This is a genomic window from Hymenobacter gummosus (assembly GCF_003970915.1).
Classification (GTDB): domain Bacteria; phylum Bacteroidota; class Bacteroidia; order Cytophagales; family Hymenobacteraceae; genus Solirubrum; species Solirubrum gummosum.
Genome location: NZ_RXOF01000023.1, coordinates 1 through 56874 on the forward strand (window position 1 = coordinate 1; position 56874 = coordinate 56874).

The 56874-nt window shown below is 63.5% G+C and carries 51 protein-coding genes (1 of these 51 only partly in view); 33 read left to right on the forward strand and 18 right to left on the reverse strand.

All coding sequences use genetic code 11. The features are described 5' to 3' along the window. Nucleotides 1-366 precede the first annotated feature (366 nt). The 12 genes from EJV47_RS26530 to EJV47_RS26585 all read left to right on the forward strand — a co-directional run bounded on the left by EJV47_RS26530 (nt 367) and on the right by EJV47_RS26585 (nt 10328). Nucleotides 367-753, forward strand: coding sequence for an NADH-quinone oxidoreductase subunit A (locus tag EJV47_RS26530; RefSeq protein ID WP_126696244.1), 387 nt, complete (start codon nt 367-369; stop codon nt 751-753). A 158-nt stretch (nt 754-911) separates the two neighbouring features. Further along, the gene (locus EJV47_RS26535; protein WP_126696245.1) at nt 912-1469 is read left to right on the forward strand and encodes an NADH-quinone oxidoreductase subunit B; all 558 of its coding nucleotides are present in this window, start codon (nt 912-914) and stop codon (nt 1467-1469) included. 98 nt (nt 1470-1567) lie between these two features. Beyond that, nucleotides 1568-2137 (forward strand): NADH-quinone oxidoreductase subunit C, encoded by a 570-nt coding sequence (locus EJV47_RS26540; protein ID WP_126696246.1) that lies wholly within the window; start codon nt 1568-1570, stop codon nt 2135-2137. A gap of 165 nt (nt 2138-2302) precedes the next feature. Further along, entirely contained in the window at nt 2303-3493 is a 1191-nt protein-coding gene (nuoD, locus tag EJV47_RS26545; protein ID WP_126696328.1) for an NADH dehydrogenase (quinone) subunit D, read from the forward strand. A gap of 9 nt (nt 3494-3502) precedes the next feature. After that, nucleotides 3503-4069, forward strand: a complete 567-nt coding sequence (locus tag EJV47_RS26550) for an NADH-quinone oxidoreductase subunit NuoE family protein (protein WP_126696247.1) — start codon at nt 3503-3505, stop codon at nt 4067-4069. Nucleotides 4070-4087: 18 nt separating this feature from the next. Beyond that, nucleotides 4088-4384, forward strand: coding sequence for a hypothetical protein (locus tag EJV47_RS26555; RefSeq protein WP_126696248.1), 297 nt, complete (start codon nt 4088-4090; stop codon nt 4382-4384). Nucleotides 4385-4410: 26 nt separating this feature from the next. Next, on the forward strand, nt 4411-5754 hold the full coding sequence (gene nuoF, locus EJV47_RS26560) for an NADH-quinone oxidoreductase subunit NuoF (protein WP_126696249.1): 1344 nt from the start codon (nt 4411-4413) through the stop codon (nt 5752-5754). 219 nt (nt 5755-5973) lie between these two features. Further along, the gene (locus EJV47_RS26565) at nt 5974-6981 is read left to right on the forward strand and encodes an NADH-quinone oxidoreductase subunit G (protein ID WP_126696250.1); all 1008 of its coding nucleotides are present in this window, start codon (nt 5974-5976) and stop codon (nt 6979-6981) included. A 103-nt stretch (nt 6982-7084) separates the two neighbouring features. Continuing rightward, complete coding sequence (gene nuoH, locus EJV47_RS26570; protein ID WP_126696251.1) at nt 7085-8227, forward strand: NADH-quinone oxidoreductase subunit NuoH; 1143 nt, start codon at nt 7085-7087, stop codon at nt 8225-8227. A 13-nt stretch (nt 8228-8240) separates the two neighbouring features. Next, nucleotides 8241-8813: a NuoI/complex I 23 kDa subunit family protein gene (locus EJV47_RS26575; protein ID WP_126696252.1), complete on the forward strand. Its 573-nt coding sequence runs from the start codon at nt 8241-8243 to the stop codon at nt 8811-8813. 112 nt (nt 8814-8925) lie between these two features. After that, nucleotides 8926-9432 carry an NADH-quinone oxidoreductase subunit J family protein gene (locus tag EJV47_RS26580; RefSeq protein ID WP_126696253.1) on the forward strand — a complete coding sequence of 169 codons (507 nt, stop codon included), beginning with the start codon at nt 8926-8928 and terminating at the stop codon, nt 9430-9432. Nucleotides 9433-9527: 95 nt separating this feature from the next. Continuing rightward, complete coding sequence (locus tag EJV47_RS26585) at nt 9528-10328, forward strand: hypothetical protein (RefSeq protein WP_126696254.1); 801 nt, start codon at nt 9528-9530, stop codon at nt 10326-10328. A gap of 65 nt (nt 10329-10393) precedes the next feature. Here the strand turns inward: EJV47_RS26585 and EJV47_RS26590 are convergent, their stop codons facing one another. Together EJV47_RS26590 and EJV47_RS26595 are read right to left on the reverse strand one after the other, a co-directional pair. Further along, the gene (locus EJV47_RS26590) at nt 10394-10783 is read right to left on the reverse strand and encodes a hypothetical protein (RefSeq protein WP_126696255.1); all 390 of its coding nucleotides are present in this window, start codon (nt 10781-10783) and stop codon (nt 10394-10396) included. Nucleotides 10784-10899: 116 nt separating this feature from the next. Further along, a complete protein-coding gene (locus EJV47_RS26595; RefSeq protein WP_207896008.1) occupies nt 10900-11502 on the reverse strand; it encodes an RNA polymerase sigma factor in 603 nt (200 codons plus the stop codon). A 407-nt stretch (nt 11503-11909) separates the two neighbouring features. On the opposite strand from EJV47_RS26595, the gene nuoK reads away from it, so the two are divergent. The 4 genes from nuoK to EJV47_RS26615 all read left to right on the forward strand — a co-directional run bounded on the left by nuoK (nt 11910) and on the right by EJV47_RS26615 (nt 17346). After that, a complete protein-coding gene (gene nuoK, locus EJV47_RS26600; RefSeq protein ID WP_111480783.1) occupies nt 11910-12242 on the forward strand; it encodes an NADH-quinone oxidoreductase subunit NuoK in 333 nt (110 codons plus the stop codon). Nucleotides 12243-12342: 100 nt separating this feature from the next. Then, nucleotides 12343-14316: an NADH-quinone oxidoreductase subunit L gene (gene nuoL / locus EJV47_RS26605; protein WP_126696256.1), complete on the forward strand. Its 1974-nt coding sequence runs from the start codon at nt 12343-12345 to the stop codon at nt 14314-14316. Nucleotides 14317-14438: 122 nt separating this feature from the next. After that, on the forward strand, nt 14439-15905 hold the full coding sequence (locus EJV47_RS26610; RefSeq protein WP_126696257.1) for a complex I subunit 4 family protein: 1467 nt from the start codon (nt 14439-14441) through the stop codon (nt 15903-15905). A gap of 13 nt (nt 15906-15918) precedes the next feature. Beyond that, a complete protein-coding gene (locus EJV47_RS26615; RefSeq protein WP_126696258.1) occupies nt 15919-17346 on the forward strand; it encodes an NADH-quinone oxidoreductase subunit N in 1428 nt (475 codons plus the stop codon). A gap of 75 nt (nt 17347-17421) precedes the next feature. On the opposite strand, the gene EJV47_RS26620 is transcribed toward EJV47_RS26615, so the two are convergent. The 8 genes from EJV47_RS26620 to EJV47_RS26655 all read right to left on the reverse strand — a co-directional run bounded on the left by EJV47_RS26620 (nt 17422) and on the right by EJV47_RS26655 (nt 27489). Continuing rightward, nucleotides 17422-19068: an amidohydrolase gene (locus EJV47_RS26620; protein ID WP_126696259.1), complete on the reverse strand. Its 1647-nt coding sequence runs from the start codon at nt 19066-19068 to the stop codon at nt 17422-17424. A 53-nt stretch (nt 19069-19121) separates the two neighbouring features. Further along, nucleotides 19122-20435: an OmpA family protein gene (locus EJV47_RS26625; RefSeq protein WP_126696260.1), complete on the reverse strand. Its 1314-nt coding sequence runs from the start codon at nt 20433-20435 to the stop codon at nt 19122-19124. Nucleotides 20436-20567: 132 nt separating this feature from the next. Further along, on the reverse strand, nt 20568-21164 hold the full coding sequence (locus tag EJV47_RS26630; protein ID WP_126696261.1) for a hypothetical protein: 597 nt from the start codon (nt 21162-21164) through the stop codon (nt 20568-20570). Between the two features lie 6 nt (nt 21165-21170). After that, nucleotides 21171-21971 carry a 3'-5' exonuclease gene (locus tag EJV47_RS26635; RefSeq protein ID WP_207896009.1) on the reverse strand — a complete coding sequence of 267 codons (801 nt, stop codon included), beginning with the start codon at nt 21969-21971 and terminating at the stop codon, nt 21171-21173. Nucleotides 21972-22543: 572 nt separating this feature from the next. Continuing rightward, complete coding sequence (locus tag EJV47_RS26640; RefSeq protein WP_126696262.1) at nt 22544-23197, reverse strand: response regulator; 654 nt, start codon at nt 23195-23197, stop codon at nt 22544-22546. Between the two features lie 207 nt (nt 23198-23404). Further along, nucleotides 23405-26479, reverse strand: coding sequence for a sensor histidine kinase (locus tag EJV47_RS26645; protein WP_126696263.1), 3075 nt, complete (start codon nt 26477-26479; stop codon nt 23405-23407). 81 nt (nt 26480-26560) lie between these two features. After that, nucleotides 26561-27214, reverse strand: coding sequence for an SdpI family protein (locus EJV47_RS26650; protein WP_126696264.1), 654 nt, complete (start codon nt 27212-27214; stop codon nt 26561-26563). Further along, the gene (locus tag EJV47_RS26655; protein WP_126696265.1) at nt 27211-27489 is read right to left on the reverse strand and encodes an autorepressor SdpR family transcription factor; all 279 of its coding nucleotides are present in this window, start codon (nt 27487-27489) and stop codon (nt 27211-27213) included. The genes EJV47_RS26650 and EJV47_RS26655 overlap by 4 nt, the downstream gene beginning before the upstream one ends. 201 nt (nt 27490-27690) lie before the next feature. Here EJV47_RS26655 and EJV47_RS26660 point away from each other — a divergent pair, with 201 nt between their 5' ends. The 6 genes from EJV47_RS26660 to ureG all read left to right on the forward strand — a co-directional run bounded on the left by EJV47_RS26660 (nt 27691) and on the right by ureG (nt 33207). Continuing rightward, complete coding sequence (locus EJV47_RS26660) at nt 27691-28302, forward strand: urease accessory protein (protein WP_126696266.1); 612 nt, start codon at nt 27691-27693, stop codon at nt 28300-28302. A 160-nt stretch (nt 28303-28462) separates the two neighbouring features. Beyond that, nucleotides 28463-29215: an urease subunit beta gene (locus EJV47_RS26665; protein ID WP_126696267.1), complete on the forward strand. Its 753-nt coding sequence runs from the start codon at nt 28463-28465 to the stop codon at nt 29213-29215. 30 nt (nt 29216-29245) lie between these two features. After that, nucleotides 29246-29761, forward strand: coding sequence for a hypothetical protein (locus EJV47_RS26670; protein ID WP_126696268.1), 516 nt, complete (start codon nt 29246-29248; stop codon nt 29759-29761). A 26-nt stretch (nt 29762-29787) separates the two neighbouring features. Beyond that, complete coding sequence (gene ureC, locus EJV47_RS26675) at nt 29788-31503, forward strand: urease subunit alpha (protein WP_126696269.1); 1716 nt, start codon at nt 29788-29790, stop codon at nt 31501-31503. 111 nt (nt 31504-31614) lie between these two features. Next, nucleotides 31615-32286 carry an urease accessory protein UreF gene (locus EJV47_RS26680; RefSeq protein ID WP_126696270.1) on the forward strand — a complete coding sequence of 224 codons (672 nt, stop codon included), beginning with the start codon at nt 31615-31617 and terminating at the stop codon, nt 32284-32286. A 168-nt stretch (nt 32287-32454) separates the two neighbouring features. Continuing rightward, nucleotides 32455-33207, forward strand: coding sequence for an urease accessory protein UreG (ureG, locus tag EJV47_RS26685; RefSeq protein ID WP_126696271.1), 753 nt, complete (start codon nt 32455-32457; stop codon nt 33205-33207). 8 nt (nt 33208-33215) lie between these two features. Here ureG and EJV47_RS26690 read toward each other — a convergent pair whose 3' ends face one another. Together EJV47_RS26690 and EJV47_RS26695 are read right to left on the reverse strand one after the other, a co-directional pair. Next, complete coding sequence (locus tag EJV47_RS26690) at nt 33216-34676, reverse strand: hypothetical protein (RefSeq protein WP_126696272.1); 1461 nt, start codon at nt 34674-34676, stop codon at nt 33216-33218. 417 nt (nt 34677-35093) lie between these two features. Beyond that, a complete protein-coding gene (locus EJV47_RS26695) occupies nt 35094-35987 on the reverse strand; it encodes an urease accessory protein UreD (protein WP_126696273.1) in 894 nt (297 codons plus the stop codon). A 121-nt stretch (nt 35988-36108) separates the two neighbouring features. On the opposite strand from EJV47_RS26695, the gene EJV47_RS26700 reads away from it, so the two are divergent. Beyond that, nucleotides 36109-36780, forward strand: a complete 672-nt coding sequence (locus EJV47_RS26700; RefSeq protein ID WP_165903951.1) for an MCP four helix bundle domain-containing protein — start codon at nt 36109-36111, stop codon at nt 36778-36780. Between the two features lie 213 nt (nt 36781-36993). On the opposite strand, the gene EJV47_RS26705 is transcribed toward EJV47_RS26700, so the two are convergent. Next, nucleotides 36994-38988 carry a T9SS type A sorting domain-containing protein gene (locus tag EJV47_RS26705; RefSeq protein WP_126696275.1) on the reverse strand — a complete coding sequence of 665 codons (1995 nt, stop codon included), beginning with the start codon at nt 38986-38988 and terminating at the stop codon, nt 36994-36996. A gap of 325 nt (nt 38989-39313) precedes the next feature. Here EJV47_RS26705 and EJV47_RS26710 point away from each other — a divergent pair, with 325 nt between their 5' ends. Beyond that, nucleotides 39314-40348, forward strand: coding sequence for a phytanoyl-CoA dioxygenase family protein (locus EJV47_RS26710; protein ID WP_126696276.1), 1035 nt, complete (start codon nt 39314-39316; stop codon nt 40346-40348). Between the two features lie 75 nt (nt 40349-40423). Here EJV47_RS26710 and EJV47_RS26715 read toward each other — a convergent pair whose 3' ends face one another. From EJV47_RS26715 to aspS, 4 genes are all read right to left on the reverse strand, one after another. Continuing rightward, nucleotides 40424-41659 carry a hypothetical protein gene (locus tag EJV47_RS26715; RefSeq protein ID WP_126696277.1) on the reverse strand — a complete coding sequence of 412 codons (1236 nt, stop codon included), beginning with the start codon at nt 41657-41659 and terminating at the stop codon, nt 40424-40426. 423 nt (nt 41660-42082) lie between these two features. Further along, nucleotides 42083-42529, reverse strand: coding sequence for a hypothetical protein (locus tag EJV47_RS26720; protein ID WP_126696278.1), 447 nt, complete (start codon nt 42527-42529; stop codon nt 42083-42085). A 3-nt stretch (nt 42530-42532) separates the two neighbouring features. Beyond that, nucleotides 42533-42952 carry a hypothetical protein gene (locus EJV47_RS26725; RefSeq protein WP_126696279.1) on the reverse strand — a complete coding sequence of 140 codons (420 nt, stop codon included), beginning with the start codon at nt 42950-42952 and terminating at the stop codon, nt 42533-42535. Between the two features lie 61 nt (nt 42953-43013). Then, the gene (gene aspS, locus EJV47_RS26730) at nt 43014-44774 is read right to left on the reverse strand and encodes an aspartate--tRNA ligase (RefSeq protein WP_126696280.1); all 1761 of its coding nucleotides are present in this window, start codon (nt 44772-44774) and stop codon (nt 43014-43016) included. Between the two features lie 235 nt (nt 44775-45009). Between aspS and EJV47_RS26735 the strand changes: the two genes are divergently transcribed. From EJV47_RS26735 to EJV47_RS26770, 8 genes are all read left to right on the forward strand, one after another. Next, nucleotides 45010-45468, forward strand: a complete 459-nt coding sequence (locus EJV47_RS26735; RefSeq protein ID WP_126696281.1) for a hypothetical protein — start codon at nt 45010-45012, stop codon at nt 45466-45468. Nucleotides 45469-45715: 247 nt separating this feature from the next. After that, nucleotides 45716-46285, forward strand: a complete 570-nt coding sequence (locus EJV47_RS26740) for a hypothetical protein (RefSeq protein WP_126696282.1) — start codon at nt 45716-45718, stop codon at nt 46283-46285. A gap of 291 nt (nt 46286-46576) precedes the next feature. Next, nucleotides 46577-47476, forward strand: coding sequence for an ABC transporter ATP-binding protein (locus EJV47_RS26745; RefSeq protein ID WP_126696283.1), 900 nt, complete (start codon nt 46577-46579; stop codon nt 47474-47476). Nucleotides 47477-47654: 178 nt separating this feature from the next. Continuing rightward, nucleotides 47655-51278 (forward strand): ABC transporter permease/M1 family aminopeptidase, encoded by a 3624-nt coding sequence (locus tag EJV47_RS26750; protein WP_126696284.1) that lies wholly within the window; start codon nt 47655-47657, stop codon nt 51276-51278. Nucleotides 51279-51526: 248 nt separating this feature from the next. Further along, nucleotides 51527-51985, forward strand: coding sequence for a nucleoside deaminase (locus tag EJV47_RS26755; RefSeq protein WP_207896010.1), 459 nt, complete (start codon nt 51527-51529; stop codon nt 51983-51985). A gap of 341 nt (nt 51986-52326) precedes the next feature. Further along, on the forward strand, nt 52327-52941 hold the full coding sequence (locus EJV47_RS26760; RefSeq protein ID WP_126696285.1) for a superoxide dismutase: 615 nt from the start codon (nt 52327-52329) through the stop codon (nt 52939-52941). 163 nt (nt 52942-53104) lie between these two features. Further along, nucleotides 53105-54481: a nucleoside permease gene (locus tag EJV47_RS26765; protein WP_126696286.1), complete on the forward strand. Its 1377-nt coding sequence runs from the start codon at nt 53105-53107 to the stop codon at nt 54479-54481. Between the two features lie 112 nt (nt 54482-54593). Further along, nucleotides 54594-55718: an AAA family ATPase gene (locus EJV47_RS26770; RefSeq protein ID WP_126696287.1), complete on the forward strand. Its 1125-nt coding sequence runs from the start codon at nt 54594-54596 to the stop codon at nt 55716-55718. A gap of 155 nt (nt 55719-55873) precedes the next feature. Here the strand turns inward: EJV47_RS26770 and EJV47_RS26775 are convergent, their stop codons facing one another. Beyond that, nucleotides 55874-56293, reverse strand: a complete 420-nt coding sequence (locus EJV47_RS26775; RefSeq protein ID WP_126696288.1) for a nucleoside-diphosphate kinase — start codon at nt 56291-56293, stop codon at nt 55874-55876. A 408-nt stretch (nt 56294-56701) separates the two neighbouring features. Here EJV47_RS26775 and EJV47_RS26780 point away from each other — a divergent pair, with 408 nt between their 5' ends. Beyond that, nucleotides 56702-56874 carry the start of a DHH family phosphoesterase gene (locus EJV47_RS26780; RefSeq protein WP_126696289.1) on the forward strand. The gene runs 856 nt beyond the window's last position, so 173 of the gene's 1029 nt are visible here — the first part of the coding sequence; its start codon is at nt 56702-56704; its stop codon lies off the right edge, out of view.

Genomic DNA, 56874 nt, shown 5'->3' on the forward strand with positions numbered 1-56874 from the left:
TACGGCCGGTGCCGCCCGCCGTACCCGCTTTGCCCAGCACATGCGGTTGAATCAGTTTCCACTCACGATCAGTAAGTTCATGACGACGCATCCGGCAAAGCTACGACTGACTGTCCACGGGCTCTAGGGCGAAGTATTCTTCCACCGTGTAGAGGCGCTTGGCGGCTTGAGACTGAGTCATATCGGGCGAAAGTGAAGACGGCTGAAACTGGCGTCGTTCTTTAATGCTTGGCGTCACCTGCCGATGCGCCGCGCAGTTTCTCCAAAGATACGCCGCCCTACCTCCGGGATTCGTTGCACCCCCCCGGTTTTCGTCCTACCTTTGCCGCCAATGCCTTTTTTCAACAGCCAACCGTTCCCGCTGCCATGCTGTTAGCCACCCCCGTTGCCTACCAACCGGCCGATTACCTGCCGATTATCATTCAGTTCGGCCTCGCGCTGGCCTTCGTCGCCTTCTCGATGGTGGTGTCCCACCTCGTCGGCCCCAAGCGCCACTCCAAAGTAAAAGACTCGTCCTTCGAGTGCGGCATCGAGTCGGTGGGCAACGCCCGCACCCCGATTTCGGTGAAGTACTTCCTGACGGCCATCCTTTTCGTGCTCTTCGACGTGGAAGTCATCTTCATGTACCCCTGGGCCGTGAATTTCCGCGAGCTGGGCATGTTCGGCTTCGTGGAGATGCTGATGTTCATGGGCCTGCTGCTGGCCGGCTTCTACTACATCATCAAGAAGGGCATCCTGAAGTGGCAGAACTGATTGGTGCTTAGTTGATGGTGCCTGGTGCTTAGCTCGCCCTAAAAGCAGCCCGAACCAAGCACCAAGCACTACTTACCAAGCACTAAAACGCCCGGACTTGTGTTCGGAAAGGTGGAGTTGCCGCCGCGCTTACTTCCCCAACCAGAGAAACCTTCACCATGAGTGATAACCGCGTTCCTGAAATCAAAACCGTAGCCGCCCCCGAGGGCATCGAAGGCGCCGGTTTCTTCGCTACCTCGCTGGACAAGGTGGTGGGCATTGCCCGCGCCAACTCCCTGTGGCCCCTGCCCTTCGCCACCTCCTGCTGCGGCATCGAGTTCATGGCTACCATGGGCGCCCACTACGACATCTCGCGCTTCGGCTCGGAGCGCCCGTCCTTCTCGCCGCGGCAGGCCGACCTGCTGATGGTGATGGGCACCATCGCCAAGAAGATGGCCCCCATCGTGAAGCAGGTGTACGAGCAGATGGCCGAGCCCCGCTGGGTGCTGGCCATGGGCGCCTGCGCCTCCTCGGGCGGCATCTTCGACAGCTACTCCGTGCTGCAGGGCATCGACCGCATCATCCCCGTCGACGTGTACGTGCCCGGCTGCCCGCCCCGCCCCGAGCAGGTACTCGAAGGCCTGATGCGCGTGCAGGAGCTGGCCAAAAACGAGTCGATCCGCCGCCGCAACTCGCCTGAATACCAGGCCCTGCTGGCGTCTTACAACATTAAGTAGAGCTTAGAGATGAGAGCTTAGAACCTAGAATCGTGCGATGAGCCGCCTCGCGGCCTCCCCCTTCTAAGTTCTAAGCTCTCGGCTCTCACTTCTAAAGCATGAACGACCTCAACACTTCGCCGGCGGCCCAGGCCAAGGCGGCGGATTACGTGAAAGCCCACGCGGCCATCAGCAACGAACAGCTGCTGGAGCGCCTGCACAGTCTGTTCGGCGCCGATACGTTCGCGGACGTGGAGGAGCCTTACGGCTTGCTCACCGCCACCGTCAGCCGCAACCGCATCCACGAAATCCTGGACGTGCTGCACGGCGAGAAGGAGCTGCTGCTCAACTTCCTGACCACGATGTGCGGCGTGCACTGGCCCGACAACGAAGGCAAGGAGTTGAGCGTGGTGTACCAGCTGCACAGCATGGTGCACAACATCCGGCTGCGCCTGAAAATCTTCTTCCCCATCGCCGATCCGGTGGTGCCGACGATGACCGACATCTACGCCACCGCCAACTGGATGGAGCGCGAAGCCTACGACTTCTACGGCATCATCTTCACCGGGCACCCCAACCTCATCCGCATCCTGAACGTGGAGGACATGGACTACCACCCCATGCGCAAGGAGTACCCGCTGGAAGACGGCACCCGCGAAGACAAAACCGACCTCTTCTTCGGCCGATAGCATTTGGTGCTTAGTGCTTGGTGCATAGTGCTTAGGCACTGAACCGAGTAAGAACAAACTAAGCACCAAGCACTAAGCACCAGGCACTAAACCATGGCAACGAACGACGCACTTACCGCGACGGAGCATATTCACCACGAGGCGGTCCAGCAGCAGCGCGGCGTGATGGTCACCAAGACCGAGGACTTCGGTACCGACCTCACCACGCTCAACCTGGGTCCCACGCACCCGGCCACGCACGGCATTTTCCAGAACATCCTGCAAATGGATGGCGAGAAAATCATTTCCGGCGTGCCCACCATCGGCTACATCCACCGGGCTTTCGAGAAGATTGCCGAGCGGCGTCCCTTCTACCAGATTACGCCGCTGACTGACCGGATGAACTACTGCTCCAGCCCCATCAACAACATGGGCTGGCACATGACGGTGGAAAAGCTGCTGGGCGTGGAAGTGCCCAAGCGCGCCCAGTACATGCGCGTGATTATGATGGAGCTGGCCCGCATTGCCGACCACCTCATCTGCAACGGCATTCTGGGCGTGGACACCGGCGCTTTCTCGGGCTTCCTCTACCTCTTTGAGGAGCGCGAAAAGATCTACGAAATCTACGAGGAGGTCTGCGGCTCGCGCCTGACCACCAACATGGGCCGCGTGGGCGGCATGGAGCGCGACTTCTCCGAGGTGGCGCTAGCCAAGCTGCGCAAGTGGATGAAGGAATTCCCGGCCGTGATGAAGGAATTCCAGAACCTGTTCGACCGCAACCGCATCTTCATGGACCGCACCATCAACGTGGGTCCGATTACGGCCGAGCGCGCCCTGAACTACGGCTTCACCGGCCCCAACCTGCGCGCCGCCGGCGTCGACTACGACGTGCGGGTGATGAACCCCTACTCCTCGTACGAGGACTTCGAGTTCGAAATTCCGATTGGCACCAACGGCGACACCTACGACCGGTACCTGGTGCGCAACGAGGAAATCTGGCAGAGCTACCGCATCATCGAGCAGGCCCTGGCCAAGCTCCCCGACGGCCCCTACCACGCCGACGCCCCGCACTACTACCTCCCGCCCAAGCAGGAGGTGTACCGCAACATGGAGGCGCTGATTTACCACTTCAAAATCATCATGGGCGAAATCGACGCCCCGGTGGGTGAGGTGTACCACTCGGTGGAAGGCGGCAACGGCGAGCTGGGCTTCTACCTGATTTCGGACGGCGGGCGCACGCCCTACCGCCTGCACTTCCGCCGGCCCTGCTACATCTACTACCAAGCTTACCCCGAAATGGTGGTAGGCTCGACCCTCTCCGACGCCATCATTACCCTGAGCTCCATGAACGTCATTGCTGGCGAGCTGGACGCTTAACCTGCGCTTATGGAATCGACGACCGCGCCCGTAAAGCCGCAATTCTCCCCTGCCGCCCAGGCCGAAATTGCCCGTCTGTTTGAACACTACCCGGCCGAGCGCCGCAAGTCGGCCCTGCTGCCCATCCTGCACATCGCGCAGGCGGAGTTTGGCGGCTGGGTGAGCCCGGAGGTGCAGGACCTGGTGGCCGAAACCATCGGCATCCTGCCCATCGAGGTGTACGAGGTGTCCTCGTTCTACACCATGTTCAACCTTAAGCCGGTGGGCCAGCACGTGCTGGAAATCTGCCGCACCGGCCCCTGCATGCTGCGCGGCTCGGATGAGCTGACGGCCCAGCTGGAGCGCCTCACCGGCGCGAAGGTGGGCGAAACGTCGCCGGACGGCCTGTTTACCCTGAAAGAAGTAGAGTGCCTGGCCGCCTGCGGCACGGCGCCCATCGTGCAGGTGCGCGAGAAATACTACGAGCAGCTGGATACGCCGGAAGCGGTGGACGCCATGCTCGCGGAGCTGCGCAACTTGGTGCACCGCCCGCTGCTACCCTGGGAGCAGACCGGCCTGGCCCACAGCCAGCAATAAGTCTTACCTTCTGCTGCCATGGACGAGCGTAATAAGGACCTGCCACTGATTGTTTCGGAAATTCTCATCGAAATGCATGAGATGAAAGAAGACATGCGCGAAGTCAAAACGGCTTTGCAACAGATGGCGGCCCTGATGCTCAAGCAGCAGCAATACACCGATGAGCAGTTCCGGCTGCTGATGGACGAAAACCGCAAAAACACCGAAATGCTCATCACGGCTTTTCGGGACGAGGCGGCGCAAACCCGGCAGACCCTCGCCGACCACGCGGGCCGCATCAGCCGACTGGAAAACGACCACGAAACCAACAGCTAACAGCTGCGAGCTAACCGCTTACCAACATGGGCCGCAAGCTACTGACCGAACATATTAACGTCCCCGGCATCGACACCTTCGAGGTATACCGCAAACACGGCGGTTACCGCTCGGTGGAGAAGGCCCTGAAGACGATGACCCCCGACGAGGTGGTGGAAGAGGTGAAGAAGTCGGGCCTGCGCGGCCGCGGCGGCGCCGGTTTCCCCACGGGCATGAAGTGGAGCTTCCTCGCCAAGCCCGTGGGCGTGCCGCGCTACCTGGTGTGCAACGCCGACGAATCGGAGCCGGGCACCTTCAAGGACCGCCACCTGATGTCGCGCCTGCCCCACCTGCTCATCGAGGGCATGATTACGAGTTCGTACGCGCTGGGCGCCAACACCTCGTACATCTACATCCGCGGGGAGCTGCTCTACGTGCTGCGCATCCTGGAAAAAGCCATTGCAGAGGCCTACGCCAACGGCTTCCTGGGCAAGAACATCCTGGGCTCGGGCTACGACCTGGACCTGCACGTACACCCCGGCGGCGGCGCCTACATCTGCGGTGAAGAAACCGCCCTGCTGGAGTCGCTGGAAGGCAAGCGCGGCAACCCGCGCAACAAGCCGCCCTTCCCCGCCGTGCAGGGCCTCTACGCCCGCCCGACGGTGGTGAACAACGTCGAGTCCATCTCGGCGGTGGTGCCCATCATCAACGACGGCGGCGAGGAATACGCCAAGCTGGGCGTGGGCAAGAGCACCGGCACCAAGCTGATTTCGGCCTGCGGCCACCTCAACAAGCCGGGCATCTACGAAATCGAGCTGGGCGTGCCGGTGGAGGAGTTTATCTACTCCGACGAGTACTGCGGCGGCATCTGGAAGGGCCGCGACCTGAAAGCGGTGGTAGCCGGCGGTTCGTCGGTGCCGATTCTGCCCAAGGAGCTGATTCTGAAGACCGCGGCCGGTGAAAACCGCCTGATGACCTACGAGTCGCTGTCTGACGGTGGCTTCGTGACCGGCACCATGCTGGGCTCGGGTGGCTTCATTGCCATGGACGAGACGACCTGCATCGTGCGCAACACCTGGAGCTTCTCCCGCTTCTACCACCACGAGTCGTGCGGGCAATGCTCGCCCTGCCGCGAGGGTACGGGCTGGCTGGAGAAGGTGCTGCACCGCCTCGAGCACGGCCACGGCCACATGCACGACATCGACCTGCTGGTGAGCGTAGCCAAGCAAATCGAGGGCAACACCATCTGCCCGCTCGGCGAAGCCGCCGCCTGGCCGGTAGCCGCCGCTGTGCGCCACTTCCGCCACGAGTTCGAGTGGCACGTGACCAACCCCGCTGAGGCTACCCGCCCCGGCGCCTACTACTCGTCGAAAGCGGCGGTAGGGGTTTAACTTTGAATAAATCCACGCGCTTAGCTCTCGTTTTTTGATGGCTTAACTCTGCTGACCGTGCTGTTCTACTCCCTGTGGTACCTTTTGGCAGTAGGTCTTACAGCACTAGTCATTATCCTGGGAATAACTGCCTACGTGGCATGGCCCCGGAGCAAAGACAAGCTGCAGAACCCAAACAACACTAAGCGCTGAGCGGTACGCTCTCAACAGATAGATCAAATGGCTAAAATAACCTTCGACGGCATCGAGATAGAAGTACCGGACGGTACCACTATCCTGAACGCCGCCCGCAAAATCGGGGGCAACATCGTGCCGCCGGCCATGTGCTACTACACCCCCATCAAAGGGACGGGCGGCAAGTGCCGCGCCTGCCTGGTGAAGGTGGCGGCTGGCTCGGCCAAGGACCCGCGCCCCATGCCCAAGCTGGTGCCCTCGTGCATCACCACGGTGCAGGACGGCATGGTGGTGGAGAATACCACCAACCAGTCGGTACTCGACGTGCGCAAGGGCATCGTGGAGATGCTGCTCATCAACCACCCGCTGGATTGCCCCGTCTGCGACCAGGCCGGCGAGTGTGACCTGCAGAACTTTGCCTTCGAGCACGGCGTGGCGACGACGCGCTACGAGGAAGAGCGCCGCACCTTCGAGAAAATCGACATCGGCCCCTACATCCAGCTGCACATGACGCGCTGCATCCTGTGCTACCGCTGCGTGTACACGGCCGACCAGCTGACGGAAAAGCGCGTGCACGGCGTGCTGGGCCGCGGCGACGCCGCCGAAATCGGCACCTACATCGACAACATCATCGATCAGGACTTCTCCGGCAACGTCATCGACGTGTGCCCGGTGGGCGCCCTGACCGACAAGACCTGGCGCTTCAAGCAGCGCGTGTGGTTCACCAAGCCCGTCAACGCCCACCGCAACTGCTCGCACGAGAAGTGCGGCGGCCGCGTGGTGCTCTGGTACAAGGGCAAGGACGTGCTGCGCGTAACGGCCCGCAAGGACGAGTACGGCGAGGTGAAGGAGTGGATCTGCAACGAGTGCCGCTTCGAGAAAAAGGAAACGGCGGACTGGACCATCGAAGGCCCGGCCCACATCGACCGCACCTCCGTTATTTCGGCCAACCACTACGAGCTGCCGGTGCTCAACGCGCAAGTCATTGCCGACCTGCCCGAAAGCTCCGTCCGCGACCTGGAAAACAACCCGCCGCTGAAACTCGGCAGATAGTCTTCGTTTTTCGTTGTTTGTTTTTCGTTTTTCGGAGCAGGCGTAAGCCACCTCCGAGCAGCAAAACCCGAACAACGAGAAACGAATAACGAAAAACGAAAAGATGGATTTTTCCGCCCTGACGTCCTTCGTCATTTCCTGGCAGAGCCTCGTCATTCTGGCCGTATTCGGCATTTCGCTGCTGATTGCCACCTACTCCACCTACGCCGAGCGCGTGGTGGCGGCCTTTCTGCAGGACCGCGTGGGCCCCGACCGCGCCGGCCCCTACGGCCTGCTGCAGCCCCTGGCCGACGCCGTGAAGCTGTTCACCAAGGAAGAGTTCTTCCCGGCCGGTGCCAACCGCGGCCTGTTCGTGTTCGGCCCCTGCCTGGCCATGACCACGGCGCTGATGGCCTCGGCCGTTATTCCCTTCGGCAATACCCTGCTGCTGGGCAACGGCGAAGTGGTGCGCCTGCAGGCCATCGAGGTCAACATCGGGATGCTGTACGTGTTCGGCGTGGTGTCGCTGGGCGTGTACGGGCTGATGATTGGCGGCTGGGCCTCGAACAACAAGTTCTCCCTGCTCGGCGCCATCCGTGCCGCCGCCCAGGCCGTGAGCTACGAGCTGGCCATGGGCATGGCACTGATTGCCCTGCTGATGGTAACCGGCACGCTAAGCCTGCGCCAGATTGCCCTGCAGCAGTACGACGGGCTCTGGAACATCGTGTACCAGCCGCTGGGCTTCATTATCTTTTGCGTGTGCGCCTTCGCCGAAACGAACCGCACGCCCTTCGACCTGCCCGAGTGCGAAACCGAGCTGGTGGGCGGCTACCACACCGAGTATTCCTCGATGAAGATGGGCCTGTACCTGTTTGCCGAATACATCAACGTGTTCGTGGCCTCGGCCGTGATGAGCACCCTGTACTTCGGTGGCTTCAGCTTCCCCGGCGAGCATCTGCTCTACAATTACCTGACGGCCTCGCAGAGCGAGCTGTTTGCTCACAACGTGGTAACCATCCTGGGCACGGTGACGCTGTTCGCGAAGATTTTCTTCTTCATCTTCTTCTTTATGTGGGTGCGCTGGACGCTGCCGCGCTTCCGCTACGACCAGCTGATGCGCCTGGGCTGGACCATGCTCTTCCCGCTGGCCATCCTGAACATCATCCTGACCGGCGCCTTTATCCTGTTCTTCGGCAACAAGGAAGCCAAGCTGGATGTGTCCAAAGAAGCTGCGCCCACCGAAATTCGCACGGTAGCCCGCCGCTAACCACGACTTCACCATGAGACTGACCAATAGAGCAAAGCACCTGGAGAAGAAGCCCATGACCCTGGCCGAGCGGGCTTACCTGCCGGCTATTCTCACGGGCATGGGCATCACGCTCAAGCACTTCTTCTCCAAGAAAGCCACCATTCGTTACCCCGAGGAGCTGCGCCCCATCGCGCCGACGTTCCGGGGCCTGCACGTGCTCAAGCGCGACGAGCAAGGCCGGGAACGGTGCACGGCCTGCGGCCTCTGCGCCGTGGCCTGCCCCGCCGAAGCCATTACCATGGTGGCCGGCGAGCGGAAGAAGGGCGAGCAAAACCTTTACCGCGAGGAGAAGTATGCCATCAGCTACGAAATCAACATGCTGCGCTGCATCTTCTGCGGCCTCTGCGAGGAAGCCTGCCCCAAAGCGGCCATCTACCTGCAGGCCGATAAGATGGCCCCGCCCCGCTTCGAGCGCGACGAGTTCATCTATGGCAAAGACCGCCTGGTAGAGCCCGTCGACCCGAACGCCCGCTCCAAGCGCGGCATTCAACTCACCGCCGAGCAAGCCGAAGCCCTGGCCCGCCGCATGGCGGGTGTAGAATAAATGGCTAAATGGTTGAATGGTTAAATGGCTGGTCGTTCTGACGACGCAAGAACAATCAACCATTTAGCCATTTGACCATCCAGCCATTTACCCATTTGACCATCAAAGTCCCATGTCCCTCTTCTATTTCCTGACGTTCGTTGCGCTGCTGAGTGCCCTGGGCGTGGTTTTCGCCAAGAACCCTATGCACTCGGTGCTGTTCCTGGTGCTGACGTTCTTCGCCATTTCGGGGCACTACCTGCTGCTGAACGCGCAGTTCCTGGCGGCCGTCAACATCATCGTGTACGCCGGCGCTATCATGGTGCTGTTCCTGTTCGTGGTGATGTTCCTGAACCTGAACGCCGACACGGAGCCGAATAAATCGGCCCTGGCGAAAGTGGCCGGCGCCATTGCCGGCGGCCTGCTGCTGCTGGTGCTCATTGCGGCGCTACGCAACGTGAATCCGACGGGGGCCGACCTGAACACCTTCGATTCACAGATTGGTATGGTGAACCGCCTGGGCCTGGTGCTTTACCAGCAGTACCTGCTGCCTTTTGAGCTGGCCTCGGTGCTGTTCCTGGTGGCTATGGTGGGCTCGGTGATGCTGGGCAAGCGCGAAGTCGGGGAGCGGCATTTCTAAGCCTTTTTTCTTAACAGAAGACGCCGGCGGCGCCTGAGCAATCGGGTGCCGCCGGCGTCTTCTGCTATATTGGCATCAACCTACTTTTTAATTCTATGCGGCAGTATTTACTCTTAGGCTTGCTCTTATTCAGCAGTACCCTGGTAGCTGGTCAGCAAAGCAAAGGCCCGAACTTTGACATCAAGGATTTCAACGAGAAATTCGAGGTAGCACAGTGGTTGACTGCCTACGACCGGGTAGCCTGGGTAACGACGGACAGCGTGATGCTGCCCAAGAACGAGAGCCGGCGGCAGCAGTTGGGCGGCCAATGGTTCTGCTACCAGGACGCCCAGAACGGGTGGCACGCCCTGTACGGTAAGTACGAAAAAGGGCGCTTTGAACCCGCCTTCCACTACGTAATAAACCAAGCCGGCAGTGCACTGGAATCTGCCAACAGACCTGACTCGGCGCTTGTCAATCCGTACGCCCGGGCCCTACTTAATGCTCGTCGGCGCCTGGACGAAGTAAAGGGGCCCGCCAAGCTGAACTTCAACCACTACATTCGTCGCAATACAGATAAGACGCTCACCATCTGGTTTCTGCCGGCTTTCCAGACGGACAATACCGCGGTGTACGGTGGCGAATTCTGCTACACACTCAGCCGTACCGGCTGTCAGCTGCTGAACAAGGACGAGTATTTTCAGGGGCAGTTTCGCGGTTTCAAGGTAGACCGACCGCGTGAAATCTGGCTGAACTACATCGACGTCGAGAAGCCCACGCTGGGCAGCATTTTCTTTGTTTGGTACTACAAATCCTATTTCACCCAGATTTTCATTGATAACAAGACCAGCAAAAGCACCGTGTTCAAAAACGAGCAGGGATATTACTGGGTCCACGCGGAGAAACCGCCCAAATAGCTTTTAACCAACAGCGGCTCCTGATAACTCAGGAGCCGCTGTTGATTTCAAATCAATCGGTACGCCTACTCCGCCGTGGGTGTGGCGGCCGGGCGGGCCATCGGCTGTTGCTCGGCCATGCGGCCCCAGGGGCTGCAGCGGCGCATCTTTTGGCGGAATTTCTCCCGCTCTTCCTCGCTCATGCCCTCCATGCGGCTGGCCATTTTCTGCCGCCAGTGCTGCTGGGCTTTGGCCTTCCAGGCGGCACCGGGTCCGCCGCCGCGGAAGCCACCGAGCAGCAGCTTGCTGAGGATGAACAGGCCCAACGCTTGAGCGAAGGATACCGTGGGCAGGTTGAACAGGTAGGGCATCAGCCAGTTCCAGAGGTACATGACCACGAAGCCCGCCAGGGCAACAAAGAAGGCAACGGCGAGTAGGATGCGCAGGCCGCGGAGAAACCAGAATTTGCGGTCCATGATTTATTGAATGTGCTGATGTGGGAAATGTGCTGATGTGCTAATGGAGGTGAATGTGTTGATGTACTAATGAGAAAGAAGAATTAGCACATCAGCACATTCCTCACATTAGCACATTAATCCAGGAAAAGGTCGTCGTACAGAGCTTGGAGCTTCACGCGCAGCTGCTGCACGGCGTAGTGCTTGCGCGAAATCAGGGTTTTCAGGGGTACGCCGGTTTCCTCGGCCATCTGTTTGAAGGTTTTGCCCTCGAACTCGTGCCAGACAAACACGTCGCGCTGAGCCGGCGGCAATACCTCGAGGGCGTCCAGAATGGCCTCCATGATGGTTTCGCGGGCCATGGCCGTTTCGGTGGAGTCGTCCGGGGCGGGCAGGATGTCGGCCAGCAGCAGGGGCTCGTCGGAATCGGCGGCGGAGTGGTAGGCCGCAGCTTCTTCGAGCGAGGCGGCCTTGGGGCGGCGGTACCGGTCGATGATTTTGTTGCGGGCCACCCGGAACAGCCAAGCCGCCATCTGCTCCACGGGCTTGACGAGGCGGTAGGTTTGCACCAGCTCGTAGAAGACGTCCTGCAGCACGTCTTCGGCATCGTCCTCGTCGGGGATGCGGCGGCGGATGAACGAGAGCAGCTTGCCGCGCTGCTCGCGCACGGCCTGCTGCAGCCGGTCGTTTTGCTCGGTCATAGCCGCGCTGGTGGTAGATAGGGTCAGGGCCTGTTCCATTCTGAAGGGGAAGACGCAGGCGCTGGAAAATTACTTTACGGGGAATAGAAAATTTTCGGGAGGGCGTGCAGGCTGTCGGCTCAGCGGGCAGTCATTGCGAGCAAAGCGAAGCCAATCCTTCCTCTCGCGGCCCGACGGAATGAAAAGCCCAAACCGAGAAACGGCATAGGTTAGTCTGGTTTCAGCCGGAGCCATTTTTTCGGTCGACAGGTGTTGTAGCGTCGGGCCGCGAGAGGAAGGCTTGCTTCGTCCTTCGTCCTCGCAATGACTGCCAGGGCTGCCGCCGGGCGCAACAGCCGGACAATAAGGCCAGTTTTCCGCGTGGTTTTCCCAAGTTTCGGGCTACCTTTGCCCGCTAATTGGGCCCCGTATGTTGTGGGCTTTTTTCCGCCGTTACCCCGTCCTGAATGGAACAGACGATACCGGAAGTCATTCGCACCGTTCCGCTCCAGCACTACGTGTTCTTCGCCGCTGCCCTCTTCAGCATCGGCGTGCTGGGAGTGCTGACCCGGCGCAATGCCATCATCATCTTTATGTGCGTGGAGCTGATGCTCAACGCCGTCAACGTCCTGCTCGCGGCATTTTCGGCCTACCGCGCCGATCCGAACGGGCAGGTCTTCGTGTTTTTCATCATGGCCGTAGCCGCCGCCGAAGTTGCCGTCGGCCTAGGCATTATCGTGATGATTTACCGCAACATTCAGAACACCGACGTCAACCTGCTCGACAGGCTCAAATGGTAAGGTAGGGTCTTGGGAGCTTGGGGTCTTAGGGTCTTGGTTGCTGAACCGGCCCGCTAGAACAGCCCAAGCCCCCAAGCCCCCAAGCCCCTAAGACCCTCCTATGGACGCACCCCTCGCCGTTTATACCGGCTCGCCGCTGCCTTACATCCTGATTCCGCTGCTGCCGTTTCTGGGCTTCCTGATCAACGGCTTGCTCAACCGCCGGCTGTCGGGCACGGTAGCGGGGGCCATCAGCAGTCTGGCCGTGCTGGGCTCCTTCCTGATTGCCGTTTCGCTGTTCTGGAGCTTCCTGCACCCCGAGCCGCAGTGGACGATTCCGGGCACCGGTACGCACCAACCCTACACGGTGCACCTGTTCGACTGGATTCGCGTCGGCTCGCTGCACATTCCGTTCTCGTACCAGATTGATCAGCTCAGCCTGATCATGCTGCTGCTGGTGACGGGCGTGGGCTTCCTGATCCACGTGTACAGCATCGGCTACATGCACCACGACGAAAACGTGGGGAAGTTCTTCAGCTTCCTGAACCTGTTCGTCTTCTCGATGCTGCTGCTGGTGATGGGCGCCAACTTCCTGATCCTGTTCATCGGCTGGGAAGGCGTGGGCCTCTGCTCCTACCTGCTCATCGGGTTCTGGAACAAGAACACCTCGTACAACAACGCCGCCAAGAAGGCCTTTATCATCAACCGCATCGGTGACCTGGGCTTCCTGCTGGGCATCTTCCTGATCTACCAGACTTTCGATTCGGTGGAGTACGGCTCGGTGTTCCAGCAGGCCGCGAAGCTGCCGGTTGGTGCCGGTGTTGTGACGGCCATTACGCTGCTGCTGTTCGTGGGCGCGATGGGCAAGTCGGCGCAGCTGCCGCTGTACACCTGGCTGCCCGACGCTATGGCCGGCCCCACGCCCGTGTCGGCCCTGATTCACGCCGCGACGATGGTGACGGCCGGCATCTACATGGTGCTGCGCTCCAACATCCTCTTCACCCTCTCGCCCGACACCCTGCACGTGGTGGCCTGGGTGGGCGCGCTGACGGCCCTGTTTGCCGCCACCATCGGCTTGGCCCAGAACGACATCAAGAAGGTGCTGGCCTACTCCACCGTCTCGCAGCTGGGCTACATGTTCCTGGCCCTGGGCGTGATGGGTTACACGTCCTCGCTGTTCCACGTACTGACGCACGCCTTCTTCAAGGCCCTGATGTTCTTGGGCGCCGGCTCGGTGATTCACGCCATGAGCAACGAGCAGGACATGCGCCGCATGGGCGGCCTGCGCAAGGCCCTGCCGATTACCTTCTTTACCTTCCTGATCGGCTGCCTGGCCATCAGCGGCATTCCGCCCTTCTCGGGCTTCTTCTCCAAGGACGAAATTCTGGCCCACGCCTTTGAGCACAGCAAGCCGCTGTGGGCCATCGGCATGCTGACGGCCTTCCTGACGGCTTTCTACATGTTCCGCCTGCTGTTCCTGACCTTCTTCGGGGAGTTCCGCGGCACAGAGGAGCAGAAACACCACCTGCACGAGTCGCCGGCTTCGATGACCATGCCCCTGGTGGTGCTGGCCATTCTGGCGGCCATCGGCGGCTTCATGAACGCCCCGCTGGTGCTGGGCCGCGGCTACCTGGCCGACTTTCTGGCCCCGCTCTTCGCTTACTCCCGGCAGGCCAACCCGGCGGCTTTCGGCGCCGAGCTTGACCACGCTACCGAGTACATGCTCATCGCGGCCTCGGTGCTGGTGGCCCTGGGCGGCATTGTGCTGGCTTACGCGCTGTACGTGGCCCGCAAAGCCCGCCCGGCCGAGGACGACGCGCAGCGCGGCTTCCTCGAAAACCTGGTCTACCACAAGTACTACGTCGACGAGCTGTACAATTTCCTGTTCGTGAAGCCCTCGATGTTCCTCTCGCGCAGCCTGCACGACGTGGTGGAGAAGCGCGTGGTCGACGGCACCGTCAACGGCCTGGGCCGCGGGGTGTTCGGCGGCTCAGAGCGCTTGGGCCGCCTGCAGACCGGCCGGGTGGAAACCTACCTGCTGCTGATGGTCGTCGGCATCGTGGTGGTGCTGGCCCTGAATTTCATGAAGTTCTAGAACGGGCGTGGGCTATGGCCGGCAGGCCGTAGCCCGCTCTTGTTCTTTCCCCAAGAAGATACCCGCAGCCTAACTATGGCGGGCCCTGGTTTCCCGGCCTCGGTTCCGCTCCCTGAGACAACATGCTGACTGCCCTTCTGCTTATTTTGCCCGTGGTGGCCGCCCTGCTGCTGCACTTTGTGCGCGGCTCCGCGGCGCGGGCACTGGCCCTTGGCGCCTCACTGCTGGAGCTGGCCCTGGCCGTGTACGCGGCCTTCCAGTTCAACGGCGTGTACTCCCAGACCAACCCCACGCTGGAGCTGAAATACCACTGGCTGGAGTCGGCGGGCATTGCCTTCCACATCGGTATGGACGGGCTGAGCTACCTGCTGGTGCTGCTAACGGCCTTTCTGGTGCCGCTGATTCTGCTGGCCTCCTTCCGCCACAACTACGACAACCCCTCGGCCTTCTACGCCCTGGTGCTGTTCATGCAGACCGGCCTGATCGGGGTGTTCGTGGCCCTCGACGCCTTCGTGTTCTACTTCTTCTGGGAAGTGGCCCTGATTCCGATTTACTTCCTGGCCGGCGTGTGGGGCGGGGAGCGGCGCGTGCCCGTCACGCTGAAGTTCTTCCTCTACACCGTCATCGGCTCCCTGCTGATGCTGGCCGGCTTCGTGTACCTGTACTACATGACCGGGGTCAACGGCGCCATGCGCAGCTCCGACCTCGACGCCTTCTACAACCTCACGCTCAGCACCCAGGAGCAGTCGTGGGTGTTCCTGCTCATCTTCGCCGCCTTTGCCATCAAGATGCCGCTGTGGCCGCTGCACAGCTGGCAGCCCGACACATACGAGCAGGCCCCGGCCCCGGCCAGCATGCTGCTCTCGGGCATTATGCTCAAGATGGGCATCTACGGCACCCTGCGCTGGCTGATGCCCATCGTGCCCCAGGGCATGAGCGTGCACGTGGGCTGGATTATGGTGCTGGCCGTTATCGGCATCATCTACGGCGCCATCATTGCCATCCGCCAGCGCGACGTGAAGCGCCTGATTGCCTTCTCCTCGCTCTCGCACGTGGGCCTGATGATTGCCGGCATGTTCACCCTCACCGACAAGGGCCTGCAGGGCACCGTGATTCAGATGCTGGCCCACGGCGTGAACGTGGTGGGCATGTTCTTCATTGCCGACGTGATTGAGCGGCGCACCGGCACCCGGCAGATTGCCGAGCTGGGCGGCCTCACCCGCCGCACCCCGCTGCTGACGGTCTGCTTCCTGGTCATCCTGCTCGGCACGGTGGCCCTGCCGCTCACCAACGGCTTCGTGGGCGAGTTCCTGCTGCTGATGGGCGTGTACCAGTTCAACCCCTGGCTGGGCGCCGTCGCCGGCCTGACCATCATCTTCGGCGCGGTGTATCTGCTGCGCATGTTCCAGCGCGTGATGCTCGGCCCCGACTCCTCCTTCAGCGAAACCATCACCGACCTGACCGGCTCGGAGCTGGCCGTGCTGGTGCCGCTGGTGCTGATGGTGTTCTGGATTGGCCTGTTCCCGGGCACGTTCATGCACATTTCGGAGCCGGCCGTGAACAAGCTGCTGGTGCTCATCAACCGCTAAGCCTCCCCGCCCCATGCTCTCGATTATTCTGCTTTCCGTTTCCGGGCTGGCCAATCTGTTCCTGGGCTTCCTGCGCTCCAACCGCGTGCTGCTGCCGGCCGTGATGCTGGTGCTGGCCGTGGTGCTGGCCATCAACCTCATCGGCTTCGATACCGGCCAGCTGGCCGACTGGAACGCCTCGCCCTACTTCGCCGGCATGCTCACCTTCGACCGGTACGCCCAGGTGTTTACCACGGTGATGGTGCTGACGGTGCTGCTGCTGCTGCCCTTCTCGCAGAAGTTTGTGCAGGACGGCAACCCCAACCTGGCCGAGTTCTACAGCATCATGCTGTTCTCCCTGGTGGGCGCCATCATGATGGTGAGCTACAACAACGTGCTCGTCCTCTTCCTCGGCATCGAGACGCTCAGCATTGCCATGTACGTGCTGGCCGGCTCCGATAAGAGCAACCTGCGCTCCAACGAATCGGCCCTGAAGTACTTCCTGATGGGCTCCTTCGCCACCGGCATCCTGCTGTTCGGCATTGCCCTCATCTACGGCGCCACCCGCACCTTCGACCTGGCCCAGATGGGCGTGGCCGTGCGCGCCCTGCCCGCCGCCGACCCCGGCATGACCCCGATGCTCTACATCGGCATCCTGCTCATGCTCATCGGCATCGGCTTCAAGATTTCGGCTGCCCCCTTCCACTTCTGGACGCCCGACGTGTACGAAGGCGCCCCGACGGTCTTCACGGCCTTTATGAGCACGGTGGTGAAAACCGCCGGCGTGGCCGGTTTCTTCAAGCTGCTGACCATTGCCTTTGGCGGCGACACCTCGGGCTTCTGGCTGCCCACGCTCACCGCCATGCTGGTGCTGACCTTGCTCATCGGCAACGTGGGCGCCGTGGCGCAGACCAACGCCAAGCGCATGCTGGCTTACTCCAGCATCTCGCACGCCGGCTACCTGATGCTGGCCCTGGTGGCCCTGAACAGCGAAACGCTGTCGAAAACGGCCATCTTCTTCTACTCCCTGGCGTACTCGCTGTCCACGGTGGTGTCCTTCGGGGTGCTGGCTCTGGTGCACGACCAGCGCCAGCGCGATGACTACGACTCGCTGAACGGCCTGGCCAAGACCAACCCGCTGCTAGCCTTTGCCATGACGGTTTCCATGCTTTCCCTGGCCGGCATTCCGCTCACGGGGGGCTTCTTCGGCAAGTTCCAGCTGCTGAGCGCGGCCACTGCCGAGGGCTACATCGGCTTGGTGGTTTTCGCGCTGGTCATGTCGGCCATCGGTATCTACTACTACCTGCGACCCATCATTGCCATGTACATGAAGCCGGCCGAGGAAGGCACCGCCGCCCCCGTGCCCGTTACCATGCTGCAGTCGGCCGTGCTGGTCGTGCTGGTCGGCCTGATCGTGCTGATGGGCGTGGCCCCCGGCCTGTTCGACGGCTTCCTGGCCTAAGCACTAGCCTCAACCCAACAAAAAAAGCGGCTCCCACCCCGGGGCCGCTTTTTTGTTTTCTGGCTTTCCGCCGAATCAGCGACTGGCTGAGGCTTTGGCTTCGTACAACACCTTCCCTCCTATCATCGTCAGCTCGCTCACGGTGCCGGGCAGGGCGGGCGTGGGCACGGTGAAAATATCCTGCGACAGCACCGCCAGATCGGCCAGCTTGCCGGGGCTGAGCGTGCCTTTGTCCTGCTCGGCAAACTCGGCGTAGGCTGAGCCCGCCGTGTAGGCCCGCACCGCCTGTTCGCGCGTCAGGGCTTCCCCGGGTTGGGCCAGCGTAGTGGCGAACATGATGTTGAGGAAGGGGTTCATCGGCCCATCGGAACCCAGCGCGAAGGGAATGCCCGCTGCCAGCAGGGAACGGAACGGGGGCACGAAGCTGATACCGTTGGGCGCGCCGCTCAGCGCTGGGTTGACGAAGTGCGAGGGGTTTTGCACCACCACAATGCCCAGGGCCTTGGCGCGCGGCTGCAGGTCGGCCGCCAGCCCGTCGCCGTGCTCGAAGCGCACCCGCTTGCGCCGCCAGGTAGCGTCGTCGGCCAGCCCGCTCATCAGCCGCAGCACCAGGCTGGCCGTACTGTCGCCGCTGACGTGCAGCATCAGCGGCTCGGGGCCGGTGAGGGCCGTGCGCAGCAGCTGCCGTACGGTATCGACGGGGAAGTTCAGCCGCCCGTACCAGCCGGGGCGCCCCGGGTAGGGCCGCCGCATCAGCGCGCCGCCTTCCAGCGGGGTAGCGTCGAGGATGTACTTGCGGCCCGCCACCCGCGTCAGCGGGGCCGGTTGCGGGCTGATGCCGGCCCATTCGCCGCGCCGGATGCCGCTGGTGCTGGTCATGGGCAGGGGCATGATGCGGTGGCGCAAGGGCAGCCGGGCGGCCTGCACCACGCGCAGGAGTTGGGCGGGCGGCAGCTCCCCGGCCATGTTCTGCACGCTGGTAATGCCCAGGGCCAGGGCGCCGTTGCCGTACTGCTGCAGCTGGCGCACCCAGGCCGCGTCGGGCAGGGTGGCGTGCAGCTGCTGCCGGGCGTTCCAGTCGGCGTACTCCTGCAGCAGGCCCGTCAGCTGCCGGGTGCCGGCCACCCGCTCGTAGCGGCCCCCGACGGGGTCGGGCGCATCATCAGCAATGCCGAGCAGTTGCAGGGCCTTCGAGTTCAGAATGTTGCCGTGGCCCCAGGGCGGCTTGATCATGACGGGGTGCGCCGGGGCCACGCGGTCGAGGGTGGCGCGGCGGAAATCGGGGTCCAGCAGCACCGTCAGGCCAATGTCGCCCTGCAGCCAGGTGCCGGGCGGGGTCAGCTGCACCAGCCGGGCCAGGGTATCGAGCACCTGCTGGCGGGTGGGACCAGGAATCATCGGGGCGGCCGGAAAGGCGAAGTGCCGGCCCGCCGGGGCGTTGGGCGGCAGGTGGTCGTGGGCGTCGTTGAAGCCGGGCACCACGGTGCGGCCGCGCAGGTCGATGCGGCGGGTGCGCGGGCCTGCCAGCCGGCTGATGTCGGCCGTAGTGCCCACCGCCACGATACGCTCCCCGCGTATGGCCAGGGCCTGCACGTAGGGCCGGGCCTCGTCGGCGGTGAAGATTTTGCCGTCGGTCAGAATGATATCGGCCGGCGCGGCTTTTTGGGCGACGCCCAGCCGCGCCATCAACACCAGGGCGAGGCCCAAGATAAGTTTGCTCATGTCAGCAAGTTATCATCTACTTCATGCGGAGCAACACCTGGGCCCCGAACGGCTTATTTCTGCGTTACCCGCACGCTGATGCGCCGGTTCAGCGCCCGGCCCACGGGCGTCTCGTTGCTGGCTACATTGTGCTTAGGGCCGTAGCCCTTGGCCTCCACCCGGTTTGCCGCAATGCCCATGTCTACCAGCGCCGCCATGGCCGCCGTGGCCCGCTGCTCACTCAGGCGCAGGTTGTCTTTGAAGTAGCCGGTGCTGTCGGTGTAGCCCCCAATTTTGACGTGAGCCGCCGGGAAGCTCTTCAGGATGCTGGCCACGTTGCGCAGCTGGGCCATCGACTCGTCGGTGAGCGTGGCCTTTTTCGGGTCGAAATACACCCGGTCAAAGTTGATCCAACCCTTGGTGCGGTTCACCGGGTCCACCTGCACCGCGGCGTCGGCCAGGAAGTTGTAGAGCTTGTTCTCGGTGGAATTGACGCCCACCGTCTGCGTCGAGCCGTCGAGCAGGGTGAGACGCACGGGCCGGCCGGTATCGTAGATGTAGTTTTCGGTGGCCGCATCGTAGCGGCCGCTGAGGGCCGTCACGGGCGCTTCCGCTGGGGCGGCGGCCGCCGCTACGTCGGGCGGGGTAGCCGCGGCGGGCGACATGGTAGCCGCCAGGCTGGCAGCGGCCAGAGCCCCGGCCTGCCGGGGCCGCTGGCCGGGCCCCTGCCCCAGGAAGTAGCCCACGATGAGCGCCCCAAGCACGACCAGGGCCGGAATCAGCCACTGCCGGGCACTACCGCCCAACGGATGCGCTCCAGCATCGGCCAGGGGCATGGCCTGCGGGTGGGCGGCGGTGGTAAGTTCGCCTGGCTCGTAGCCGTTGCCGGGCGCCTGGGCCGCCTCGGCGGCCAGCAGCAGGCCCGTTACGCTGCTGCGCTGCGTCTGCAGCCAGCGGCCCAGGCCGGCGGCGTCGAGGTGGTCGTGGGCGGCATGGTCGCCCAACACGCCGAGCATGACGGGTGCGGCCAAGCCCAGCAGGCGCTCCACGGCTTCGGTGCGGATGCCGCTTTCCGAGGCCACCGAGGCAATGCGGCCGCGGTAGTGGTCGGTGAGCAGGGCCCGCATCAGCTCCTGGCCGTGGGTGGCCCGCACGGCCAGCACGTCGGCGCGGGTGCCGGCCTCGCGGGCGTCGCGGGCCATTAGCCAGACCACGTCGTTGCCGCCCACCTGCTCCGAAAGCTTGATCAGGCTGCTGAGCACCAGGGGCACCACCTTGGGCAAGGCTTTACGCACCCCGGCTTCGCTCTCACCCACCGCTGCACTGGCCTGGCTCACGGCCGGAGCCGTAAAGCAAGCCGATACTTCCTCCAACACGTTCTGCGCCATGACTGTAGGGTTTAGACATTCGACAATACTTAATAATACAAATTTTTATTAACTAATTTCAAAAAATACACTCGTATTATTACGCGCCACGCAGACGACAGGCTTGCCCGCGCTGCTTTACTGCTTCACCCGTCAACTCACGGGCCGACTGAAAATCACCCGGTCGACCGGCGCGGCCTGCACAATGCTATCCAGCACTGCCGGTTGTCGGCGGCAACGATTCCAGGTTGCGGAGTCCAGCTGCACGCGGGCTTCCACTCGCACGTTGTCCAGCGACACGTAGCTCTGCACCTCGTAGGCCGACAACGTGCGGCTGTCGGCAAAGCTGGTAACTGGTCGTTCTAGGGCCTGAGCCAGCTGCCCCAGGCGCTGCCGGCCCAATCGAATGGAATCAAGCACCGCGTGGCCATACGGAGGCTTAAGCGTCAGGCGGTACAAGGTGGGCCCGGTGGGCATTTCTACCATGGTGCACTCAATACCCAGCGCGACGTAATCCAGCGTGGTCCAGCGGCTGATCTGGTCGCCGACATTGTGCCAATTGACGTGCAAAGCGTGCCTTTCCTGGCTGAAGCCTCGGCCCAGCACCCGCACTACCTGTGGCCGGCTGCTCGTGCCAGGCTGCAGCTGCCCCTGCTGCATCAGCAGCGCTACGTCCGGTACTGGCCGGCTGCCCACGCAGGCCGGTAGCGCCACGGTCACCACGGCCAGCAACCAGAAGCCGTGCCGCATACAAGCCTAGCTGGCCCGCAGCACCATCATGGGCGCGGGCTGGTCGGCGTACACCACGGCCTCATCCCCGAACGGCTCGTCGCCGCGGAACTTGAGCAGCAGGCGGGCAGTGGTAATAATGTCCTTCTGGCAGTAGGTGACGATGCGCGGCAGATTCTGCTCCTCGTAGTACACGCGGGCCACGTCGGCGCCGCTGATGTCGTCTTTGGGCGTGGGAATCTTGAACACGGCCGCCAGCAGGTTCAGCGAAGTCGGGGCTTTCCGGTCGCCGAACTTCCACATTTCCATCGTGTCGAGGTGACGGATTTCCCAGGGCTTCTTACCGGCCAGATCGAGTTGCGGGGGCAGCATCAGCCCGTTGATGAGCAGGCGCCGGGCAATGTAGGGAAAGTCGAATTCCTTGCCGTTGTGGGCGCAGAGCAGGTACTCGGGCTTGCGAAACAGCAAAGCCGAAAACTCGCGCAGCAGCTGGACCTCGTCGTGCCCGGCGAAACTCTTGACGCGGAAGCGCCACTGCTCCTCTTCCTTGTCGAACAGGAAGTGGCCCACCGAGATGCAGATGATGCGCCCGAACTCGGCGTAGATGCCGGCCTGCTCAAACAGGGCCGTGTCCTGCAGGTGCTCGGGCATCTTGTCGATGTCGTGCAGGTTCAGGTTCCAGCCCTTCTCGCGGCGCAGGCTCTCGCACTTGTGCTGCCAGAGCAGCTTCAGCATCTCGTCCATGTTGTCGTGCCCGTCGGCGCAGGGCACCGTCTCGATGTCGAGCACGAACACGTCGGTGAGCTTGAGGTTGCGGAGCAGTTGCATAGGTACGAAAACGGGGCGGCGGTAACGAAGATAGGCCCTCCAAGCCCAAACCGCTAACGGGGGCCGCATTGTTTTGGCCGGGGCCGCGCCCTTCCGGGGCAAAAAAATGCGCACGGCCGGTATCAGGACCAGCCGCGCGCATGCGGGTATGCTCAGCTCCCCGAGCGGCCGCTGCTACCGGGGCAAACAGGTGTGTCGGGCGAATCACACGGCACGGGCCGCGCTACTACGCCAGGGCCGGGCTGCCGGTAAGCCACAGGCCCAGCATGGAAATCAGCAGCTGCCGACGGGATTTCGCAGACATGAGCGGTCGGTGGTGGAGAGTGGAGCATATCAGCCAGAACCCGCAGGGGTTAGGCTCGAGGGCAAATTCGTCAATCAACCGGCCGGCGTCAATCACATATAGATGTGATTCTCGTTGTGGGTCAGGTCGTCATTCAGAGCGAAGCGAAGAATCTCGCGTGCTGCCGTCAGATAGTAGACTTACTGATTGAAGTTACTATCAGACGAGCCACGCGAGATTCTTCGCTTCGCTCTGAATGACGTTCTGTCGTGCCGCGCACGGCTAAGGCCTAAGTCAGGCCCTGGCGCAGGGCCTTGCTCACGGCCTCGGTCATGGAGCGCACGTGCAGCTTCTCGTAGATTTTCTTGATGTGGGAGCGGACCGTGTCGAGCGAGATGCCGCGGTCGTGGGCAATCATCTTGTAGCTGTAGCCTTCCACCAGCAGGCCGAGGATTTCCTGCTCCCGGGCGCTGAGGTTGGCGGGCGAATCTTCCTGCTGGCGCGGGGCCACGGGCTTCGGAAACAGGCGCAGCACCTGCCGGGCAATGGCGGGCGTCATGGGCGCCCCGCCGGCCCGCACCTCCCCGATGGCGTCGAGCAGCTTCACCGGCGGGGTTTTCTTGAGCAGGTAGCCGTCGGCGCCGGCGCACACGGCCTGGAATACCCGGTCGTTGTCCTCGAACACGGTCAGCATCACCACGCTCACCTTGGGCGAGTTGGCCTTGATGCGCTTCAGGCCTTCAATACCGTTGATGCCGGGCATGTCGATGTCCATCAGCACCACGTCGGGCTTGAGGCGCGGAATATCGGTTTCCACCTGCTGGCAGTTGCCCAGGGCGCCTACCAGCTCCAGGCCCGGCGTGCCGCCCAGCAAGTGGCTCAGGCTCAGGCGCAGGTCGGGGTTGTCTTCGTAAATCAGGACGCGGGTATCGGCGGTTTCCATGGGCTTAAAACGGTGGGGTAAAGTGGTGCGAGTCAGAATGCTGCGAAGGTACTGAAAGCCGGCACGCCGCGAAGCCGCATGATGATGTGAGAAGCAACGTGTGCGTGTAGCGCGGGCTTAAGCCCGCGTCCGCCAGATAGTAACTCACTTATCTGGCCGATTTCGTTCTGCGACAACCGCCCGACCGGACGCGGGCTAAAGCCCGCGCTACTTCAGCGGCACGCGCAGCTCCATGCGGGTGCCCTCACCCGGGGCGGTGTCGATGGTGAGCTGGGCCTTGATGGCGGCGGCACGGCTGCGCATGTTGGTCATGCCGTTGCCGCCGCCCTGGGCCGGGGCCTTGGGGTCGAAGCCCACGCCGTCGTCCTGCACGCGCAGCACCAGGCAGCGGTTGTCGTAATCGAGGGTGATGCGGGCAAATTCGGCCTTGGAGTACTTCGCCAGGTTGTTGACGGCTTCCTTGAACAAGAGGAAAAACTCCCGGCGGGCGCGCATGGGCAGGCGGTGCTCGGCCACTTCGGGCGCCACCTTGAAGATGAAGTCGATGCCGCGGGCCTCGAGCACGTCGGAGGCGAAGGAGCGCATGCGAGAGGTGACGGACTCCATGGAGTCGTGCGCGGGGTTGATGGCCCACACGATGTCATCCATCGAGTCGAGCATGCGGCGCGAGGAGTCGCCGATCTGCTCCAGCAGCTGCGAGGACTGCTCCGCGTTGCCGCGCTGCTGGTGGGTGCGGGCCAGCTGGCTCAGGATACTGATGGAGGAAAGCGTGGAGCCCATGTCGTCGTGCAGGTCGCGGGCAATGTTGTGGCGCACCCGCTCCAGGGCCAGCAGCTGGCTCACACGCACCCGGTAGGCCAGAAACAGCAGCCCGAACACCAGCCAGCTGGCCAGGATGCGGAACCACCACGTCTGGTACCAGGGTGGCTCCACCACCACCCGCAGGGAGGCGCCCACGTTGTTCCACACCCCGTCGTTGTTGGCCGCCCGCACCCGGAAGGTGTAAGTACCGGGGTTGAGGTTGGTGTAGGTGGCCTGGCGCTGGCTGCCGGCGTCAATCCACTTCTCGTTGAAGTTTTCCAGCTTGTAGGCGAAGCGGTTTTTGTCGGACAGCCGGTAATTCAGGGCCGCAAACTCGATGGAGAAGAAGTTTTCCCGCGGGGCAATGGTGAGCAGGCGGCTGGCCGTAATGCTGGTATCGAGCGTGGCCCAGCGGTTAAACTTGCGGAAGCCCGTCAGCACCACGGGCGGGGGCACGGCGTTGAAGCGCACGGCCGCCGGGTGAAAGGCCACCACCCCGTTGCCGCCGCCGAAGAACAGGCGCCCGTCGGGGCTGCGCCAGTAGGCGCCGGCGTTGTGCTCGTCCTGGGGCAGCCCGTCGCGCATGTCGTAGGTGCGAAACTGCTCGGTGCGGGGCGTGAAGCGGGCAATGCCCTTGTTGGTGGCCATCCAGAGGTTGCCCTCGGCGTCGGCCTCCATGCCGTACACCACGTCGTTGGGCAGGCCCTGCGCCTCCCGGTACACCTTGAAGCGCCCCCGCTCGGGGTCGACGAGGCAGGCAATGCCGCCGCCCTCGGTGCCCAGCCACAGGCGGCCCTGCCGGTCTTCCAGCATGCAGCGCACGTAGTTGCTACTCAGGCTCTGCGGGTCCGAGCGGTTGGAGCGGAAGGAGCGGCAGTGCCCGGTGCGCGAGTCGAACTGGCTGAGGCCGCCCCCGCCCACGCCCACCCACAGGCGCCCTTTGCTGTCCTGAAACACGCAGCGGATGTGGTTGTCGCTCAGGCTGAGCGGGTCGTTGGGGTCGTTGCGGTACACGGCGCAGCGGCCACTCACCGGGTCAATCAGGTTCAGCCCGCCTTCGGTGCCCACCCAGATGCGTCCCTGCCTATCCTCGTACACGCAGCGCACGAGGTCATCGGAGAGGCTAGTGGGGTCGGCGGGGTTGTGGCGGAAGCGGCGGAAGCGCCCGGTGGCCGGGTCGAGGTAGGCCAGCCCTTTGTCCTCGGTGCCCACCCACAGGCGGCCGGCCCGGTCGGGACGCACGGCGCGGATGTGGGTGTCGGGCAGCGCCTGCGGGTCGGCGGGGTCGGCCTGGTAAGTGGTTACCTTGCCCGTCGCGGGGTCGTGGCGCACGAGGCCGTTGGTTTCGGTGCCGATCCACAGGTTCCGGGCCGCATCCTGGGCAATGGCCCACACGCTGCCGGTAAAGCGCACGGGCACCGGCTGGACGAAGGCGCTGGCCCCGGCCTCGAAGGAGACAATGCCCTGGTCGGTGCCGGCCCAGAGCAGGCCGGTGCGGTCCTGAAACAGCCGCCCTACTTTGTCGGAGGGCAGGCTGTGCAGCACCGTGGGCTGGTGCTGCCAGTGCACGAAGTAGTTGCTGGCCGCGTCGTAGCGGCACAGGCCGCGGTTGGTGCCCACCCACACGCGCTCCTGCTGGTCTTCCAGCACGGCATTGACTTCGTTGGAGGGCAGCGCCCCGGCCTGGTCGGGCTGGTGGCGAAAGTGGGCGCGCTGCCCGGTCGGCAGGTTGATAAAGCACAGGCCGTTTTCGGAGGCAGCCCAGAGCCCGCCGCGGCGCGTGCCCCAGAGCGAGCGAATGGCCGTGCCGGGCGCCCAGTCGGCCAGGGGCACCAGGATGCCGGTGCGCTCATCGGCGTAGCTGATGCGCCCCTCGCCGGTGCCCACCCACACGCGCCCGTCGCTGGTCTGGGTAATGGCCCGGATGGAGTTGCCGCGCACGTTGCCGCTCAGGGCCTTGGGGTGCCGGAACTGGCGGAAGCGGCCGGTTTTGGCGTCGAGCAGGTTCAGGGCGTACTCGGTGCCGGCCCACAGCCGGCCCTGCCGGTCGCAGAGCACCGACCACACGAAGTTGTCGGCCAGGGCGCCGGGGGTTTTGCTGGTTTCGTAGAGGCGGAAGGTTTCCGTCAGCGGGTTGTAGTAGGCCAGGCCGCCGCCGGTGCCCACCCACACGCCACCTTTAGGGTCGGCATCGATGGCGCGCACGAAGCTGCTGCCCAAAGAGCCGGGCTGCTGCGGGTCGCTGCGAAACACGCGGAAATTGGCCCCGTCGTAGCGGTTGAGCCCGTCGAGGGTGCCCACCCACAGAAAGCCAGCGCGGTCCTGCGTGATGCCCGAGACGCTGTTGGCCGACAAGCCCTGCTGGGCCGACAAGGCGCGAAACGTCAGGTTCTGGGCGGCCGCCGGTGCCGCGCACCAGCCCGTCAGCCAGACTACAAGCAGGGGCAGCCAGGCGCGCTGCCAGCGCAGTACGGAACTCATCCCGTGCAAGGTAAGCCCGCCGCGGGTAGCTTGTCAATCACATGATTTTCGACGCGCCGCCTGGGCCGCGCCCGGTCGGGCTCAGGCGGGCTGCCCGGCGCGCAGCTGCCGCCACACCACGTAGGAATACACCGCCGCGCCCAGCGGCACGGCCATCAGCACGCCCAGCACCACCGAGGTGGTGGCAGGGCCGGGCAGCAGCCAGCTCACCAGCAGGCCCAGCAGCCCCGCCCCCACCATGGCCCGGCCGCCTACGCGGTGGGTACGCTGCCACACGACGGGGTTTTCGAGCGTCCAGGGCGTGCGGATGCCGGCAAAGTAGTTGGGCGGCACGGCCACCATGTAGTTGCCCAGCAGCACGTACATGCCGCTCAAAATCAGGCTCACCCAGTTGCCGGCCACGTAGCCCACCTGCGCCGCGCGGGTAATCATGACGCCGAAAGCGGCCAGGCTGGCCATCAGCGCCAGCAGCATCTTCTGAAAGTTGGCGTTGTGCGCATCGAGCTGCCGCTTGGGGTCGATGCGCGGCAGCACCAGCATAAAGGCCAGCGACGCCAGCGGCAGGGCGGCCAGCCCCCAAAGCGTGGCGGCGCTGCCCATGCGGTCGGCTTCGCCGCGGATGTTGAAGTGTACGGGCACCTGGGCCGGCAGCTGCGGCCACACCAGCGCCAAGTGAATCAGCGGGGCCAGGCCGAGCAGTATTGCCAGCACCAGCCAGACGGAAGGCTTTTTCATACGGATGAGGAATTGGCGTCGGGCCCGCGAAACTGCAGCAGCCAGCTGATGACTTCGTCGAACACCGTCATGTTGAGGGAATAGGTAATAAACTGGCCCTGCTTGCGGCTGCTCACCAGATCGGCCTGCCGGAGCAAATCGAGGTGGTGGGAGATGCTGGGCTTGGCCATGCTGAAATGCGCGGCTATTTCGCCGGCCGTCAGGGGCTGCTCGCGCAGCAGCTCCAGTATGGCGCGGCGGGTAGGGTCGTTCAGGGCCTTGAAAAGAGCGTTCAAATGGCAGCAGGTATTTAGACAAATATCTAAATACCTAACCACAAAGTATAGTCAGCAGCGAAATATTTTACACCCCCTGTTTTTCAGGGCACTTTTCACAAACGCTAGCACCAAAACCAATTTACCCCCTGCTTTCGGGACGGCACTTTGCTGCTTTCTTCCACTCAGATTCTATATTGCCCTTCCAATTCCAAGGCCTACATGGAAGCACTTGTCCCGATTTCGTTTGCAGCCGTTATGGGCGCGGGCCACGCTTTCGAGCCCGACCACCTCATTGCCGTCAGCCAGCTGGTAGCCCGCCGCGACAATACCCTGCTGGCCGTGAAAGACGGCATGTACTGGGGCTTGGGCCATACCACTATGCTGGTGGTGTTCGGGGGCCTTATCCTGTTCGGCAAGCTCACGCTGCTCTCGGGCGGCTACTTCGAGGCCTTGGTAGGGCTGGTGCTCATCAGCATGGGCATTGGGCGGCTCAGCAACCGCAGCAACTTCGTGCCGACGCGGCAGGCGCGCAACCCGCACGCCTGGGCCTACGCCATCGGGCTGCTGCACGGGCTGGCGGGCAGCGGGGTGCTGGTGCTGGCCGTGCTGAGCGAATTGCCCGACCCCTGGCTAGCCCTGGCGTACATCTTGGTGTTCGGCCTGGGCTCGGTGGTGGGCATGTTCGGGGCGGCCGGGCTGATGCACGTACCCTTCACCCGCCGCATGCGCCTGAGCCGCTGGCTTACCGGCTCGGTGGTGGCCGTGTCGTCGCTCATCAGCATAGCCTACGGGGGCTGGATGGTGTATGAGCATTTATGGTCAAATGGCTAAACTGCTAAATAGCTGATTGCTGAACGGTCAAATGGTTGTATTGCCAAACTGCTAAATGGTTGATTGTTGACCAGCCTTGCCCCTTCGCTTTATCCTTCTCCGCCTCGTGCTGTCTGAACGACCAGCCATTTAGCCATCAGACAATTTAACAATTCAAGGAATGCACCTCTCGCCCAAAGACCTTGACAAGCTGGTGCTGCACCAAGCCGGCTTCGTGGCCCAGAAACGCTACGCCCGCGGCCTGCGCCTGAACTACCCCGAAGCCGTGGCCCTGCTGGCGACGCAGCTGCTGGAGTTTATCCGCGACGGGGAATCGGTGGCGGTGCTCATGGACAAGGGCAAGCAGATTCTGGGCCTGCAGGACGTGATGGAAGGCGTGGCCGGGCTGCTGCACGAGGTGCAGGTGGAAGGCACCTTCCCCGACGGCACCAAGCTGGTGACCGTGCACGAGCCCATCTGCCGCGAAACCGGCTCTGCGGAGCTGGCCCTCTACGGCTCCGGCCTCACCCGCCGCGAGGAAACGGCTTCGCCCGACACGCTCATCAACGAGGTGCCCGGCGAGTACCTGCTGGCCGCGGGCGAGCTGACGCTGAACGAGGGCCGCGCGACGGTGGAAATCGAGGTGACGAATATGGGCGACCGGCCGGTGCAGGTCGGCTCGCACTACCCCTTCTTCGAAACCAACGCCCGGCTGCAGTTCGACCGCGCCGCCGCCTACGGCTACCGGCTCAACATCCCGGCGGGCACGGCCGTACGCTTCGAGCCGGGCGAGCGGAAACGCGTGACGCTGGTGGCGCTGGCCGGGGAGCGGGTGGTGTACGGCGGGAATGGGTGGATTGACGGTAAGTTGGAGGAGGACAATAAGGTCAAAATAATTATTGAATATTCACCACCAAACAACAATATTGCATAAAACATCAACCATTTTTTACACCACAAACCGATGAAATACTTCTTACTCTCGCTTTTCATTGCGATACTATCATACAGCAATGCGATGTGTCAAAATTACATATTCAGAGGTAAAACAAAATACAGGTCCACTCCAGCTTATGGCTTCACATGTTCTGCGTGTCCCTCTATCGAAAGAGAGCTAAATACGTCTTTTGCAAAAACTCCTACCGGAGGACTTATGCTAATTTCTACTAAAACTATGCTTGATGGCAGGATATCAGGCAAGGTCCTGATTTATCTAACAGACGGATCGGTAATCACTTGCTTAGATAAAGGAATTAAAGACAGAGTAGACGACGAAAGCAAAGCTTTGTACTTTTTAACTACCAGCGAAATGGAAACACTTTCGCAAAACAATATTTCCAAAATTAGATTTTCAATTATTGAACCAGGATACCCATCATCTCGAATTGAAAACTACACAGCATCAAATTCATCACTCTATTCATACAATGGAGAATTACAGTACAATACATCTGAAGACATAGCGGCATTGTACGAATAGAATTCAATACAGCACCACAGTCCACCATGTCTCTTTCCCTCCCCCGGCGCGCTTACGCCGATATGTACGGCCCCACGGTGGGCGACCGGGTGCGCCTCGGCGACACCGACCTCGTGATTGAAGTCGAGCAGGACTACTGCGTGTACGGCGAGGAATGCAAGTTCGGCGGCGGCAAGGTGCTGCGCGACGGCATGGGCCAGGCCGCCGGCATCAGCCAGGCCGAGGCGCTGGACCTGGTCATCACCAACGCCCTGGTACTCGACTACACCGGCATCTACAAGGCCGACATTGGCATTAAGAGCGGGCGCATTTCGGGCATCGGCAAGGCCGGCAACCCGCACATCATGCCGGGCGTGACGCCGGGTATGACGGTGGGCGTGACGACGGAAGTGGTGGCCGGCGAGGGGCTCATTCTCACCGCCGGCGGCATCGACTGCCACATCCACTTCATCAGCCCCCAGCAGATTCCCGAAGCCCTGGCCTCGGGCGTGACGACCATGGTGGGTGGCGGCACCGGTCCGGCCGCCGGCACCACGGCCACCACCTGCACACCCGGCGCCTTTTACATCGAGATGATGCTCAAGGCCACCGAGGGCTGGCCACTCAACTTCGGCTTCCTGGGCAAGGGCAACTCGGCCAAGCCCGAGGGCCTGCGCGAGCAGGTGGAAGCCGGCGCGCTGGGCTTCAAGCTGCATGAGGACTGGGGCACCACCCCGGCGGCCATCGACCAGTGCCTGAGCATCGCCGAGGAGTACGACGTGCAGGTGTGCATTCACACCGATACGCTCAACGAAAGCGGCTTCGTGGAAACCTCCACCGGCGCATTCAAGGGCCGCACTATTCACTCCTACCACACCGAGGGCGCGGGCGGCGGCCACGCCCCGGACATCATCAAAATCTGCGGGGAGCCGAACGTCATTCCGTCGAGCACCAACCCCACGCGGCCCTCCACGGTGAATACCATCGACGAGCACTTGGACATGCTCATGGTCTGCCACCACCTCGACCGCAACATCCCGGAGGACGTGGCCTTTGCCGAAAGCCGCATCCGGGGCGAAACCATTGCCGCCGAGGACATTCTGCACGACCTGGGCGCGCTGAGCATCATCAGCTCCGACTCCCAGGCTATGGGCCGGGTGGGCGAAGTCATTACGCGCACCTGGCAGACGGCCCACAAGATGCGCCAGCAGCGCGGGCAGCTGCCCGAGGACGCCAGCACCGCACACGACAACTTCCGCGCCCGGCGCTACGTGGCCAAGTACACCATCAACCCCGCCCGGGCCCACGGCTTCAGCCAGGAAATCGGCTCGGTGGAAGTGGGCAAGCTGGCCGACCTGGTGCTCTGGAAACCGGCTTTCTTCGGCGCCCGGCCCGAAATGGTTATTAAAGGCGGCATCATCGTGCAGAGCCAGATGGGCGACGCCAACGCCTCCATTCCCACGCCCCAGCCTTCGTTTTCGCGGCCCATGTTCGGTTCCTTCGGCCGGGCCATCGGCCAGACCTCGATGGTGTTCGTGTCGCAGGCTTCGGTGGAGCACGTGCAGCGGAATTACGGGTTGACGAAGCAGGTGGTGGCCGTGCAGGGCTGCCGCACGGTGCAGAAAAAGGACATGGCCCTGAACGACTACCTGCCCAACATTGAGGTGGACCCGGAAACCTACCGCGTCACCGTCGACGGCCAGCACCTGACCTGCGCGCCGGCCACCAAAGTGCCCCTGGCGCAGCTGTACAATCTGTTTTAGTGCTTGGTGGGTAGTGCCTGGTGCTTAGTTGTTGAAGGCCATTCAAGCCTTCTGACTTTGCCTTGCTCCTCACCCTGAACATCACTAAGCACTAACAACCAAGCACCAAACATGCACTTCGCCCGCCTGCTGCACCTCGTCGACTCGGCCATTCCAACGGGCTCCTTCGCGTACTCGTACGGGCTGGAAAGCAGCGTCACGTTCGGGCTGGTGCGCCCGGGCGCGGAGCTGCGCCACTACCTGTACTCCTTCCTGCAGCAGGCGGCCAGCCTGGAGCTGCCGTTTCTGCTCAGCTGCAGCCACCACGCCAGCCTCGATGCGGGCTTGCTGCCGATTGCCGAGGAGTACGACGCGCTGCTGCTGGTGCCGGCCCTGCACCGGGCCAGCCTCACGCAGGCCAAAAACTGGCTGCGCCTGCTCGAATCCTTCTACCCCGCTGCCGATTTGGCCGCCATCGGCGCCTGGCACGCCGGGGCCGATTTGCCGCTGCACTTCGTGCCGGCCATCGGCCTGAGCCTGACGCGGCTGGAGTTCAGCGCCCACGAGGTGCAGACCATGTACCTGCACATGGCCCTGCGCGACCAAATCAGCGCCGCCATCCGCCTGGGCGTCATCGGCCCCATGGAGGGCCACCGCCTGCAGCACGACTTCTACACCGTGTTCGACGAGCTGCTGACCCAGTACGCCGGCCGCGGCTACCAGCAGGCCACGCGCTCGGCCTTTCTGCTCGACACCGCCCAAACCTTTCACGACGACATTTACTCCAAGCTGTTTCAAAACTGAATGGGGTCTTGGGGGCTTAGGGGCTTAGGAGCTTGGTGAAGTTCTGGCTTGCGTGCCGGCTGGTTCTGGCAGATGGATGAAGTCAATCTGCCCAGGCCCCAAGCTCCCAAAAACCCAAACCCTAAAACCACCAAGTCCCCAAGACCCTAAGCTCCTAAGACCCCAATCATGGCCTTCGTCGACAAACTGGCCCTGCTGCTGCACGGCCACAATCCGCACGAGTACTACGAGTCGCCGGGCGACTTTAACGCCCGCGAGACGCGTAAGCTCCCCTCCTACCGCAACTTCCGCCAACGCTCTTTCACGGTGGGCATCGGCGGGCCGGTGGGCACCGGCAAAACGGCCCTGCTCAAAGCCCTGTGCGAGCGGCTGCGCGACGGGTTCGAGCTGGGCGTGGTCACCAACGACATCTTCACCCGTGAAGACGCCGAGTTCCTGACCCGCAACAACGCCCTGGCGCCCGAGCGCATCGTGGGGGTGGAAACCGGCGGCTGCCCCCACGCGGCCATCCGCGAGGACATATCCCTGAACATGGACGCGCTGGAGGGCCTGATGCAGCGCTTCGGCCGGCTCGACTACCTGTTCGTGGAAAGCGGCGGCGACAACCTGGCGGCCCACTTCAGCCGGGAGCTGGTCGATTACTCCATCTACGTCATCGACGTGGCCGGCGGCGACAAGGTGCCGCGCAAGGGCGGCCCCGGCATCACCCAGGCCGACTTATTGGTCATCAATAAGATAGACCTGGCCGAGCTGGTGCGCGCCGACCTGAGCGTGATGGACCGCGACGCCCGCAAGATGCGCGGGGAAGGGCCCTTCGTCTTCGCCCGCGCCCTCGACGGCCACAACCTCGACGTCATCATTGAGCACATTCATCAGGCCAAAGCCCGCGCCCTGGCCGCCGTGCGCGAAGACCGACGGTAGCGCGGCCGCTATTCCAGCTGGGCCAGGGCGGCGCGCAGCTCCTCGGGCGTGACGGGCCGGAAGCTCAGTTCCGGCGCCACGCCTTCGCTCAGCACCACCGCCCGCGTAGCCAGGTAGGTGATGCCCTTGTCGCGCTTGAACGCCACCAGGGTGGCCGGCTCGCCCTCGGGGGCCGCGTAGAAAAGCTGCCGGGTGGCTCCCGCGTCCTGCCCGATGCCCGGCACCACGCCCCGCACCCGGCGGAATACCAGCACGGCGCGGGTACCCGCCGCCGGCGTTTCGACGCCGAACTGCACGCGCTTCTGGCTAGCAAAACGGGCGCTCCGGTCGCAGTTGATCCAGCCCAGGCCGGCGGCGCTAAACAGGTAGCCCCCCAGCGAATCCACGCTGGTCGCGTTCAGGTCACCGGCCGGGGTTTGGCGCAGGAACTGGCGGGCCTGCCGGGTATCGAACGAGCGGATGGCGTTGGCCGGAGTACTCAGCTGCCCGACAAAGCTGCGGTCATCACCGAAAAAGCGCACCCGGCCGTCGCGCCCGAAACCCAGGTCAAACAGCCACACGCCCGCTACCGGTACTTGCGGCAAGGGGGCGGCTTTTACCCACCGTCGGCGGCGCGGCACTTCGGTCAGGACGTTCGAATGCGCTTTGCGCGGCGGCAGAGGGCCAAGCAGGGCGGCCGGTACAAAGGCCGGGGCCTGACGGCGTAGCGTGGCGTCCAGCGCCAGCCGCAACGCCTCATCCCGAATGCCCAGCACATTTACCCCCGTCACGCGGCCCTGCGCATCGATGCCCAACGTAACGCGCCCGAACTCCAGCAGCCGGGTCCGGCGCGAAGTAGTCCAGGACCGGAGCTGCTGCCGTTCCGCCCGGCTGCGCGGGCGGGCCAGCAGCCGGTCTACGTCGGCGGCTGAAAAAGCCAGGCTACGTCGGAGCTGCTGATAGAACGCAGCTTGCGTGCCCCGCAGTTGCGGCCCCACCTCCCGAAACCGTTGCCGGTTCAGGGCCGGCACCGGGCGCTGCCAGTCTACGCCGCGGGCGGTGGGCACGCCGGTGTAGAGCTGCATGCCAGGCAGCGGCCGGGCGGCGGGCATACGCAGCAGCAGCTCCTTGCCGGGCCGCAGCGCGCAGGGCTGGCCGGTGGCCGTCTGGGCCTGCAGGTGCAGCATACCGCCGGTTTCGAGCACGTCAGTGCCCGAAGTGGTCGTGAGGTTGTGCAGCAGAATATCGGGCAGGGAGTAAAACTCGCGTAGCTGCAGCGTCACCGGGCCGGCGAGGCTGTCGGTGGGGCGGGCCGGCCCGGCGCCGGGCCGGGCGGCTCCGAACGCGTAGGCGGGCACCCAGAGCACCGTGCCCTCGGCGCCGTACAGCAGCGTGTCGCGGCCGGGCAGCACCTCGAAGCTTTGAACTGGTTTTTCCGGTGCCAGGTAGTCAGGCAGGCCGTCGGCAGCTTCAGCCCCGGCGCTGTCCATCGGCGACGCGTAGCGGGCGGCCAGACTGGTGGAGCCCGCGCCGGCCGGGGTGCCCGGCCACCCGGCCGCCCGCCGCCGCGGCCCGACGCGGGTTTGGCTGGCGGCAGCTTGACGGGCGACCCTGCGCCGGGACGGGGCGGCCGCGGGGCCGGCTGGTTCCGGCGCGGTAGCCTCAACTCGCGTCGTAGCGGCCGGCGGAGCGGCGCTGGGAGCCGGCGCCGCTGGCCGGGCGGCCCCGGCCGTTTCCGCGGCTTGGTCTTGGCTCTTGCAGCCCGGCAGCGCGGCCGCCAGCAGGCATATGAATAAGGGGTAGAGTTGGCGCATAGGCTGGCAAAACGCAAAGACGGCTCAACGTAGTATTAACCCCATAAACTACGGCTATTGACCGAATAGCACTGCCGTTCAGCCGGTTCGGGCTCAGTATTTCCGCTCCCAAGGGTTGTAGCCCAGCACGTCCTCGGCGGCTACGAGCTGCATCAGCGCCGCCAGCAGCGGCTGCAAATCGAGGCGGCTGCGGGCGGCGGCGCGCAGCACGTACACGTCGTCCCGGGCCGGTACCACGGACAGGATGCAGGCGTGCTCGGGCAGGCGGAAATCCAGCTCCCGGCGCCCGGGCATCTGCAGGGCCAGCAGCTGCCGCCCGAGGCGCTGGAACCGCTCGTCGTCGGGCGTGCCCACCAGGTACACCGCCAGAGTGGTCTGGTACTGGCGGAAGTTGACCGGCGAGGTGGCAATGTGCGCGGCGGGCTCGAAGCCGAACCGGTCGAGTACGCGCAGGCGGCCGGCGCGGCTGATGCGCAGCTCACTGTGGTAGCTGTCGAAGGCAAACCGCTCCCCCGCGTCGGTGCGGCCCGCGCTAAACCAGTCGGCCAGCAGCAGCAGGGCGCCGGGCTGCAGTTGCCAGTGCTGGGCCTGGCGGTAGCGGCTGCCGGCCTGGGGCACCACCGGGTCGGGCAGCACCACGGCCACGGCCCCCTCGGCCAGCTCGCCCTCGACGAGCTGCTCGGCCACCAGTCCGGCGGGCGACTTGTATACCTTGGTGCTGGCCTGCGTGCCCAGAAACAGTCGGGCGTCGGCCTGAGCGCGCACCCGCAGCCGAATGGCGTCGCCGGCCAGCATGCCGCCGCCGTAGCTCGACAAGACCACGTGGCAGCTGCCGCCGGCCGCGCGCGGATTGAGCAGCTTCAGGGGCTGAATGCTGCGGCTGCTCACCAGGCGCGACTGGCCCCGCACCGCGGCCACGTCGATTTCGCTCCAAAGGGTGGCTGCCGGGACGCCGGGGTAGGCTGGGGATGGGGAAGACACGGGCATGAGCGGCTAATATCCGGCTTTCCGGCGCAGCGTGTACGCCTTCGGCCAGCTTTGGCGGCCCGAAATGCGGCGGTGCAGCGGGTTTTCAGTACATTTTCCCTTCCCCTCTTTCCCACCCGCCATGAACCCTCTGCGCCGAATCCACTACAAAGCCAAGCCCGCGGGCCTGTTCCTGATTGTGCTGCTCGTGGTGCTGGGCAGCAGCGTCTGGGAAAAGCGCCTGATGCACGCCATGAACACCTCGGCGGCCTTCCTGTACCAGGACCGGCTGCTGCCGGCCACCGGCCTGTTTCAGCTCAATGATTTGATGTACGCCAAGCAGCAGCTGATAGCCGGCTACCAGGCCCACCCCACGGCCGCCCGCCGCCACTACCTGCAGGTGCAGCTCGGCGGCCACAACGTCGGCATCGATTCCATTGTCAGCTCCTACGAGGCCACCTACCTTGTGGCGGAAGAAACCCGGGTGTTTGGCGCCCTCAAGGCCCGCCTGCGCCGCTACAACGCCCTGGAGGCCCAGCTGCTCAGCACTGCCGCGCCGGCCCCCCGGCAGGCCCGCGCCCTGCTTCGCCAGTTCGACCAGATTCACGCCGACCTCGCGCGGCTCAACCGCATTCAGCAGCAGGTGGGCCAGCAGCTACGCCAAAGCTCCAACGCCATCGAGGGCGACGCCAACCTGCTCAGCAACGTGCAGATAGCCGTGCTGGTGATATTCACCCTCATCATCCAGCAGGCCCTGCTGCTGGACCGCCACCCGCTGCTGCCCAACTCGCTGAAGAACTTCCGGCTGAATTAGGCCGTGTAGACGGCAGCGCCAGCATCCGTTTGGCTGCTTCGCGGGCTGCCCACGGGCTTTGGCGGGTCGATAACGCGGCCAATGCCTTCAACCGTCAAGCGGCGCCTGGGACTCCAGGCGCCGCTTGGCAGGTAAACCAACAATGGATGCTTCGCCGGGCTGGCGGCGGCGGCGGAATCCTGCTGCAGCCGGCATCTGCCCCGCCGGGTGGTCTTACTCGAGTACCAGGCGCTGGGTAGCCGTGGCCGTGGCCGTGCTGACCTGCACCAGGTACACGCCCGGCGGCAGGCCCTGCACATCCAGCTGGCCACCGCCGGCCGGCAGCTGCGTCGCCGCTACGCGCCGCCCCAGCGCATCGGATACCACGGCCCGGGCGCCGCTTCCGCCCGGCACCTGCACCCGGACCGTACCGCGGGCGGGGTTCGGATACAGGCTGAACAAGAGCGTCGTCGGCACGCGGCGGCTCAGGGTGCCGCTCACGGTGAAGGCGCTGGTGGTGGTGACGGTGCCGGTGGGCGTGACGATGGACAGTGGCCCCGTGCTGGCCCCGGCGGGCACCGTGGCGACAATCTGGTCGCCGGGGGCATTGACGCGGAACGTCGTGGCGGCCACGCCGTTGAAGCGCACCGCCGTGGCCCCCTGCAAGCTGCTGCCATTGATAACGACCTGCGTGCCAACGGCCCCGGCCGCGGGCGTGAAGCCCAGGCGGGTAGCAATGTTATCCAGCCGGGCCACAAAACCATCGGGGTACATCGCGTTGGCGCCCGTAGTGGTCAGCGTTGTGCCGTTGAAGTCGGCGCTGCCGTACAGGCTGCCGCACACCCACACCTGGCCGCCGCTGCTGGCCGCGGCTCCGGCGTACTGGTCGAAGCCGGGGCTGGCGCTGGCCACCGACTGCCGCAGCCACAACGGCTGCCCGGCGCCGTCCAGGGCCGCCACGAAGCCATTTGCCGCCTCAAAGCCCGCCAGCGGCACCGGATTCAGCGCAAACTGGTAATTGCCCCAGGGAAATGCCCGGCCGCCCACGCCCGTAAGCAGGTACTGCCCCCCGGCCGTTTGCCGGATGGACGTCGGGTAGCCGGTGGTGTTCAGTTGGCGGCTCCAGCGGTAGGCGCCCAGGGTGGAATAGTTGGCCAGCAGAATGTCCCGGTATTCGCTCGGGTTCTGATGCGTGGCCGTCCCCAGCTGCACCGAACCGCTGAAATCCAGGGCCAGTATCACGCCGCCGCCGGCTACCGGCGTCATGCTCCTGGGCACCGCCATTACGCGGTCGGTCGGGGTGGTGGGCAGCGCCGCGGCCGGCAGGGTCTGCGCGCCGAGGGGCTGCAGCGCGCCCGAGTACCGGGCCAGGAAAAGGTCCTGGCCGTTGGGGGCGGCCAGGGCCGTACCGGCCATCTGCTGCGGCACCCGCATGTACCCACTGGTGTACAAGGTGTTATCGTCGGCGTTATAAGTAAGCGTGGTGATGAGGCTGCCGCCGGAGCTGGCCGTCACCCCGTCGTCCTGGCTGGCAACGACGTTGCCGGCGCCGTCCACCTTGCGCAGCATCACCTTGGTCCACTCCACCGGCGACTGGCCCGCTCCCGGGGGCCGCAGGCGCGTTTCCGTGTAGCCGACGAAGGCGTTGCCCTGGCCATCGAGGGCCAGCTGGGCCGGAAAGTCGTCGTAGACCGAGGCAAAAAGCTTGGTCCACTGCCAGGTGCCCTGCGCGTCGTATTTGGTCAGAAACACGTCTGATGGCCCCATCACATTGTAGGGCGGCGTTGAGGGGTAGAGCGTCGAGCTGCCTTCGACTTGCAGCGAAGCGTCGCCAAACTCGCCCAGCACCCACACGTTGCCGGCGGCATCGGCCTGCATATCCCACAACGACAGCTGCCCCGCCAGCTGCGGCCCGAGCTGAATCTGGCGGATCCACTGCGGCACCCCGGCCGGGTTGTACCGGGCCACGAAGATGTCCGAGTTGCCCCCGGTCATCGTACCGGTGCGGCTCAGCGGCCCCAGCGTGGTGCTGCCCTGGAAGGTGCCGGCCGTGTACACGTTGCCGTTGCCGTCGGCGGCAATCTGCTTGGCGGCCTGCCAGTGCGGGCCGGTAATCAAATCGGCCCAGCCGAAAGACGGCGCCATCTGCGCCCGGGCGGGCTGCCACGCGCCCCCGCCGAGCATCATTCCTACGCCAACCCGAAAAATCCAGTGTAAACGCTGCTTCACGGCTTTAGTAAAAAAATAGTACAACATTTGCCCGCAAGCAATATACCAACCGCGCCCCTGTTCGGCGCCTTACGCCACGGTAATAGTCAACGACTGAACTCTTGCTTAATGCCGGCGCGGCCCAGCATCCGCCGGCTTGCCGGGCCGCCAAGCGTCTTGCTGCGCTCCAGCCGCGTCAGGGCCCGCCGCGTCGCCTGGCGCTAGGCTTCCGGGCTGCTTTTGCCGCCGCAGTAGCGGTGTGGCACCGAGCCGACATTTCCGCTACCTTGCCGGGGCCCGTCTGGGTGACACTTGATTAACTACTTACCCAATAATCCCGAGAACAATGAATTCACAGCCTGCTTTGGTCGGCCCGGAAGAAACGGGCGCTCTGGGGGTGCAGTACCTGAAGCGCTTCTGGGCGCAGACGCTGGCCAAACGTCGCGGCGCATTCATCGAGGCGACCGAGCAGAGCTGGCGCTTCGACAACCTGCTGCTCAACGGCCTGGGCCTGCCACTCGAAGAAACCATGCAGTACCTGCTGAATACCGAGCCCAGCTTTGCGGAGTTTGAAGACTGGGTGCTGAATAAGCACCGCGGGCAGCTGGACTCGCTGCGGGTGCAGCGCCTCAACAGCGTGTTTTCGGGCCAGCCCTACCCGCCCGCGCTGCAGCACAGTCTGCAGCAGCTGGCAGCTGAGCCCGACGTGCTCAGCCCGGCCGACCTGGCCCACTGGGCCGAGCACGGCTACGTAGTGCTGCGCGGCGCCATTTCCCGGGACCAGGCCCGGGCCACCGAGCTGGCCGTGTGGGACGCCCTGGGCATGGACCCGCAGGACCCGACGAGCTGGTACCAGCGGCCCATCGGTAAGGGCATCATGATGGAGTTCTACCACCATCCTACGCTGCGGGCCAACCGCCAGTCCCGGCGCATTCACAAGGCCTTTGCCCAGCTCTGGCAGACGCCCGACCTGTGGCCAACCACCGACCGCACCAGCTTCAACCCGCCCGAAACGCCCGCCCTGCCCTTTCAGGGGCCACGCCTGCACTGGGACATGAGCCTGGAGCCGCCCTTCCGCTTCGGCACCCAGGGCCTGCTGTACCTGTGCGACACGCCGGCCGAGCAGGGTGCCTTCTGCTGCGTGCCCGGCTTCCACCGCACCCTGGAGCCCTGGCTGGCCAGCCTCCCCCCCGGCACCGACCCGCGGCAGGTCGACTTGGATGCCCAGGCCGTACCCATTGCGGCCGAAGCCGGCGACTTTGTCATCTGGCACCACATGCTGCCCCACGGCAGCAGCCCCAACCGCGGCACGTACCCGCGCATCGTGCAGTACCTGAACATGTACCCGCTCGATTTCAAGGAAAATATGGGCTGGCGTTGAGGCCACGCCACCGGGCACAAAACAACAGCCGGCGCGAATGGTCGCGCCGGCTGTTGTTGGTTTATGCAGGTCGGTTTACTCCACCACCAGGCGGGCCGAGCGGCGGCCGTTGCGCACCAGGTAGATGCCGGCCGGCAGCCCAACCCCGCTTTCGGCCGGCTGCCGGCGCAGCACGCGGCCAGTGGCGTCGAGCAGCTCCACGGGGCCGGCAGTGGCGCCCAGCACCTGCACGCGGTCGTGCGCGGGGTTGGGCAGCAGGCTCAGCGGGGGCAGCTTTTCGGCCTTGCCCGTAGTCACGCTGCGAATTTCCGACAAGGTCTCCTTGCCGTCGAAATCACGCTGGCGCAGGCGGTAGTACCACGTGCCGGCCGCGGCCGGGCGGTGGCGGAAGCCGTAGTTGCGGGCCGTGGTGGAGTTGCCGGCGGCGGCTACTTCGCCCACGGCCGCAAACGGCCCGCCGGCGTGGCTGGCCTCCACCACAAAGGCCGCGGCGTTGCGCTCCGAAGCCGTACGCCAGTCCAGCTGCACGGCGCCGTCGGCGGCGGGGCGGGCGCCGAAGCTGACCAGCTCCACCGGCAGAATGGTGGCCGACTGTTTGTTATAGGCCACGAAAGCCAGGTCACTGTCGCCGTTGAGCTGGATGCGCAGCTGCTTTACCCGGCTCACGTTTTCGGCCGTGATGCCGAACTGGCTCAGGTCGGCCGTCCACAGGCGCAGGTCGCGCGCGGTCTTGGTGAACCCGTTGCTCAGGCCCATGGGCGAGCTGCTGGCCTCGTAGAAATCGGCAAGCCACTCGCCCACCGTGGGGAAGCTGCCGTTGTACACCACCGAGACGGTGTTGCCCACCACATTGCCCGACGCGTCGACGCAGCTGAACACGTCGGAGGAGCCCGAGGGCGAGGCAATTTGCGTTACGAGCACGTCGGGCAGCCCGTCGCCGATGGAGGCCGGGTTGATGCCATTCAGCGTCAGTACCAGCGCGCCCGAGGGAATATTGGCCAGGCCCGTGCCCAGGTCCAGGCCGTTGGGGCCGTCGACGAGGTAGCCGGCCAGGGTGCGGGGCGGCGGCGGATTGCTCGGGCCGTTGTCCACCCCGTCGTAGAGCTGCCCGAAGCCGGCCTTGGTGCTGGAAGTGGGCGCGTTCAGCGTCTCGACGGGCAGCGAGTTAAAAATAGCCGGGGTGAAGGCCAGCCCGTTGTTTGCCAGCAAGTCGTCGTTGACCCCGGTGGAGTACCGCACGCTGTTGGCCACAAAAGCCAGCAGGGCGTGCGAATTGTCGGGCCGGGTGGAGCTTTTGGGGGCCGAAACCACGCCGCCGGCCGGGCTGGGCCGTTGCCGCTGCGCCAGTAGCCCCCGTAGCTGGTCACCACTTCGGTAACGTAGTTTACCGCGGTGGTCTGCGCCTGGCCGGCCTGCACACTCCCAGCTCCGAGCAGGGCAGTTAGTAAGTATTTACTCCATTTCATAGCCAGTAGCCTGTTTTTCAAATAAGTGCGCAGAATCAGCCTTGTGAAAGTAACTTAGCTTACTATAAATACATTCAGCAATAGTTATATTATAATGATGTTTTTTATACGTTTTTTTAGTTTAACAGGCTACTATCTGCTAGGAGGCCAACGTGGCAGGCACGCAAGGCAGCGAAGCCGGTTAGCGCACGGTTGTGTGTCCGACACCACCGGGCTTCAGCTGCCGCTCATTGCAGCCCGGCGGCTTTCCAGCCCTCGTTGGGCCAACTCACCTGGCGTTCTGCCGGGAGTGGTAGCGCAGATTGCCACCCAGCACATCCACCTCCATGTCGAGCGGCCCGGCGTCCAGCTGGTCGAGCAGGGCGCCGGTTTGGCGGTCATACACCAGCACGTAGCCCATCATCGATCCATGCGTAGTGCCCGGCGGCCGCCCCACCTCGGCCCGCACCTTGCGCCAGGGCTGGAAGCCCAGCTTAGCCGTCCAAATACCCTCCGCCCCGAACTTAAGCTGCGGTCCGGAGTCGCTCAGGCGCTGAAAAGCCGTCGTCAGAGCCAGCAGGCTCCCGCCGGCCAGGGCCAACGGCAGCCCCCAGGAACGGAGCCAGAGCGCGCAGATTGCGGCCGTGGGCAGCCCGATCAGGCCGGTAATCAAAATCAGGTAGGCCCACCAGCGGGCGTAGCGCACCTCGTGCTGGTAGGCAGCAGGTGCTGGCATGACTTACAAGGTATTTACCCCGGCTCGGCGAAGCCAGATCAGCAGCTCGTTCCAACTGATATCCAACCCACTTACATCTTCGATAAAGCGCCAACCCGGATTACTGGGCAGTGCAATTTCCACCTGTCCAACATCCGACCCGCCGTGCCGCTGGCTACGGTAGATGCGCACTTCTACCTCCTCCCACCGTCGCCAGCCTAGTTCTTTGGTCCAGACGCGGTCCTTGGTCAGCCGTAGCAGCACGTCAGGCTCCCGGAGCCGTAACCGGCCGAGCTGGATCAGAATAGCACCAGCGAATACAATGAAGCCCGCCATGATCCAGGCATCGTACCCCACTGCTGCCAGGATTCCACTACCAATTACGCACACGCCGAGCCCAACGAAAAACCAGGACTGCGACTGATCATACTTAACCTCCCGCATGAGAAAAGCCTTGCCATTTCCAGAATGACAAGGCTTTCAAATTTACAGCACAAACCGGCTATTACTTGGCCGCTTCCACCTTGGTATCGATGCTCAGCTCCTTGAGCTGGGCGCCGGAAATTTCCGAGGGCGAGTCAATCATCACGTCGCGGCCGGAGTTGTTCTTGGGGAAGGCAATGAAGTCGCGGATGGAGTCGGCGCCGCCGAACATGGAGCAGAGACGGTCGAAACCGAAGGCAATGCCGCCGTGGGGCGGAGCGCCGTACTCGAAGGCGTTCAGCAGGAAGCCAAACTGCGCCTCGGCCTCCTCGGGCGAGAAGCCCAGCAGCTCGAACATACGGGCCTGCACGCCGCGGTCGTGGATACGGATGGAGCCGCCGCCGATTTCCACGCCGTTGATAACCAGGTCGTAGGCGTTGGCGCGCACCTGGCCGGGGTTGGTATCGAGCAGCGGAATGTCCTCGGGCTTGGGCGAGGTGAAGGGGTGGTGCATGGCGTAGTGGCGGCCGTCCTCCTCGTTGAACTCCAGCAGCGGGAAGTCGACCACCCACAGCGGGTTGAAGTCCTCCTTGTTGCGCAGGCCCAGGCGCTGGCCCATTTCCAGGCGCAGCTCGTTCAACGCCTTGCGCGTCTTGTCGGCCGGGCCGGCCAGAATGAGCAGCAGGTCACCCGACTGGGCCTGGAAAGCGGCTTTCCACTGCTGCAGCACCTCTTGCGCGTAGAACTTATCCACCGACGACTTCACCGAGCCGTCGGGCTCCACGCGGGCATATACCAGGCCGGTGGCGCCCACCTGCGGGCGTTTCACGAAGTCGGTCAGCTCGTCGAGCTGCTTGCGGGTGAAGGAGGCGCAGGTCGAGGCGTTGATGCCCACGACCAGCTCGGCATTGTCGAACACCGGGAAGCCCTGACCTTTGGCCACCTCGTTCAGCTCCACGAACTGCATGGCGAAGCGCGTGTCGGGTTTGTCGGAGCCGTAGAGGCGCATGGCGTCGGCGTAGGTCATGCGCGGGAATTCGCCGGGGTCGAAGCCCTTCACCTCGATGAACAGCTGGCGCGTGAGCCCTTCAAACGTGTTCAGGATGTCTTCCTGCTCCACGAAGGCCATTTCGCAGTCAATCTGGGTGAATTCCGGCTGGCGGTCGGCGCGCAGGTCCTCGTCGCGGAAGCACTTCACGATCTGAAAGTACCGGTCGAAGCCCGACACCATCAGCAGCTGCTTGAACGTCTGCGGCGACTGGGGCAGGGCGTAGAACTGGCCGGGGTTCATGCGCGAGGGTACTACGAAGTCGCGGGCGCCTTCGGGGGTGCTTTTGATGAGCACGGGCGTTTCCACTTCCAGGAAGCCCTGCCCGTCGAGGTAGCGGCGCACGGATTGGGCGAGGCGGTGGCGCAGCTCCAGGTTGCGGCGCACGGGGTTGCGGCGCAAATCGAGGTAGCGGTATTTCATACGGGCCTCGTCGCCGCCGTCGGTGTCGTCTTCGATGAGGAAGGGCGGCAGCTTGGCCGGGTTGAGCACCGTCAGGGCCGTGGGGCGGATTTCCACGTCGCCGGTGGGCAGGTTGGGGTTCTTGCTGTAGCGCTCGGCCACGGTGCCCCTGATACTGACCACGAACTCGCGGCCCAGCTCGCGGGCCTGCTCGCGCAGCGCGTCGGCTTCCACGCCCTGCTCGAACACCACCTGGGTGATGCCGTACCGGTCGCGCAGGTCGAGGTAGAGCAGGGCGCCCTTATCGCGGGTGCGCTGCACCCAGCCGCAGAGCGTGACGGTTTGACCAACATGTTCCTGGCGCAGTTCGCCGTTGGTGTGGGTTCGGAGCATAATAAGCAGGTAGGCCCGCGGCGCGGGCGCAGGGGGTTGGGGCCGCGGCGGGCGGCCAGGTCAATCAGGTATGGAGCCGGCAAAGATAGGCAAGCCGCGCGCCCGATTGGCACGTACAAGGCGCGTTGTGCAATTTGGCCCGGAATGTGCAAAGGGCCGCTCAACGGGCTTTCCCGGCCCCTTAACCTGACATTTCAACGCATACCGCCCGCCCGGGCCGCCTACTTTCTCTCCCATGAAACGCTCCCTGTACCTGCTCGCCGCCACCGCCCTGCTCACCGTTTCGGCCGCGCAGGCCCAGACCAAGGTCAAGACCAAAACCAAGTCGGAAACCACCGGCACCGAAATCAAGTCCAAAGGCACGGCCGAGCCGGTGGTGCTGGACGGGGCCGTGAAGCGGGTGGAGACGCTGTCGGGCATCGACATCTTCCCCAAGCCCAACTCCAACTCGGTGCTGCTGAGCTTCACCCAGCAGTTTACCAAGCCCGGCAAGCTGACTATGACCAACTACAAGAAGGCCGTGGTGTACGAGCAGGAGCTGGACCCGGCCACCCACACCGGCGCCCCGGTCGATTTGGGCCACATCCCGGCCGGCACCTACCTGGTCGAGGCCAAAATCGACAACTACCTGTACTGGAAGAAGGTGAACATCAAGTACCCCTCGCGGCCGGTGAGCAGCTCGAAGCGCCGGTAGAAGCGGCTGACGGGTCTTTTCAGACCAGCCCGGTCGAACGTCATGTCGAGCTTGTCGAGACATCTCGCGTGTTTAGTCCGATAGTATTCTTCTCGTTGATTTTACTATTCGGCGTCAGCACGCGAGATGTCTCGACAAGCTCGACATGACGTTCTATTTCCGTACATGACGTCCTGATTTCTTCATCCTTTCCCTACCCGAAATTTTCCCGCCGCGGGCTGCGTTACTTTGCCGCCCGATGACTGCCATGAAAACATTCCCCTTTCCGCGCCTGCTGTGGCTGCTGCCCTTGCTGCTGCTGGCCGCTTTTGCCCCGCCCAAGCTCAAGAAGGTGCAGGTGGCCAAAAACCTGACCGTGGGCGTGCCCGCCGACTTTCAGCCCCTGCCCGACGACGCCATTGCCGCCAAGTACCCGGCCGCCCGCAAGCCCCTAGCCGTGTACAGCAACCCGGCCGGCCGCATCGACTACAGCATTGCCATGCGCCCTTCCACCTTCGGCGGGGGCAGCCAAGACTACGCCGTGCTGCTGAAGATTTACGAGTCGAAGCTCAAGAGCACCTACTCCAAAGTCGACATCATCACCCACGAGGTGAAGACCATCGGCAAGCGCGAGTTCGTCGTGCTGGAGTTTGTCTCGACGCTGGGCGACAACCGCCGCGGCCGCGAAATGATGGCCCCGCTGAAGCGCTACGAGCTGATGCAGTACGCCATTGAGGGCGGGCAGCAGTACGTGTTTCACTTCATCAGCCCGGTGGAGGAGCAGGCCCAGTACCAGCCCATTGCCCGCGAAATCATGCAGAGCGTGGAGCTGAAGTAGGCGTCGTCTGCGTCGTAGCGCGAAGCTCCGCTTCGCGTATTCAGAACGACTCGTGGAACGACAATCGTTGTTTCATCAGCTTGTTCCGCGACAAACGTGCGGGCTACGCGAAGCAGAGCTTCGCGCTACGCCGCTACTGATACCGAACACGCAGCCCCGACTGGCTACGGCCGGTCGGGGCTTTTTTATGGCTTTTCGGGGGAGAAAGTTTGATTTCCAGGCAACGTCCATACCCAAAGCCCTATCTTATCCGCAGTTTTTGCCTCCCTCTACCTCAAAACCTTTCTGTGCATGGAACTGGTCATCGAACATCTTTCCAAAACCTACCCCAACGGGACCAAGGCGCTCAACGACGTGTCGTTGCGCATTGAGCCGGGCATGTTCGGGCTGCTGGGCCCCAACGGCGCCGGCAAATCCTCGCTGATGCGTACCATTTCCACCCTGCAGCAGGCCGATTCGGGCTCGATTCAGCTCGGCGACATCGACGTGCTGCGGCAGCCGGAGCGGGTGCGGCAGGTGCTGGGCTATTTGCCGCAGGAGTTTGGGGTGTACCCGAAAGTGACGGCGGCCGAGCTGCTGGAGCACTTCGCGGTGCTCAAGGGCATCAGCAACAAAGGGGAGCGGCGGCAGGTGGTCGACGCGCTGCTGCAGCAGACCAACCTGTACGCCGTGCGCAACAAAAACCTGGGCGGCTACTCCGGCGGCATGAAGCAGCGCTTCGGCATTGCGCAGGCCCTGCTGGGCAACCCGCGCCTGATTATCGTGGACGAGCCCACCGCCGGCCTCGACCCGACGGAGCGCAACCGCTTCCACAATCTGCTGGCCGAAATCGGCGAGGACCGGATTGTGATTCTCTCGACGCACATCGTGTCGGACGTGTCGGATCTGTGCCGGCAGTTTGCCATCATCAACAAGGGCCGGGTGCTGTACACCGGCGACCCGCTGCAGGCCATTGAGGAAATGCGCGGGCAGATCTGGCGGCGCTCCATCCGCAAGGAGGAGCTGGACAGCTACCAGCAGCAGTTTGCCGTCATCAGCTCCCGCCTGTTTGCCGGCCAGACAATTATCCACGTGCACAGCCTCGGCCAGCCCGGCAACGGCTTCGAGCAGGTGGAGCCCACGCTGGAAGACGTGTACTTCGCCCGCATTCATGCGGCCGAGCAGGAAGTGGCAAATACGGTAAAGGCCTAACCCATCGTCCTGTCATCCTGAGGCGTAGCCGAAGGACCTTCCTCCCACCCTGCACCGCCGCTACAGTCTAAGCGCTGACGCTCTGATAGCGGGGCACTGGCGGTTTGGCTTCACCCGCCGTGCAGGGCTTGAGCAAGGTCCCTCCTTCGTCGGGATGACGGCCTAATGTATTTCGACCATGTTCCTGGAAATATTCCTTTTCGAACTGCGCTACCGGCTCAAGCGGCCGGCTACCTACATCTACTTCGGGCTGATGATGCTAATGGCCTTCCTGTGCATGATTGCGCTGGGCGGGGCCTTCGGCGGCGGCATCATCATCGGCGACGCCGGCTCGGGCAAGGTGCTGGCCAACTCACCCTACCAGATCAACTGGCTGCTGACCATGCTGAGCATGTTCGGGGTGTTCATCACCTCGGCCATGATGGGCACGCCGGTGTACCGCGACTTTGAGCACCGCACCCACTCGCTCTACTACACGGCCCCCATCAGCAAGGCCGGCTACCTGGGCGGGCGTTTTCTGGGCTCCTTCCTGCTGACGCTGGGTATCTTCCTGGGCGCGGCCCTGGGCGCCTGGCTGGCCACCTACTGGCCCACGCTCAACCCCGAGAAAATCGGCCCGAACCACCTCTCGACCTACCTGCAGCCCTATCTGACGCTGGTTATTCCGAACCTGCTGCTCACCGGCTCCCTGTTCTTCATGGCGGCCACGCTCACGCGCTCGGCCCTGGCCATTTACCTGGGCGGGGTGCTGTTTCTGGTGCTCTACTCCATCAGCCAGACGCTGCAGCAGGACCTCGACAACGAAACCATCCAGAACCTGCTCGACCCGCTGGGCGCCTCCTCGGTGTACCTCACCCAGCGCTACTGGACGGTGGTGGAGCGCAACACCCTGCTGCTGCCCTGGAGCGAGTATCTGGTGGTGAACCGCCTGCTGTGGGGCGGCATCGGGCTGCTGCTGCTGGCCGTGTGCTACTTCACGTTCCGCTTCTCCTTCGCCAACAGCGCCGCCTCCGGCCCCCGGCCCAAGGGCGCCCTGGGCGTGGCCGAAAGCCCCAAGGCCATTACCATTCCGCGCGTTACGCCGCGCTTTACGGCCGGGCTGGCCTGGGCGCAGTTCAGCCGCCTGATCCGGCTGGAGTTTCTGAGCACGGTGCGCAGCGTGTACTTTATCGGCATTGTGGGGGCGGGCGTGCTCTTCCTCATCATTGCCGGCATGCAGGTGGGGCAGATGTTCGGCACCACCACTTACCCGGTGACTTCCTCGGTGGTAACGGTGCTGAGCGGCACGTTCCGGCTGTTTTTGCTCATCATCATCATCTTCTACTCCGGGGAGCTGGTGTGGCGGGAGCGGGACTCCCAGGTCAACCAGATTTACGACGCCATGCCCATGCCGGGCTGGGTGCCCTTCGCCGCCAAGCTGGGCGCCTTGATGCTGATTCAGGTGGTGCTGCTGACGGTGGTGCTGGTGTGCGGCATCCTGCTGCAGACGTTTAAGGGCTACTTCAACTACGAGCTGGACGTGTACGTGAAGGAGCTGTTCGGCTTCCAGCTCATCGAGCTATGGATGCTGTGCGTGCTGGCCATGCTGGTGCAAGTGCTGGCGAACAACAAGTACATGGGGCACTTCGTGATGATTCTGTACTACCTGTTCAACATCTTCAAGGGCCAGCTGGGCCTGGAGCACAACCTGTACTCCTTCAACTCCGACCCCGGCGTGGAGTACTCGGCCATGAACGGCTACGGCCACTTCGTGCTGCCCTACTTCACCTTCAAGCTGTACTGGGCGGCCTTTGCCATCCTGCTGGCCCTGGCCTCCTCCCTGCTCTGGCCCCGCGGCACCGAAACGCGCTTTTCGTGGCGCTGGCAGCAGGCGGGCTTCGGCTTCTCGCCCGCCCTGCGCGTGCTGGCCGGCGTGGCGTTGCTGGGCTTCGTGGGCCTGGGCGGCTACATCTACTACAACACCAACGTGCTGAACGCCTACCGCACCTCCGACGAGAGCGAGGAGCTGCAGGCCCAGTACGAGAAGAAGTTTAAGCGCTACGAAAAACGTCCGCAGCCGCGCATCGTGGCGGTGAAAGTGGACGCGGACCTGTACCCGCAGGAGCGCGACGTGAAGCTGCGCGGGCACTTCATGCTGCTCAATAAGACCAAGCAGCCCATCGACTCGGTGCATCTGCTGGGCTCGGCCGAGGCGGAGGTGAAGACGCTCAAGCTGGCCCGCCCCAGCCAGGAGGTGCTGCACGAGCAGATTGGCGACTACGACTACCGCATCGTGAAGCTGCAGCAGCCCCTGCAGCCCGGCGACTCGGTGCAGCTCGACTTCGACCTGGCCTACACCAACCCCGGCTTCAAAAACCGCGGCTCCAACACCAGCATCGTCTACAACGGCACCTTCATCAACTCCGAGCTGCTGCCCCACATCGGCTACCAGGAGGGCGCTGAGCTCAGTGACGACGACCTGCGCAAGGAGCAGGGCCTGAAACCCAAGCCCCGTATGGCCTCGGTCAACGACTCGCTGGCGCGCATGAATACCTACCTGGGCAACGACGCCGACTGGATCCGGTTTGAGGCCACCGTCAGCACCGTGCCCGACCAGATTGCCATTGCCCCGGGCTACCTGCAGAAGGAATGGACCAAGGACGGCCGCCGCTACTTCCACTACACGATGGACGCGCCCATCCTGAACTTCTACTCCTTCCTCTCGGCCCGCTACGCGGTGTATAAGGATAAGTGGCAGAACATTCCCATCGAAATCTACTACCAGCCCGGCCACGAGTACAACCTCAAGCGCATGGCCCTGGGCGTGAAAAAAGGCCTCGACTACTACACCAAGAACTTCGGGCCCTACCAGCACCGGCAGGTGCGCATCCTGGAGTTTCCGGGCTACGCCAGCTTCGCGCAGTCGTTCCCGAACACGATTCCCTTCTCGGAAAGCATCGGCTTCATTGCCGACGTGGATTCGACCGACCCCAAGGACATCGACTACCCGCTCTACGTGACGGCCCACGAGGTGGCCCACCAGTGGTTTGCCCACCAGATCATCGGCGGCAACGTGCAGGGTGGCACCCTGATGTCGGAAACGCTGAGCCAGTACGGCGCCCTGATGGTGATGAAGCACATCTACGACGAGGAGAAGATGAAGAAGTTCCTCAAGTACGAGCTGAACTCCTACCTCACCGGCCGCACCACCGAGGACAAGAAGGAAGTGCCGCTGTACCTGGTCGAAAACCAGCCCTATATCCACTATCGCAAAGGCTCCCTGGTGATGTACGCCCTGCAGGACTACCTGGGCGAGCAGGCCGTGAACCAGGCCATCAAGGAGTACCGCGACAAGGTGGCCTTCCAGCGCGCCCCGTTCACCAACTCCGTCGAGTTCGTGGGCTACCTGCGCAAGCACACGCCCGACTCGCTGCAGTACCTGGTGACGGACCTGTTTGAGCGCATCACGCTCTACGAGAACAAGGTCGACTCGGCCTCCTACCGCAAGCTGCCCAACGGCCAGTACCGCGTCACGTTTACCGTCAATACCAAGAAGGTGTACGCCGACTCCCTGGGCAATGAAACGCCCGACCTCAAGGCCCGCGACTTTATCGACGTGGGCGTGCTCACCCGGCAGAAGGACCGCAACGGCGAGTACCGCGACGTGCCGCTGCTGGTGCAGAAGCGCCGCCTGCAGCCCGGCCTGAACCGTATCGAATTCACCGTGCCCAAGAAGCCGGACCGCGTCGGCGTCGACCCTTTCAACAAGCTCATCGACCGCAACCCCGACGACAACGTGAAGGCGCCCGAATCACGGATTTGAACGGATTGATCCGGATTTGGCTTCGCCTTCCTTCGGTTCACGGATTTTGTGGACGATTGTCGTCCGAACGACGTGGTGCCACGACTTTCAGAGTCGTGGCACCACTACTTTTATGCGGCCGATAACCACTTAGTGGCTGTTGGCGAAAACGAGTTGGTTGACCGCAGCAGCGCGACGCTTCAGCTCCGCTGACCTGCAATCGAGCCGCGCCCCTTCGTTTAATCGTCCACAAAATCCGTGTAATCCGGATGAATCCGCAAAAATCCGTGATTCACGATGAACGCCTCATGCGCCAGGCCCTGCGCGAGGCGGAGCGGGCCTACGCGGCCGGCGAAATTCCCATCGGGGCGGTGGTGGCCTTTACCAAGACCGGCCAGATCATCGGGCGGGGGCACAACCAGACCGAGCAGCTGCGCGACGTGACGGCCCACGCCGAAATGCTGGCCCTGACGGCCGCCGCCAACTTTCTCGGCAACAAGTACCTGCACGACTGCACCCTGTACGTGACGGTGGAGCCCTGCGTGATGTGCGCCGGGGCCACGGCCTGGGCCCAGGTGCCGCGCGTCGTGTACGGCACGCCCGAGCCCAAAGTGGGCTACTCCCGCCACGGCCAGCTGCTGCACCCGCGCTGCCAGGTAGTGCAGGGCGTGCTGGCCCAGGAGTGCGCCGCGCTCATGCAGCGCTTCTTTGCCGAGCGGCGCCGATAATCCGGCGGGAGGCCCACGCCAGAGCGCGGGCGTCGTTGAACGACAATTGACCAGACGCTGCCGACGTAACGACGAGGGCCGCGCGCCGGCGTGGGCCAACGGCGGGTTATTCAACTGCCTGAAACAATGAATTATGTCTATGCCGCCATAATCATAGTCTATCTGCGGTCTATCATACCTGATCTGTAGTTACTTTTGGCGCCGTCACCGAATTCGATGTAACCCGCGCCCCGCTTCGGCGGTTAGCATGTCGGCAAACCCTTGCGTGCCGCGCGGACCATACCGGTGGTCCGGTGGCACTCAGCCATTCATCCCTCATCCTCCTTACCCCCCAAACTGCTATGGCCTTCGAACTGCCAGCTCTGCCCTACGCCTACGACGCCCTGGAGCCCCACATCGACGCGAAGACGATGGAAATCCACCACACCAAGCACCACCAGGCCTACGTCACCAACCTCAATAACGCCATTGCCGGCACCGACCTGGAGGGCAAGTCGCTGGAGGAAATCCTGCACAGCATTGCCTCGGCCCCGGCCGCGGTGCGCAACAACGGCGGCGGCCACTGGAACCACGATTTGTTCTGGAAAGTCCTCTCGCCCAACGGCGGCGGGGAGCCCACCGGACCCGTAGCCGAGGCCATCCAGAAGACCTTCGGCGGCTACGACAAGTTCAAGGAAGAATTCACCAAGGCCGCCACCACCCGCTTCGGCTCGGGCTGGGCCTGGCTGTGCAAGATGTCGGACGGCAACCTGCAGATCTGCTCCACGCCCAACCAGGACAACCCGCTCATGCCCGACTCCGGCTGCAAAGGCACCCCGCTGCTGGGCCTCGACGTGTGGGAGCACGCCTACTACCTTAACTACCAGAACCGCCGCCCCGACTACATTCAGGCCTTCTACAACCTGATCAACTGGGACGAGGTGAACCGCCGCTACGAGGCCGCTCAGGCCATCTAAGCCCCGGTTTTTCGACCTACCTATTGCTCCAAAAGCCCCGTACGCTGCCGTGCGGGGCTTTTTTTGTGCCCGCCGCGGGCCAGATCGGCACCTCTTTGGCAGGTCGGAAAACTTGTATCTTTATGGGCTTAATCATTCCCACTCCCCTCCCAACCGAACTTGCATGAGTACTAAGCTGCGTCTTACCATCCTGAGCTTCCTTCAGTTTTTTATCTGGGGCTCGTGGCTGATAACCATCGGCGCGTACTGGTTTCAGACCAAGCAGTGGTCCGGGGCGCAGTTCGGGGCCATCTTCTCCACGATGGGCATTGCCTCCATCTTCATGCCCTCGGCAATGGGCATCGTGGCCGATAAGTGGATCAACGCCGAGAAGCTCTACGGCGTGCTGCACATCCTGGGTGGCGTGGTGCTCTGCACCATTCCCTTGGTCAACGACCCGGGCATGTTCTTCTGGGTGATTCTGCTGAACATGATTTTCTACATGCCCACGCTGGCCCTGAGCATTGCCGTGTCGTACTCGGTGCTCAAGCGCGAAGGCCTCGACGTGGTGAAGGATTACCCGCCCATCCGCGTGTGGGGCACCGTCGGCTTCGTGGTGGCCATGTGGACGGTCAGCCTGCTGGGCCTGGAAAAATCCTCGGGACAGTTCTACGTAGCGGCCGGCGCGGCCTTGCTGCTGGGGGTATACTCCTTCACGCTGCCGGCCTGCCCGCCCCAGTCGACGAACACCTCCAGCCAGAGCCTGATGGAAATATTCGGCCTGAAATCCTTCGCCCTGCTGCGCGACCCGAAGATGCTCACCTTCTTCCTGTTCGCCATGCTGCTGGGCGCCGCGCTGCAGCTCACCAACGCCTACGGCGACACGTTCCTGCACGATTTGAGCAAAACAATGGAGTCTTCTGCTCCTATCGTTTCCGAAGGCGCGACAGGATGGGAAGCATTCAAACAGGTTTTATCTGCTCTGGTGACTAATCCAGGCGGTACGCTAAGCAGTCTAGCTGCGACGTACCCTGCCATCATCATGTCCATCTCGCAGATTTCCGAAACGCTGTTCATCCTCGCCATTCCCTTCTTCCTGCGCCGCTTCGGCATCAAGCAGGTCATGTTTTTCAGTATGCTTGCCTGGGTGCTGCGCTTCGGCCTGTTTGCCATTGGTGACCTGGAATCCGGCCTGTGGATGATTATCCTCTCCTGCATCGTCTACGGCATGGCCTTCGACTTCTTCAACATCTCCGGCTCCCTGTTCGTGGAGACGCAGACGGTGCCCAGCATCCGCGCCTCGGCCCAGGGCCTGTTTATGATGATGACCAACGGCTTCGGCGCCGTGCTCGGCTCCTCGGTCAGCGGCCTCGTTATCGAGAAGTACTTCACCGCCGCCGACGGCCAGACCAAGGACTGGCACGGCATCTGGCTGGCTTTTGCCGCCTACGCGCTGGTTATTGCCGTGCTGTTCGTGGTGCTGTTCCGCCACAAGCACAACCCGCAGCAGGCCCAGGACGCCGAGCACACCGAGCCGCTGCTGTCGGTGGAGCAGGCGTAGAACTGTTCTGTCGAGCGACGCGCGACAGGACAAATAAACCGCGCCGCCAGTTGCCGCCCTTCGAGCGGCGGCTGGCGGCGCGGCCATTTTTTCTGCTTTTCTTTATACTCGTATGAACGCCCGCTTACCCCTCGCCCCCGCTACCGAATCCACTTCGCCCGATCTGGCCCCCACGCTGGAAGCCGCCGCTTACTTCCAACCCGTGGCCTGGTTTTACCGCGCGTTCGGCCAGCTGCCGCGCAAGCTCATCTTCCAGCTCGCCAACGAAGCCGCCCGCAGCGCCGTGCTGCAGGCCCTGGCTTCCCGCCACGACCTCGATGCCGCCACCGTGGCCCACGCCGTTTACATCGAGAAGGCCGGCAAGGAGCCCGAGCTGAACGTGTGGGCCCTGCAGTTGGCCCCGCACCTGCTGCTGCTCGTCGGCGACCATGGCGCCTACGCCGAGCGGGGCGTCCAGGTGTTCTACTCCCCCGCCACGCCGGCCGAGGACCTGGCGTACCTGCGCGAGCTGCTGACCACCCACCTCGAAACCGGCCAGCAGGAGCGGCAGCGCATTCACGTGCTGCGCCTGGCCTACAACGACCTGGAGTTTACCCCGCTCGACATCAAGATTCCTGAGCTGGACCTAGCCTCGCACTACAACGACGATTTGCTGCCCGTGCACGACACCATCGTGCAGCGCCTGCAGCAGCCTCAGGACAAAGGCATCGTCATCCTGCACGGCCCGCCCGGCACCGGCAAGACCAGCTACATCCGCCACCTCTGCGGCCTGACGGATAAGCCCAAGCTGTTCATCCCGCCCAACCTGGCCGCCCGCATTGCCGACCCGGAGTTTATCAACCTGCTCCACGACAACACCAACTCCATCCTCATCATCGAGGACGCCGAAGCCCTGCTCACCAAGCGCGACGCCTCGGGCGGGGCGCCCAGCGCCGTCAGCAACCTGCTCAACCTCTCCGACGGGCTGCTGGCCGACTGCTTCCACATCCAGATTGTGTGCACCTTCAACACCGACCTCTCGCGCATCGACAGCGCGCTGCTGCGCAAGGGCCGGCTGATTGCCGCCTACCAGTTCGACCCGCTGACCCAGCCCAAGGCCCAGGCCCTGGCCACCCAGCTCGGCCAGACCACACCCGTCGCGGCCGCCACCGCCCTGGCCGACCTGTACAACCGCGAGGAGGCCGGTTTTGAGGTCAAGAAAGAGCCGGCCCGTATTGGGTTCGGGGCCCGCGCCTAAGCTCGTTGGTATAAAACCAGCACAAACCTGGTACAAAATCAGCACAACAAAAAAGCCGCCCTGCACTGTGCAGAGCGGCTTTTTGTTGCCTGTGCGGCGCAAGATAGCCGAAGCGAAGCAGAAATTTCCGCCCCAACTTCTGGTCTTTCTCAGATTTAGAACTGCTCTTCCGAGCCGAAGAAGAAGTTGCCTTCGATCTGGGCGTTTTCGTCGGAGTCGGAACCGTGTACGGCGTTGGCTTCGATGCTCTTCGCGTACTTCTTGCGGATGGTGCCTTCCTCGGCCTGGGCGGGGTTGGTGGCGCCAATCAGGGTGCGGAAGTCAGCCACGGCGTTGTCCTTCTCCAGGATGGCGGCCACGATGGGGCCCGACGACATGTATTTCACCAGGTCGCCGTAGAAGGGACGTTCCTTGTGCACGGCGTAGAATTCGCCGGCGCGCTCAGCCGTCAGCAGGGTTTTCTTCAGCGCTACGATGCGGAAGCCACCAGCCTCGATCATGCTCAGGATGCCACCGATGTGGTTTTCCTGGGTAGCGTCGGGCTTAATCATCGTGAACGTGCGGTTCGTTGCCATGTCTAAGGGAGAATGTGGTTAAGCCGGGGCCGGGCCGCCGGCGGGGTTGGTTTCTGATTTGCGGGCGCAAAACTAGGGGTTTATGCGTGGTTTAGCCGGCTATAACACCAAGATTTTTGGTGTTATAGCCAGATGAGGCCGCTAAAATATGTGTGTTATAAGCCGCAACTAATCGGGCAAACCGCGTGGCCCCGGTGGCTCCGGCGCCGGACGCAGCGCCCCCTGCCGGATTAATTTTCGGGGCCGCAAGACCCGCTGGCGGGCTTTCCCGGTCGCTTAATCCGCCTCCGGCGAACCGAAAAGCCGGGCCCCGGTGTTGGGCGGAGAACAAGTTTGGGAATTGTTCGCGAAATTTGCCGCCTTGCGAAGCCGGTAAGCTTCGCTAAGTCAGTCACCTATCAACCGGCAATGCACGACGTTACGGCGTTGAAGGCGCTCCTACAGGAGCCGCGGCGCATCTTCATCACTACCCACCACAAACCCGACGCCGACGCCCTGGGCTCGTCGCTGGGGCTGGCGGGCTACCTGCGCAAAAAGGGCCACCAGGTGACGGTGGTCACGCCCTCCGACTACCCCGATTT

What these genes read in the sequence shown, in the direction of transcription:
- EJV47_RS26530 (WP_126696244.1), top strand. Translation starts at nt 367, where the DNA reads ATGCTGTTAGCCACCCCCGTTGCCTACCAACCGGCCGATTACCTGCCG.
- EJV47_RS26535 (WP_126696245.1), top strand. Translation starts at nt 912, where the DNA reads ATGAGTGATAACCGCGTTCCTGAAATCAAAACCGTAGCCGCCCCCGAG.
- EJV47_RS26540 (WP_126696246.1), top strand. Translation starts at nt 1,568, where the DNA reads ATGAACGACCTCAACACTTCGCCGGCGGCCCAGGCCAAGGCGGCGGAT.
- nuoD (WP_126696328.1), top strand. Translation starts at nt 2,303, where the DNA reads ATGGTCACCAAGACCGAGGACTTCGGTACCGACCTCACCACGCTCAAC.
- EJV47_RS26550 (WP_126696247.1), top strand. Translation starts at nt 3,503, where the DNA reads ATGGAATCGACGACCGCGCCCGTAAAGCCGCAATTCTCCCCTGCCGCC.
- EJV47_RS26555 (WP_126696248.1), top strand. Translation starts at nt 4,088, where the DNA reads ATGGACGAGCGTAATAAGGACCTGCCACTGATTGTTTCGGAAATTCTC.
- nuoF (WP_126696249.1), top strand. Translation starts at nt 4,411, where the DNA reads ATGGGCCGCAAGCTACTGACCGAACATATTAACGTCCCCGGCATCGAC.
- EJV47_RS26565 (WP_126696250.1), top strand. Translation starts at nt 5,974, where the DNA reads ATGGCTAAAATAACCTTCGACGGCATCGAGATAGAAGTACCGGACGGT.
- nuoH (WP_126696251.1), top strand. Translation starts at nt 7,085, where the DNA reads ATGGATTTTTCCGCCCTGACGTCCTTCGTCATTTCCTGGCAGAGCCTC.
- EJV47_RS26575 (WP_126696252.1), top strand. Translation starts at nt 8,241, where the DNA reads ATGAGACTGACCAATAGAGCAAAGCACCTGGAGAAGAAGCCCATGACC.
- EJV47_RS26580 (WP_126696253.1), top strand. Translation starts at nt 8,926, where the DNA reads ATGTCCCTCTTCTATTTCCTGACGTTCGTTGCGCTGCTGAGTGCCCTG.
- EJV47_RS26585 (WP_126696254.1), top strand. Translation starts at nt 9,528, where the DNA reads ATGCGGCAGTATTTACTCTTAGGCTTGCTCTTATTCAGCAGTACCCTG.
- EJV47_RS26590 (WP_126696255.1), bottom strand. Translation starts at nt 10,783, where the DNA reads ATGGACCGCAAATTCTGGTTTCTCCGCGGCCTGCGCATCCTACTCGCC.
- EJV47_RS26595 (WP_207896008.1), bottom strand. Translation starts at nt 11,502, where the DNA reads ATGGAACAGGCCCTGACCCTATCTACCACCAGCGCGGCTATGACCGAG.
- nuoK (WP_111480783.1), top strand. Translation starts at nt 11,910, where the DNA reads ATGGAACAGACGATACCGGAAGTCATTCGCACCGTTCCGCTCCAGCAC.
- nuoL (WP_126696256.1), top strand. Translation starts at nt 12,343, where the DNA reads ATGGACGCACCCCTCGCCGTTTATACCGGCTCGCCGCTGCCTTACATC.
- EJV47_RS26610 (WP_126696257.1), top strand. Translation starts at nt 14,439, where the DNA reads ATGCTGACTGCCCTTCTGCTTATTTTGCCCGTGGTGGCCGCCCTGCTG.
- EJV47_RS26615 (WP_126696258.1), top strand. Translation starts at nt 15,919, where the DNA reads ATGCTCTCGATTATTCTGCTTTCCGTTTCCGGGCTGGCCAATCTGTTC.
- EJV47_RS26620 (WP_126696259.1), bottom strand. Translation starts at nt 19,068, where the DNA reads ATGAGCAAACTTATCTTGGGCCTCGCCCTGGTGTTGATGGCGCGGCTG.
- EJV47_RS26625 (WP_126696260.1), bottom strand. Translation starts at nt 20,435, where the DNA reads ATGGCGCAGAACGTGTTGGAGGAAGTATCGGCTTGCTTTACGGCTCCG.
- EJV47_RS26630 (WP_126696261.1), bottom strand. Translation starts at nt 21,164, where the DNA reads ATGCGGCACGGCTTCTGGTTGCTGGCCGTGGTGACCGTGGCGCTACCG.
- EJV47_RS26635 (WP_207896009.1), bottom strand. Translation starts at nt 21,971, where the DNA reads ATGCAACTGCTCCGCAACCTCAAGCTCACCGACGTGTTCGTGCTCGAC.
- EJV47_RS26640 (WP_126696262.1), bottom strand. Translation starts at nt 23,197, where the DNA reads ATGGAAACCGCCGATACCCGCGTCCTGATTTACGAAGACAACCCCGAC.
- EJV47_RS26645 (WP_126696263.1), bottom strand. Translation starts at nt 26,479, where the DNA reads ATGAGTTCCGTACTGCGCTGGCAGCGCGCCTGGCTGCCCCTGCTTGTA.
- EJV47_RS26650 (WP_126696264.1), bottom strand. Translation starts at nt 27,214, where the DNA reads ATGAAAAAGCCTTCCGTCTGGCTGGTGCTGGCAATACTGCTCGGCCTG.
- EJV47_RS26660 (WP_126696266.1), top strand. Translation starts at nt 27,691, where the DNA reads ATGGAAGCACTTGTCCCGATTTCGTTTGCAGCCGTTATGGGCGCGGGC.
- EJV47_RS26665 (WP_126696267.1), top strand. Translation starts at nt 28,463, where the DNA reads ATGCACCTCTCGCCCAAAGACCTTGACAAGCTGGTGCTGCACCAAGCC.
- EJV47_RS26670 (WP_126696268.1), top strand. Translation starts at nt 29,246, where the DNA reads ATGAAATACTTCTTACTCTCGCTTTTCATTGCGATACTATCATACAGC.
- ureC (WP_126696269.1), top strand. Translation starts at nt 29,788, where the DNA reads ATGTCTCTTTCCCTCCCCCGGCGCGCTTACGCCGATATGTACGGCCCC.
- EJV47_RS26680 (WP_126696270.1), top strand. Translation starts at nt 31,615, where the DNA reads ATGCACTTCGCCCGCCTGCTGCACCTCGTCGACTCGGCCATTCCAACG.
- ureG (WP_126696271.1), top strand. Translation starts at nt 32,455, where the DNA reads ATGGCCTTCGTCGACAAACTGGCCCTGCTGCTGCACGGCCACAATCCG.
- EJV47_RS26690 (WP_126696272.1), bottom strand. Translation starts at nt 34,676, where the DNA reads ATGGACAGCGCCGGGGCTGAAGCTGCCGACGGCCTGCCTGACTACCTG.
- EJV47_RS26695 (WP_126696273.1), bottom strand. Translation starts at nt 35,987, where the DNA reads ATGCCCGTGTCTTCCCCATCCCCAGCCTACCCCGGCGTCCCGGCAGCC.
- EJV47_RS26700 (WP_165903951.1), top strand. Translation starts at nt 36,109, where the DNA reads ATGAACCCTCTGCGCCGAATCCACTACAAAGCCAAGCCCGCGGGCCTG.
- EJV47_RS26710 (WP_126696276.1), top strand. Translation starts at nt 39,314, where the DNA reads ATGAATTCACAGCCTGCTTTGGTCGGCCCGGAAGAAACGGGCGCTCTG.
- EJV47_RS26720 (WP_126696278.1), bottom strand. Translation starts at nt 42,529, where the DNA reads ATGCCAGCACCTGCTGCCTACCAGCACGAGGTGCGCTACGCCCGCTGG.
- EJV47_RS26725 (WP_126696279.1), bottom strand. Translation starts at nt 42,952, where the DNA reads ATGCGGGAGGTTAAGTATGATCAGTCGCAGTCCTGGTTTTTCGTTGGG.
- aspS (WP_126696280.1), bottom strand. Translation starts at nt 44,774, where the DNA reads ATGCTCCGAACCCACACCAACGGCGAACTGCGCCAGGAACATGTTGGT.
- EJV47_RS26735 (WP_126696281.1), top strand. Translation starts at nt 45,010, where the DNA reads ATGAAACGCTCCCTGTACCTGCTCGCCGCCACCGCCCTGCTCACCGTT.
- EJV47_RS26740 (WP_126696282.1), top strand. Translation starts at nt 45,716, where the DNA reads ATGAAAACATTCCCCTTTCCGCGCCTGCTGTGGCTGCTGCCCTTGCTG.
- EJV47_RS26745 (WP_126696283.1), top strand. Translation starts at nt 46,577, where the DNA reads ATGGAACTGGTCATCGAACATCTTTCCAAAACCTACCCCAACGGGACC.
- EJV47_RS26750 (WP_126696284.1), top strand. Translation starts at nt 47,655, where the DNA reads ATGTTCCTGGAAATATTCCTTTTCGAACTGCGCTACCGGCTCAAGCGG.
- EJV47_RS26755 (WP_207896010.1), top strand. Translation starts at nt 51,527, where the DNA reads ATGAATCCGCAAAAATCCGTGATTCACGATGAACGCCTCATGCGCCAG.
- EJV47_RS26760 (WP_126696285.1), top strand. Translation starts at nt 52,327, where the DNA reads ATGGCCTTCGAACTGCCAGCTCTGCCCTACGCCTACGACGCCCTGGAG.
- EJV47_RS26765 (WP_126696286.1), top strand. Translation starts at nt 53,105, where the DNA reads ATGAGTACTAAGCTGCGTCTTACCATCCTGAGCTTCCTTCAGTTTTTT.
- EJV47_RS26770 (WP_126696287.1), top strand. Translation starts at nt 54,594, where the DNA reads ATGAACGCCCGCTTACCCCTCGCCCCCGCTACCGAATCCACTTCGCCC.
- EJV47_RS26775 (WP_126696288.1), bottom strand. Translation starts at nt 56,293, where the DNA reads ATGGCAACGAACCGCACGTTCACGATGATTAAGCCCGACGCTACCCAG.